Genomic DNA, 55,939 nt, shown 5'->3' with positions numbered 1-55,939 from the left:
CGATTCCATGTCGACCGCGATTGCGCCGGTCGCGAGCAGATCCGACCGCTCGTGACCGCGGACGACGTGATCGGAGCCGGTGACCGGCCCGGTGTGGACGGTCCGGCCGGGCAGGGTCCGTACGAGTTCCTTCACGAGGAGCTCGGTGCCCACGCACGGGACGCTGCCGCGGGGGTCCCGGGTCTCCTCGGCGACGACCAGGTCGCCGGGGTGCATCCCGGGCGCGAGTCCCGCGCAGAAGCCCGTCGCCAGGACCGCGGCACCGGCGAGCGCGGGATCGGCCAGGACCCGGGTGACGGACCGTTCCGCCGCCCTGGGGCCCATGCCGGTGCGCAGCACGGTGACAGGTCCGCCCGCGCCCCCGCGTTCGCCGGCGCGCAGGGCGAGGTGCTCGATGCCGAGTGCGCAGGCGATCAGCAGCGGGGCCGGCGCGGGCGTGGTGCTCATCAGTCCCCCTCTGCCTCGGGGGTGGGCTCGCCGTGGACGTAGCGGCCGAGCGCGGTGAGCGGGAAGACCTGCCGGTAGAGGTGGTAGTTGATGGAGAAGTCCCACGGGAAGCCGGTACCGGTGAAGTACGGCTCGTCCCAGGAGCCGTCCTCGGCCTGCGTCTCGGCGAGCCACCGGACGCCCCGCTCGACGGCCTTGGCGTCCTTCTCCCCCGCCGCGAGCAGCGCCATCAGCGCCCACGCCGTCTGGGAGGCGGTGGACGCGCCGCGACCGCTCCAGTCGTCGGCGTACTTGTAGGAGCGCAGGTCCTCGCCCCAGCCTCCGTCCTCGTTCTGGACCTGCTCCAGCCAGGTCACCGCGCGCCGGATCGCCGGGTGCGAGACAGGCAGCCCGGCGGCGGTGAGCGCGGGTACCACCGACCCGGTGCCGTAGACGTAGTTGACGCCCCAGCGCCCGAACCAGGCGCCGTTCGGCTCCTGTTCGGCGAGCAGCCAGTCGATGCCGCGCCGGGTGCGCGGGTCGTGGGACATGCCCTCGAAGGCGAGCATCTCCACGACGTGCGCGGTGACGTCGGCCGACGGCGGGTCGATGACCTCGCCGAAGTCGCAGAACGGCAGCCGGTTGGGGAACGGGCTGGTGTTGTCGACGTCGAAGGCGCCCCAGGCGCCGTTCTTCGACTGCATGCCGAGGTTCCAGCGCACCCCGCGCCCGATGGCCTTCTCCATCCGCTCCGGGTCGTGGTGCCTGACCCGGCGCAGCGCGAGGACGACCTCGGCGGTGTCGTCGATGTCGGGGTAGTTGTCGTTGTGGAACTCGAACGCCCAGCCGCCCGGCGGGAGCTGGGGCCGCTTGACCGCCCAGTCGCCGGGGCGGACGATCTGCTCGCCGAGCATCCAGTCGGCGGCCTTGACCAGCTGCGGGTGGTCGGCGGGGAGCCCGGCGTCGGCCAGGGCGATGGTCGCCAGGCAGGTGTCCCACACCGGCGACTGGCAGGCCTCGATCATCCGGGCGCCGTCCTCGCGCCACACGGCGTAACGATCCAGCGACTCCAACCCGGCGCGCATCACGGGGTGTTCGAGGTCGTAGCCGAGCAGGTACAGGGCGATCACCGAGTAGACGGCCGGGGGCTGGATGCCGCCCCAGGCGCCGTCGTTCTCCTGGCGCTCGACGATCCAGCGGGCGGCGGACTTCAGGGCGGAGCCGCGCAGCCGGCCCAGCGCGACCCTGCGGTAGCCGCGGACAACCTTGTCGAGCCGCTGGAAGACGCCCTCCCAGCTGGCCACCGTGGCCAGGGGCCGGGGCGGGTTCGGGTCGGCCGGGTCGGTGTGGAGCTCGTCCAGCGGGAAGGGGGCCGGGCGCACCGGGCGCTTGGCCGAGACCACGGTGAGCGGCACGATGGTCTGCCGGGCCCACTGGCCGAAGTTGTAGATGCTGAGCGGGAACCACTTGGGGAAGTACAGGAGTTCCGGCGGGAGTTCGGGCAGGTCCTCCCATTTCCACCAGCCGAACAGGGCCAGCCAGATCCGGGTGAAGACCCGGGCGGCGGCGATCCCGCCGCGCTCGCGGATCCAGGCCGACGCCTTCGCCATATGGGGGGCGTCCGGCGCGTCGCCGGCCAGCCGCAGGGCGACGTAGGCCTCAATGGTGGTGGAGAGTTCGCCGGGGCCGCCGTAGAAGGTGGCCCAGGTGCCGTCCTCGCGCTGCTCGCCGCGGATGAAGAGCGCGGCGGCGGTGGTCGTGGCCTCGTCGCGGATGCCGAGGAACTGGCGGAGCAGCAGGTCCTCGGCGTCCATGGTGACGTTGGTCTCCAGGTCGCCCTTCCACCAGCCCTGCGCGTCCTGCTGGGCGAGCAGATGGCCGGTGGCACGCTGTACGGCGCGTTCGGCGGCTTCTTGTACCCCGGTCGCCACGGGGGTGGTGAGTTCGGTGGTGGCCGAGTCGGCCCGGGGCGGCAGGGTGGCCCCGGTGCTTCCGTCGGTCGTCGCTGTCATGGCTTCCCCTTCGTGCAGTCGTGCGAAATCGTTCTGCTGTGGGTCCGCCGTCGGCCGGTGCTGGCTGCGCGCTCGCACCGGCCGGCGACTACGCGAGGACTATTCGACCGATAATGATCATCTCTTTCGTACGACGACGAAGTCCGCGAGCGCCGTGAACTGAGCCCGTACCCGGTCGGGCATGTCGATGGCGTGCAGGGCCTCGATGGCGATGGTGTGCTGACGGCGCGCCTCTTCGGCGGTCCACTCGCGGCCGCCGGCCTCCTCGATGAGGGCGGCGCGGGCGGCGAACTCCTCCTCGGAGAAGTTCTCGAAGTCGCTGCTCTTGGCGTCGGCGGCGAGGATCTCGCCAAGCTGCTCGGAGGCGGGTCCGCCGGCGGCGAGCGCGGCGACGACCGGCAGGGACTTCTTGCGCTGGCGCAGGTCGCTCCAGGTCTGCTTGCCGGTGGCCTCCGGGTCGCCCCAGATGCCGAGCAGGTCGTCGACGGCCTGGAAGGCGAGGCCGAGGTGGTAGCCGTACTTCTCCAGGGTGTCGGCGGTGCGGTCGTCGGCGCCGCCGAGCACCGCGCCGATGGAGCTGGAGGCGGCGAGCAGGGCGCCGGTCTTGTTGCCCTCCATCTCCAGGCACTCCTCGACGCTGACCCGGTCGCGGTGCTCGTAGGAGATGTCCTGGGCCTGGCCGTCGATCAGGGCGCGGGTGGCGGTGGTGATCCGGCGGGTGGCGCGGCCGGCCTCGGCGGTGCCGAGTTCGAGCAGGATCTCGTTGGCGAGGGCGAACAGGGCGTCGCCGACCAGGATGGCCTGGGCGGGGCCGTGCACCTTCCAGACGGTGTCGCGGTGCCGGCGCTGTTCGTCGCCGTCCATCAGGTCGTCGTGCAGCAGGGAGAAGTTGTGGACGAGTTCGACGGCGACGGCGCCGGGGATGCCGACCTCGGGGGCGGCGCCGGTGACCTCGGCGGAGAGCACGGCGAGCGCGGGCCGCACGGCCTTGCCGCCGTCGCCGTCGGCGGGGTTGCCCTCGGCGTCGATCCAGCCGAAGTGGTAGGCGGCCACGGTGTCCATGGGGGAGGCCAGGCGGTCGACGGCCGCCCGCAGTACCGGTGTGGCAAGGGTCCGGCCGCGCTCCAGGAGCGCGGTCACGTCCACTGCGGTCTCTCGGGCGCCCTTCGAGTCCGGGGGCACAGTGGGCACAGTTTCTCCTCTTGTTGCGGTACCGGGGGTGCGGAGGCCTGCCGCCTGCTGATCGAGCGTCACGCCGCCTCCTCGAACTCGAAGAGGTGACGGGGGCGGGGCCGGCCCAGGGTGCCGAGGGCGGCGTCAGCCGCGCTCACACCGCTGCGGACCGCACTCTCCATGGTCGCGGGCCACCCGGTGGCGGTCCACGCTCCGGCCAGGTAGAGGCCGGGTGCCTTGGTGCGGGCGCCGGGCCGCAGCCGCCCGACGCCGGGGGTGGGGGCGAACGTCGCGGTGCGCTCCCGGGTCACGAAGAAGTCCTGCACCCCCGCGCCGCGCGCACCGGGCAACAGCCGTTCCAGCTCGGGCAGGTAGCGCTCGCGCAGGTCGGCCACGGGCAGGTCGATCTCGTCCTGGGCGGCCGACTGGGACAGCGCGAGGTACTGTCCCGCGCGCAGCCCGGAGGCGTGGGTGCGGTCGAACACCCACTGGACCGGGGTGCCGAGGGCCGCGAAGAACGGCTTGGTGAGCACCGTGCGGTCGTAGACCACATGGACGTTGAGGATCGGCGCGGTGCCGATCTCCAGCAGGTTTTCCGGGGCGTCCAGGGCGCCGGAAGGCAGCAGGTCGTAGGCCTCGCGCTGGGCGACGGCGAGCACGACGGCGTCGGCGGTGAGCGTCTCGCCGGGAACCTGAACGCTCCAGGTTCCGTTCTCGTTAGTGGAGACGGAGGTGACGCGTGTACGGACCTCGGTACGCACGCCCGCGGAGTCGAGCGCCTTGCGGGCCAGCCGGTCGTGCAGTTCGCCCAGCGGCACATGGGCCCAGCCGATGTCGGCCGCGCCCGGGGCGGACAGCAGACCGGTCTTGAACACCATCGCGGCGAGCCCCAGCGAGGCGTCGCCCGCGACCGCGTTGAGGGTGGCGACCCCGACCAGGTCCCACAGGGCCTCGACGGCACGCGCCGACTGGCCGTGGGCGGCCAGCCAGCTGCCGAAGTCCTGTGCGTCCAGGCTCGGATCGGCGAGGTCGAGCCCCTTGAGCGCGAGCGCGGCACGCCCCACCCTGGCCCGTTCGGCGAGCGAGAGGTGCGGATAGGCGGCCAGGCTGCGCCCCAGGTGAAGGGGGACGGGCAGCGGGTCGCGCCGCAGCCTGCCCAGGCGCCGCCCCTCCGGCTTGGCGAGGTCGAGGACGGGTACGTCGAGGCGGTCCTGCAGCGGTGCCAGCGCCGTGCCCTCGATGCGGTCGAGGAACCAGCGGTAGGCGGTGCAGCAACGCAGGTACACGTGCTGGCCGTTGTCCACGGTCAGGTCGCCGCGCTGGAAGGAGAAGGCGAGCCCGCCGAGCCTCGGCCTGCCTTCGAGCAGGGTCACGCGCACCCCCGCGTCGGCGAGCGCGAGCGCGGCCGTGATGCCCGCGAGACCGCCGCCGATCACGACCGCGGTGCGCCCGGACGGGATGTCGTCGGGCGTCCGCTCGGATCGCGTGCCGTCGGTCATCGTGTTTCCTCCCCTGGCCGCCCGCCGTGCCGGTGGAACGGGGCAGGTCGGGCCGTCGCAGTCAGGGACGCCACGCCGTGCCGGAGGGTTGCCTGCCGTTTCTCTCCGGTGGAGTCACCCTGACCCACTTTGTCCATCAGGCGCGCCTCCTGACGGTCAGGCGGGAGGTGTGACGCCGGGTGTCGAGCCCGGACAGGCCGCGCACGGCGACGTACGCCTTCTCGCGTCCGGGCAGCGAGACCCGGCCGCGCAGCACCGCCTCGGGTTCGCGCTCGATGCGGTCGAGCAGGCGGCGGTAGATACCGGCCATCGCGGCGACACAGGCGCCGCTGCGCCGGTCGAGCATGGGCAGCAGCCGGTAGCCCTCGGCGAAAAGGGCACGGGCGCGCCGTACTTCGAAGTGCACGAGTCCGGCGAAGTCGGAGCCCTCCGGCGGGGTCGGCCCGTGGAATCCGGCCGAGCAGCCGAACTTGGCGAGGTCGTCGGAGGGCAGGTAGGTACGGCCGTTGCCGGCGTCCTCGCGGACGTCTCTGAGGATGTTGGTGAGCTGGAGCGCGAGCCCGAGCGTGTCGGCATACTCCGGCGCGCGCTCGGCGCCGCGCGCCCCCGGTTCCGTACCGAACACGCCGAGCGAGAGCCGGCCGATGGCACCGGCCACGCACCGGCAGTAGACCTTGAGGTCGTCCCAGGTCTCGTAGGTCTCGCCGCGGACGTCCATCAGGACGCCGTCGATCAGCTCGTCCAGGCCGCCCAGCGGGATCGGGAAGGCCTGGGCGGCATGGGCGAGGGCGACCGCGACCGGGTCGGTGTCGTCCTCGGCGACCGCGCCGTCCTGGACCCGGGCCAGCAGCGCCCGGGTGTCCTCCAGGCGGGCCGCCTTCACGTCGTCCGCCAGCTCGCCGTCGCCGATGTCGTCGACACGCCGGGAGAAGGCGTAGAGCGCCGACATGGCGCGCCGCTTGGGCGCCGGGAGCAGCCGGATGCCGTAGGCGAAGTTCCGTGCCTGCTGTCCGGTGACCGTCTCGCAGTAGCTGTAGGCGGCGAGTACCGGTGCGGACACATGTGTGGGAGAGTCCACGGTCCGGATCACCCCTCTCCTCGCAGAGTCACGCCCACCTCACGCAGCAACCGGCCCTTGCCGGGCTTGGGCGGGCCGGGAAGTACGTCGTATTCGGCGGCGGCGATCGCGTGGACCGCCGCCCTTCCCCCCGCCACGAACCCCGCAAGCAGCAGCTTCAACCTGCCGTGGACGCTACCCACAAGGGGGGCGCCTTCATTCAGGAGATCGCGGGCGCGTTGTGCTTCGTATGCAACCAGTGCACGCACCGATGCGCCTGCGGTTTTCCTGGCGAGATCCGCCTCCTGGACGTGAAAGCGCTTCATGTCCCCGGCGGGCAGATAGATCCGGTCGCGGCCGAGGTCCTCGGCCACGTCCTGGAGGTGTTCGACGATCTGCAGTGCGGTGCAGATCGAGTCGGAGAGCCGGATGCGCTCGGCGGTCGAGGTTCCGGTGACGGCGAGGACCAGGCGGCCGACGGGGTTGGCGGACAGCTCGCAGTAGGCGAGGAGGTCGTCGTAGGTCTCGTAGCGCTTGACGAGCTGGTCCTGGCGGTTGGCGGCGATCAGTCCGAGGAAGGGCTCGGGGGTCAGCGCGCGGCGCCGGACCGTGGGCTGCAGGCGGCGCAGCAGGGGGTGGTGCGGGACGCCGTCGAAGACGCGGCACAGGTCGGCCTCGAAGGCGTCGAGCAGGACCAGGCGGTCCTCGGCCTCCTCCGGGGAGACCCCGAGGAGGCGGGCGTCGCCGCCGCCGGGAGCGAGGTCGCCGTCGCCGATGTCGTCGACGAGGCGGGCGAAGCCGTACACCGCCATCAGGTCGTCGCGCCAGGCTTTCGGCAGGAAGAAGGGGGCCACGGGGAAGTTCTCGTCCGCGGCCTTGTCCAGGGTGCCGCGCTCCGGGTCTCCGGTGCGCACCGGGCCGGCTGCCGTCACCGTTCGCTGCCCGGGGCGGGGACGGCGCGGCCTGCGTTGAGCTGGGGAGTTTCCGTAGCCATTGCCGTCACATCTCCCGTTCTACACTGCCGACCCAATACACACTATTTCGGACACGCCGCCCAGCAGTCCGCCGGGCGGCCCGGCGGAGGGTGTCGCGCATTATCGCCCCTCTTGCCGCTTTCCGGGACCGGTACAGCTTACGTTGTACAACGCATCGAGGTTCGTCGGGGTGTCCCGCAGATCACAACAACACACCGATTGGCGTCAAGATTCCTAAGGCGAGCCCGAGTTGACGTTTCCTTTGCAGACGCGGGCCCCGCCGGAAAGGTTCCGGCGGGGCCTGGGCCGGACGGGGCTACTTGCCCGAGAACTTCTCGTACTCCTTGAGCACCTCTTCGGTCGGCCCGTCCATGCGCAGCTCACCGCGCTCCAGCCACAGGACGCGGTCGCAGGTGTCGCGGATCGACTTGTTGTTGTGACTGACCAGGAACACCGTGCCGGCGTGCTCGCGCAGCTCACGGATCCGGTCCTCGGAGCGCTTGCGGAAGGCCGCGTCACCGGTGGCCAGCGCCTCGTCGATCATGAGGACGTCGTGGTCCTTGGCGGCCGCGATGGAGAAGCGGAGGCGGGCCGCCATGCCGGAGGAGTAGGTGCGCATCGGCAGGGTGATGAAATCGCCCTTGTCGTTGATGCCGGAGAACTCGACGATCTCCTCGTAGCGGTCCTTGATCTCCTCGCGGGTCATTCCCATGGCGAGCCCACCCAGGATGACGTTCCGTTCGCCGGTGAGGTCGTTCATCAGGGCCGCGTTGACGCCGAGCAGCGAGGGCTGCCCGTGGGTGTAGACCCTGCCCTGCTCGGTGGGCAGCAGGCCGGCGATGGCGCGCAGCAGGGTGGACTTGCCGGAGCCGTTGGAACCGATCAGGCCGATGGCCTCGCCGCGGTAGGCGACGAACGAGACGCCACGGACCGCGTGCACCTTGCGGACGCCCCGCTCGTCGCCGCGCCGGAAGATGCGGCTGAGGGCGGCCGTCGCGCTGCCCTTGCCGGTCTTGGCGCCGTTGACGCGGTAGACGATGTGCACGTCCTCCGCGATGACGGTGGGGATGCGCTCCCCTATGCTCTGCTCAGCCACGGCCGTACCGCTCCTCAGCCTTCCAGAAGTACACGAAACCACCGGCGAACAGGACCACGGCCCAGGACAGCGCGACGACCCAGACGTGCGGCGGCAGGTTCGAGGCGCCGTAGCCGTCGATGAGGGCGAAGCGCATCAGGTCCATGAAGACGGTGGCGGGGTTGACCTGGAGCAGCGTGCGCGCCCACTCCGGGCGGCCCTCCATCATCTTGGTGATCGAGAACATCACACCGGACATGTACATCCAGGTGCGCAGTATGAACGGCAGCAGCTGGGCGAGGTCCGGCGTCTTGGCGCCCATCCGGGCCACGATCAGGGCCAGGCCGGTGTTGAAGAGGAACAGCAGGAACAGGATCGGGACGACCAGCACCCAGGCGAGCCCCGGCCGGCTGCCGAACCCGACCACCACGGCGACCATGACGATCATCGAGAACAGCAGCTGCTGGAGCTGCTGGAGCGCGAAGGAGATCGGCAGCGAGGCGCGCGGGAAGTGCAGCGCGCGCACCAGACCGAGGTTGCCAGAGATCGCCCGCACGCCCGTCATGATCGAGCTCTGGGTGAACGTGAAGGTGAACACGCCGGTGACCAGGAACGGGATGTAGACGTCCTGTGACATGCCCCGGCTCGCGTGCAGGATCACGCCGAAGATGAAGTAGTACACGGCCGCGTTCAGCAGCGGTGTGGCCACCTGCCAGAGCTGGCCGAGCTTGGCCTGGCTGTACTGGGCCGTGAGCTTCGCCTGCGAGAAGGCCAGGATGAAGTGGCGCCGCCCCCAGAGCTGGCGTACGTACTCGGCCAGCGGGGGGCGTGCACCGCTCACCGCGAGGCCGTACCTGGCGGCCAGCTGCGCCCCCGTGAGGCCCTCGTCGGGGGACGGCACCGCGGTCACCGCGATCCCGCCGTCATGCGTTGTCTCACTCAAGGATGGAAGCCTTCGTCTTCGGATCCGTCTTCGCATCCGTGGTCGGATTCGCCTTCGGATCCGTTCTCGGATGCGTCTTACGTTCGTCTTACGGAATTGTGCTACCGGGCGCGACACGTCCCCGCCATCGGGCACGTTCCCGGGGGTGTCCGCGCGCCGTGCGCGGCCGTCCCCGAGGCGGGTCCGCACGCCGTACGCGCGGACACGCACCTTCGAGCTTGTCAGATCACCGGGGGACGGCCCAGTCGCGTGAGCTTCCACACGGTCCGCCAGCGCATCGGGCGGCGGGGTCCGCACGGGGTGGTCCAGCCCTCCCGGAAGCCGGCGAACCAGGCGTGCAGGGCGGGGCGGGAGGGGCGGCGCACCAGGGTCAGCAGCATCCACACCCCGAGGTAGACCGGCACCAGGAGGGCGGGCAGGTTGCGGCGGGCCAGCCAGACCCGGTTGCGGGCGACCATCCGGTGATAGACCGCGTGCCGCGAGGGGGCGGTGGTGGGGTGGTTGAGGACCATGTCGGAGCGGTAGTCGATCATCCAGCCGGCGTCCAGGGCCCGCCAGGCCAGGTCGGTCTCCTCGTGGGCGTAGAAGAACTCGTCCGGCAGGCCGCCGACCTCGGCGAGGACCTGGGTGCGGACGGCGTTGGCGCCGCCGAGGAAGGTGGTGACCCGGGAGGAGCGCATCGGGTCGGAGGCCCGCAGCCGCGGCACGTGCCGGCGCTGGGTGACGCCGGTGTCCGGGTCGGCGATGCGGAAGCTGATGATGCCGAGCCGCTGGTCGGCGGTGAAGGCCCGGCGGCACAGCTCGGCGGTGTCGTGCTCGGCGAGCAGGCCGTCGTCGTCGAGGAAGAGCAGTATGTCGACATCGCGGCCGCTCGGGCCGAAGGCCTCTATGCCGACGTTGCGGCCGCCCGGGATCCCGAGGTTCTCGGGCAGCTCCAGGGTGCGGACGCCGTCGGGGACGTCGGGGACGGGCGAGCCGTTGCCGACGACGACGACCTCGACCCGGTCGCCGTCCTGCTTGGCGACCGAGTCGAGGAGGGCGCGCAGTTCGTCGGGGCGGTTGCCCATGGTGATGACGACCGCGCCGACCTTCAGCCCGGCGCTCACCGCAGCCTGCTCGACGCGAGGACCGAGACCAGGTGCAGCAGGGTCTGCAGCAGCGCGATGCCGGCCAGCACGGCGGTGCCGAGCCGGGTCCAGAAGAGGTCGCCGTGGAAGTGGTCGGCGACGGCGAGCAGCAGGATCAGCAGCGAGGCCTCGATGCCGAGGATCAGCCGGTGGAACCGGAACAGGGCGGCGGCCCGGCGGGCCAGTGCCATCCCGGAGGAGCGCATCTCGGCGGCGGCCTCCTTGACCACCGGCAGGCCGGCCTGGTGCCGGGCGACGCCCACCAGGTCGGTCTCGGCCTTGATCAGGATGGCGCCGAGCGCGGCCAGGGTGCCCAGGAAGGCCCACAGCCAGTCGATACGGCCGCTGCCGAACAGGTCGGCGGCGCGCAGCCCGAGGCCCACCAGAACGGCGGCGTCGGTGAGGTAGGCGCCGACCCGGTCCAGGTAGACGCCGCCCAGCGAGTACTGCTGCTTCCAGCGGGCGACCTCGCCGTCGACGCAGTCGAGCAGCAGGTACATCTGGACGCAGACCACACCGAGCACGGCGCCCCAGACGCCCGGCACCAGCAGGGCCGGGCAGGCGAGGACGCCGAAGACGGTCATCAGGTACGTGAGCTGGTTGGGCGTGACCCTGGTGTTCACCAGGTAGCGGTCGACCCGCAGGGACACCTCACGCATGTAGAGGCGCCCCATCCAGTGCTCACCGCTGCGCCGGTCCTTGACCCCCACGGGGTGCACGACCGGACGGAGTTCAGCTACCGATGGCCTTGACATAGTCGACGTAGAAGTCCTTGATCTGGTGGGTCTTGAGGTCGAGGTGTTCGAGGATGGTGTAGCGGCCGGGCCTGGTCTCCGGAGCGAACTCCACGACCCGGACGAACTCGTCCACGGTGAAGCCGATCTCCTCCGGCAGCACCGGCAGTCCGTGCCGGCGCAGCACATCGGCCATGTGCACGGACTCCTCGTGGGCTCCGCGCAGGTACATCGCGAAGGCCGCGCCGAGCCCGCACTGCTCGCCATGGCTGGCGGCACGCCTCGGGAAGAGCAGGTCGAAGGCGTGGTTGATCTCGTGGCAGGCGCCGGAGGACGGGCGGGAGTCGCCCGACACCGACATGGCGATGCCGCTGAGCACCAGCGCCTCGGCGAGCACCTGGAGGAAGTCGTTCTCGCCGATGCCGCCGGGGTGGCGCAGTACCGCCTCGCCGGCCTGCCGGGCCATGGCGGCCGCCAGACCGTCGATCTTCTCGCCGGTGACGCGGTGGGACAGCTCCCAGTCCGCGATCGCCGAGATGTTGGAGACGGCGTCGCCGATCCCGGAGCGCACGAAACGCGCCGGGGCCTCCCGGACGACGTCGAGGTCGATGACGACCGCGATCGGGTTGGGCACGCCGTACGAGCCGCGGCCCGCGTCGTTGTCGAGGGTGGCGACGGGCGAGCACAGGCCGTCGTGGGCGAGGTTCGTCGGGACGGCGACCAGCGGCAGGCCCACCCGGGCGGCCGCGAACTTGGCGCAGTCGATGATCTTGCCGCCGCCGAGGCCGACGACCGCGTCGTAGTGGCCGGCCTTGATCTCGCCGGCCAGCCGGATCGCGTCGTCGAGGGTGCCGCCGCCGACCTCGTACCAGGTGGCGCCGGGCAGGCTCGGCGAGACGCGCTCGCGCAGCTGCGAACCGGAGCCGCCGCTGACCGCGACGGCGAGCCGGCCGGAGTGCGAGATGCGTTCGTCGGCGAGCACGCCGGCGAGGTCGTCGAGGGCACCCGGGCGGATGTCGACGACGACCGGGGAGGGGATCAGCCGGGTCAGTACTGGCACGCGATCTCCCGTCCCCGGGCGAGGTCGTCGTGGTTGTCGATCTCGACCCACCGGACGTCGCCGATCGGCGCCACGTCGATCCGGAAGCCGCGGTCGACCAGCTCCTGGTAGCCGTGCTCGTAGAACTGCTGCGGGTCGGTCTCCCAGACCGCCTTCAGCGCCTCGGCCAGCTCGGGCGCGGCGTCGCCCTCGATGAGGGTGACGCCGATGTACTCGCCGGTGGCCTCGGCGGGGTCCATCAGCTTGGTGATCTTCGTCATGCCCTGGCCGGCGCCGACGACGACCTTCATCTCCTCGTCGGCGAGGTCCTTGACCGTGTCCAGCGCCAGGATGATCTTCTTGCCCTCGCCGCGGGCGGCGAGCAGCGTCTTCTCGACGGAGACCGGGTGCACGGTGTCGCCGTTGGCGAGGATCACACCGTCCTTGAGGGCGTCACGGCCGCACCACAGGGAGTAGGCGTTGTTCCACTCCTCGGCCTTGTCGTTGTCGATGAGGGTGAGCTTGAGCCCGTACTTGGCCTCCAGGGCCGCCTTGCGCTCGTAGACGGCCTCCTTGCGGTAGCCGACGATGATCGCGACCTCGGTCAGGCCGATCTCGGCGAAGTTGCCGAGGGTCAGGTCGAGCACCGTGATCGAGTCCTCTATCCCGGCGGGCCCCACCGGCACCAGCGCCTTGGGCAGGCTGTCGGTGTAGGGGCGCAGACGCCGTCCGGCGCCGGCCGCCAGCACGAGGCCGATCATGCGGGTTCTCCTTCGTCGTGTACGGCGGGCGCCCCTGCGGACACCCAGAAGCGGATGCTCTCGACGAGCACCAGCCCGGCCACGAGCACGGCGAGAACCGTGAGCGCGGCCTTGAACTGCGCGGCGGTGAGCGCCGTGGCCAGGACGGTGACCAGCAGCGTCCGCCCTTCCTGTCCCCCGATGGCGCGTACCAGCCAGGCCGGCGGCGCCCCGGCGTCGCCGCGGATGCGGTACACCGTGTCGTAGTGATGGTAGGCGACGGCGGCCACCAGACCGAAAGCCGCGGGAAGGGCTCCGTTCACCCCGGATTTGCTTGCGAGGATCAGGCCGGTGCCGTATTCGGCGGCCCGGAAGAGGGGCGGGACCAGCCAGTCGAGGGCGCCCTTGAGGGGTTTGACGACCGCTTCGGACGAGATCAGGACGTAGACGACGGCGCCCCCGACGAGCGCCGGTCCCGGGCCGTCGAGCCAGGCGGCGAGGAGCAGCAGCGCGGTGCCGGCGGCCGCCCACAGCACCGCCGGACCCTTGCTCGCACGGCGCAGGACGCGGGCGCTCAGCTCCGCCAGCGGGCCGGTGTCGGCCAGGTCCGCCAGCGCCCGCGCCGCCCGGTCGGTCCGCTTCGCCTTCCGGGTCAGCGACCGCAGCACCCGCCCGGCCGTGGTGTACGTGGCGGCGAATGCACAGCCGGCCAGCAGCACGTAGAAGGTGATCCGGGGGGTGGTGGCGGCCGTGAGGACGGCTATCAGGGCCCATCGTTCGCCGATGGGCAGGACTATCATCCGGCGCACCCAGACCGTCCAGCCGACGCTGTCGAGCCGGCCGGAGAGCGCGGCGGTGGGGCTGGTGTTGGCGGTGGCGTCGTGGTTGGCCTCGTTGAAGGAGAAGTCGACCACGTGCCGGCAGGTCTGCAGGATCATCGCGCCGAGCGCGAGCGCCCATACATCGTCATGGCCGCCGCGGGCGGCGCCCAGGGCGAGGCCCGCGTAGTAGGCGTACTCCTTGGCCCGGTCGAAGGTGGCGTCCAGCCAGGCGCCGAGGGTGGAGTACTGCAGGGAGTAGCGGGCGAGCTGGCCGTCGGTGCAGTCCAGGACGAACGAGCAGAGCAGCAGGACGCCCGCGGCGACGAAGCCGGTCCGGGTGCCGGTGGCCGCGCAGGCCGCCGCGATCAGGGCGGTGAGCAGCGAGGCGGTGGTGACCTGGTTGGGGGTCAGTCCGCGCCGGGCGCACCAGCGGGCGATGTAGCGCGAGTACGGGCTGATGAAGAAGGTGGTGAAGAAGCCGTCCCGGGACTTCACGGCCGACCTGAGGCGTACGGCCTCGTCGTCGACGGCGGCGACGGCCTGCCGGGCCTCGTTGCGGGCCTGCGGGTCGGCGGGCACGGCGGCGACCAGGCTGCCCAGCTCGGGGCGGTGGACGTCGGCGTCCAGGGCGGTGACCAGGCCGTCGACGGCGAGGGCGGTGGCACCGCCGGCGGCGGCCTCCCGGGCCAGCGCGCGGGCCAGGGCCGGCCGGGCGGCCGGCTGGGCGGTGACGGCGCCGGGGATCGCGGCGAGCGGGAAGCGGGGGTCGGTGAGGCCGAGACGCAGGGCGTGCAGGTGGCCGACGAAGCGGGCGTCGACGACGGCGACGCGGCCGTCGGCCGGTACGGCCGCGAGCAGGGCCTCGGCCTCGGCGGTGTCCGACGCCGCCCGCACCTCGAAGCCGAGGGCCCGCAGATCGCTCTCCAGTGACGATCCGGGGACCGGCGGACCGGTGACGATGGCGGTCGACAACCGAACTCACTCCCTGGGTGCCGGCGGCCGGGCGCCGGTCTGCTGCGTGGTGGGGCGGGGTGTGCCTGGCGGCCCCCGGACGGCATTCGGCAGAGGTTAGCGGATGGTGAGGACTGCTTGTTCACCGGCCGTTCACGGCACGGTCGGCCCGCTCTGTCCCTGCCTTTGCCGAGATCATCATCCGCGATCCGGGCCCCGGCCCACAAATGACGTTCGCAGAACGGGCATTGAGGACACCGCCCGACGGGCGGCCGGCCGGTCGCCCACGGTGCCCGGCCCGGCACCCGAGGCAACTGAGGGTGCCCTGGCCTGGGGTTCGTTTCCGCAGGTCAGGGCACATGACAACGGTGTTCAGTGCCGCGTTGCCGGATACCCCCCACCCGTAGTTCACTGTGATCCCGGGCGAACACAGGAGGCGTATCTCATGGGGGCAGGGCACGACCACGGCCACAGCCACAGCCACGCACCGCCGACCGGTACGGCCGCGGCGGCGTACCGCGGCCGGCTCCGGGTGGCGCTCGCCATCACCCTCGGGGTGATGGTGGTCGAGATCGCCGGCGGCCTGCTGGCCGACTCGCTCGCGCTGATCGCGGACGCGGCCCACATGGCGACCGACGCGCTGGGCCTGGGCATGGCCCTGCTGGCGATCCACTTCGCCAACCGCCCGGCCAGCACCAACCGCACCTTCGGCCTCGCCCGCGCCGAGATCCTCGCGGCCCTGGCGAACTGCCTGCTGCTGCTCGTGGTCGGCGGCTACGTGCTGTACGAGGCGGTCCAGCGGTTCCTCACGCCCGCGGACACGCACGGCGGCCAGATGATCGTGTTCGGTCTGATCGGTCTGGTCGCCAACATGATCTCGCTCACGCTGCTGGTCCGCGGCCAGCAGGAGAGCCTGAACGTGCGCGGCGCCTTCCTGGAGGTGGCGGCCGACGCGCTGGGCTCGCTGGCGGTGCTGATCTCGGCCGTGGTGATCCTGACCACCGGCTGGCAGGCGGCCGACCCGATCGCCTCACTGGTGATCGGCCTGATGATCGTGCCGAGGACGGTGAAGCTGCTGCGCGAGACCCTGGACGTCCTGCTGGAGGCGGCGCCGCGGGACGTCGACATGGCGGAGGTGCGGTCGCACATCCTGGCACTGGACGGCGTGGAGGACGTCCACGACCTGCACGCCTGGACGATCACCTCGGGGATGCCGGTGCTGTCGGCGCACGTGGTGGTCCGCTCGGACGTGCTGAGCGCCATCGGCCACGAGAAGATGCTGCACGAGCTGCAGGGCTGCCTGGGCCACCACTTCGACGTGGAGCACTGCACCTTCCAGCTGGAGCCGGGCGGGCACGCGGAGCACGAGGCCCGGCTCTGCCACTGACCCCGCCGGGCCCGGGGGCCTGGAACGCGGCGCTCCGCACTCCCCCGGCGGGCTGGTGTTCGAGACCCCCGGACGGTTCCCTCTCGCACCCGTAGGGCACGATCAAGTACCGGGTCCCTCTTCCGGCGTGCCCGTGCCGGGAAGTGCCGGGAGTGTCGGATTCGTACGGCAGACTTGGTGCGAGGACCGAGGCGAAGGATGGGTATGCCGATCACACCTGCCACCGCGACGCACAGCACGTCGGAAGGGACCGCAGACGCGATTTTCCTTGAACTCGTCGACGAGAAGGGTGTGACCATCGGCACCGCGGAGAAGCTGGCCGCGCACCAGCCGCCCGGGCAGCTGCACCGGGCGTTCTCCGTCTTCCTCTTCGACGAACACGGCAGGCTGCTGCTCCAGCAGCGGGCCCTGGGCAAGTACCACTCCCCCGGCGTGTGGTCCAACACCTGCTGCGGCCACCCCTACCCCGGCGAGGCGCCCTTCGCGGCGGCGGCCCGGCGGACCTTCGAGGAGCTGGGGGTCTCCCCGTCGCTGCTCGCCGAGGCGGGCACGGTCCGCTACAACCACCCGGACCCGGCCTCCGGCCTGGTCGAGCAGGAGTTCAACCACCTGTTCGTCGGCATGGTGCAGGCGACGCTCGCGCCGGACCCGGAGGAGGTCGAGGCGACCGTCTTCGTGACGGCCGCCGAGCTGGCCGAGCGGCACGCGAAGGACCCCTTCTCGTCCTGGTTCATGACCGTGCTGGACGCGGCCCGCCCGGCGATCAGGGAGCTGACGGGCCCGTCCGCGGGCTGGTGAACCGGCCGCTCAGGGCAGCGTCGCGGGCTTGAGCGGCAGGGCGGCCCAGATCACCTTGCCGCCACTCGACGTGTGCTCCACGTCCACGACCCCGCCCGCCTCCCGGGCCACCTCCCGCACCAGCAGCAGCCCCCGGCCGCCGGTCCGGCCGTGGTCGGCCTCCAGGGCGGTCGGGCGGTAGGGATGGCTGTCCTCCACCGACACCCGCACCCACTCGGCGCCGACGGCGACCTCCACGGCGAGCACCGGCGACAGCAGCGCCGCGTGCTTGACCGCGTTGGTGACCAGTTCGGAGACGATCAGCAACAGCCCGTACACCAGGTCCTCCGAGACCGGGACGCCCTGGCGCTGGAGCAGGTCCCGTACGGCGCGGCGCGCCTGCGGGACCGAGGCGTCCACGGCGGGGGCGGTGAACCGCCAGACTCCTTCGTACGGCAGCGGACCCGGCGGCGGAGCGCCGCCTCCCTCTGGACGCGGGTCGTGCCCGCGCCCGTGGTTCTCCATCGTCCGGTCGCCACCCTCGCGCTCGATTGTCACCACACGTCGAGTGTTGGCAACGACCCGCTCCGCTCCGGAGGACTGAACACAAGTCAGCAAATATCGAGCGGATCTGACCGTTGGCGTATGACAAGGTCAGTTGTGGAACGACTCTTGCCCTCCTCGATACCGATTTCGCGAACTATTCGGGTTGTACGGGTATGAGAACTTTCCGAGGGATACGACGGCGGCCGCCCGGGGCAGGGCGGACCCGCGCCTATAGCATCCCGCCCATGGAGCCCCGCCTCACCCACCAGGTCGAAGAAGCCGTTGCCACCGTAGTCATCGGCAACCCGGCCAAACGCAACGCGATGACCGCGGAGATGTGGCGCACCCTCCCGCCGCTCCTCGACCGCCTCGCGGCCGACCCCGCCGTGCGGGCCCTGGTGCTCACCGGCGAGGGCGGCACCTTCTGCGCCGGCGCCGACATCTCCACCCTCCGGGGCTCCCCCGCCGAGGCGCAGTCCCTCGCCGTCGCCGCCGAGGAGGCCCTCGCCGCGTTCCCCAAGCCGACCCTCGCCGCGGTGCGCGGCCACTGCGTCGGCGGCGGCTCGCAGCTCGCCGCCGCCTGCGACCTGCGGTTCGCCGAGGAGGGCGCGTTGTTCGGGGTGACACCGGCCAAGCTCGGCATCGTCTACCCGGCCGCCTCCACCCGCCGCCTGGTGTCCCTCGTCGGCCCGGCCGCCACCAAGTACCTGCTCTTCTCCGGCGAGCTGATCGACGCGGAGCGGGCGCTGCGCACCGGTCTGGTCGACGAGGTGCTGCCCTCGGGCGAGCTGGACAAGCGGGTGGCCGGGTTCACCCGGATCCTGGCCGCCCGCTCGCAGCTGACGCAGGCCGCCGCGAAGGAGTTCGCGAACGGCCGTACGGACCGGGACGCGCACTGGGCCGAGCAGGCAGGCGGCAGCGGCGACACCGCCGAGGGGGTCGCCGCCTTCCTGGAGCGCCGTCAGCCGCGGTTCACGTGGGCAGTTCCGCCCCGAGGATGAACCGGCTCATCGAGCGGAGCAGGGCGACGACCTCGGCGGGCGCCTTCTGCGGGGAGCCCGCGTCGTAGGGCGGCTGCGGGTCGTACTCGATGCCGAGCTGCACCGCCTGGGCGACCGCGTCCCCGGAGATCCGGCCGATCAGGGTGAGGCCCATGTCGATGCCGGCGGAGACACCGGCCGCGGAGACGTACTTGCCGTCGAGGACGACCCGCTCCCCCGTCGGTTCGACGCCGAACCCGCGCAGTTCGTCGAGGGCGAGCCAGTGCGAGGTGGCGCGCCGTCCTCCGAGGAGGCCGGCGGCGGCGAGCAGCAGGGAGCCGGTGCACCACCAGGTGCCGGGCGACGGTGAGCGCGACGTCCCGGCCCAGGTCCTCCTCGACGAGCGCGAGCGCGAGGTCGATGCCGGACGTGACCCCCGCCGAGGTGGCGACGTGACCGTCCCGGACGTAGATCGGGTCGGGGTCGACCTCGACGGCGGGGTGATCCCGCGCCAGCTTGTCGCAGTACGCCCAGTGGGTGGTCGCCCGGTGCCCGTCCAGGAGCCCGGCGGCGGCGAGCAGGACGGCTCCGGTGCAGACCGAGACCAGCCGTGCGGCGCGCGGCCCGTGCGCCCGCAGCCACGCCACCAGTTCCGGGTCGGGCCACCGGGTGCCCTGCCCGCCGGGGACGAGCAGGGTGTGCGGGCCGGACGCGTCGGCCAGGGTCTGGTCCGGTACGACCGTCAGCCCGCTGGAGGTGCGCACGGGAGCGCCGTCCAGGGAGGCGGTACGGATCCGGTAGCTGCCCGGGGTGTGGGTGTCGGCACCCGTGAAGACCTCCACCGGGCCGGTGACGTCGAGGCTCTGGACGCCGTCGAAGAGGACGACGAGAACGGTTCGCTGCGCCATGTCATCGATTGTTGGCCGGTCCGCCGATGGCCGCAATGACGAGCAGCCCACCTTTCCTGCCATCCCGGACGGCGTACGGCGCCGGCCTCGGTCCGGACACTGGAAGTCCGTACCAACCAGTCAGTAGCGTGCCGCCATGACAACCGCCGTCCTGGAGCCGCGCGCCGGCCGCCGCTGCCACACCCTGCTCAACTCCCTGCACGCGAGCCACTTCTTCAGCCCCGAGCTGGCCGAGGAACTGGCCGCGCTCGGGGTCACCCATCCGCGGGCCGTCAACTTCGCGGTGCGGGCGGCCGCGTTGGGGCCGGTCGGGGCCGGCACGGTGACGGCGACGTTCTACAACTACAAGTACGAGCTGGTGGCCCGGCATGTGCCGGCCGTCTGGGAGACCGCGTCCCCGAAGGACGTCCTCGCCGCACGCGTGCGTGCCGTCGACGCGTCGATGCGGCGGCTGCTCGGTGCGGACGCGGTGGCCTCCGACCGGATGGCCGAGGCCGCGCGGCTCGCGCTGCGCGCCACCGAGGCCTGCTCGCGCTCCGGCCGCCCGCTGTACGCCGCCCACGCCGACCTGCCGGTGCCTCAGGAACCCCACCTCGCCTACTGGCACGCGAGCACGCTGCTGCGCGAGCACCGCGGCGACGGTCACCTCGCGGTGCTGCTGGCGGCCGGTCTCGACGGCCTTGAGGCGGTGGTGACGCACACGGCGACCGGCAAGGGCATGGCCCCGAAGTGGGTGTTCGCCACGCGCGGCTGGAGCCAGGACGACTGGGACGCGACGGCGGACCGGCTGCGCGACCGCGGCCTGCTGGACGCGGCGGGCGAGCTGACCGAGGCGGGGGTGGCCCTGCGGGCGGACATCGAAACGGAGACGGACCGCCTGGACCGGGCACCCTACGAGCACCTGGGACCCGACGGAGTGGCCCGGCTGACAGAACTGGCGGCGGACTTCGCAAGGACGGCGGTGGCCGCGGGAGCGTTCCCTGCGGACCTTATCGGCAAGGGGTGACGCGGCCGGGGGGGTGCGGCCCCGGGGGGCGGCCGGTGAGCGCGGCCGGTGAGCGCGGCCGGTGAGCGCGGCCGGTTCGGCACCGCCGGACAGCGCCGTCGGGGCTGAGCGCCGATGCGGCGGAATGTGGGAGGCGGGCGGATCGCCGGAAGCGGGCGCGTTCCCGGGAGCGGACGGGTTCCCGGGAGCGCACGCGTTCCCGGGAGCGCACGCGTTCCCGGGAGCGGACAGGTTCCCCGGAGCGGACGGGTTCCCGGGGGCGGACAGGTTCCCCGGAGCGGGCAGGTTGCCGGGAGTGGGTTCTCGGTGTGGGGGCGATTCGTTTGTCTGGCTTCGTTCAGGCGTGCGAGCGAATCGCCGGGTGTGCGGTGGATTCGAGGTGTGTCCGTGTCGCGGAACGGCGCCCTGGGGCCCGGTTGTCGGTGTCACCTGCCACAATTGCGGCGCAACCTCAGTGGAGAAGGCGGTACGGGATCGTGACGACACCCGGGTCCCTGGTTCCAGGGTCCATCGAAGGCAGGATCGCCGAGGAGCTCGGCGTACGGGAGCGGCAGGTCAAGGCTGCCGTGGAGCTGCTCGACGGCGGTTCGACGGTGCCCTTCATCGCCCGCTACCGCAAGGAAGCGACCGAGATGCTCGACGACGCGCAGCTGCGCACGCTCGAGGAGCGGCTGCGCTACCTGCGGGAGCTGGAGGAGCGGCGGACGGCGATCCTGGAGTCGGTTCGGGAGCAGGGCAAGCTCACCGCCGAGCTGGAGGCGCAGATCCGGGGCGCCGAGACCAAGGCGCGGCTGGAGGACATCTACCTGCCGTACAAGCCGAAGCGGCGGACCAAGGCGCAGATCGCGCGGGAGGCCGGTCTCGAACCGCTGGCCGAGGGGCTGCTCGGGGACCCGGGCGTGGAGCCGCTGGCGGCCGCGGCCGCGTTCGTCGACGCGGACAAGGGTGTCGCCGATCCGCAGGCCGCCCTGGACGGTGCCCGCGCGATCCTCACCGAGCGTTTCTCGGAGGACGCCGACCTGATCGGTGAGCTGCGCGAGCGCATGTGGGTGCGCGGCCGGCTCGCCGCGAAGGTGCGGGACGGCAAGGAGGAGGCGGGCGCGAAGTTCGCCGACTACTTCGAGTTCGCCGAGCCCTTCACCGACCTGCCCTCGCACCGCATCCTGGCGATGCTGCGCGGCGAGAAGGAGGAGGTCCTCGACCTCGTCCTGGAGCCGGAGGAGCCCACCGAGGGCCCGTCCTCGTTCGAGGGGATCGTCGGCCACCGGTTCGGGATCGCCGACCGGGGCCGGCCGGCCGACAAGTGGCTGACCGACACGGTCCGCTGGGCCTGGCGCACCCGCCTCCTCGTCCACCTCGGCATCGACCTGCGGCTGCGGCTGCGCACCGCCGCCGAGGACGAGGCGGTCAACGTGTTCGCGGCGAACCTGCGCGACCTGCTGCTCGCCGCCCCGGCCGGCACCCGCGCGACACTGGGCCTGGACCCCGGTTTCCGGACCGGCGTGAAGGTCGCCGTCGTCGACGCCACCGGCAAGGTCGTCGCCACCGACGTCATCTACCCGCACGTGCCGGCCAACAAGTGGGACGAGGCGATCGCCAAGCTGGCCCGGCTGGCCAAGGAGCACGCGGTCGACCTGGTCGCGATCGGCAACGGCACGGCGTCCCGCGAGACCGACAAGCTCGCCGGTGAACTGATCACCAAGCACCCGGAGCTGAAGCTCACCAAGGTCATGGTGTCGGAGGCGGGCGCGTCCGTGTACTCGGCGTCCGCGTTCGCCTCCCAGGAGCTGCCCGACATGGACGTGTCGCTGCGCGGCGCCGTCTCCATCGCCCGCCGGCTCCAGGACCCCCTGGCCGAGCTGGTGAAGATCGACCCCAAGTCGATCGGCGTCGGCCAGTACCAGCACGACCTGTCCGAGGTGAAGCTGTCCCGTTCGCTGGACGCGGTGGTCGAGGACTGTGTGAACGGCGTGGGCGTGGACGTCAACACGGCGTCGGCCCCGCTCCTCGCCCGGGTCTCCGGCATCACCTCCGGACTCGCCGAGAACATCGTCGCCCACCGCGACGCCAACGGCCCGTTCACCGCCCGTGGCCAGCTGAAGAACGTGGCCCGGCTCGGCCCGAAGGCCTACGAGCAGTGCGCGGGCTTCCTGCGCATCCGCGGCGGCGACGACCCGCTGGACGCGTCGAGCGTCCACCCGGAGGCGTACCCCGTCGTCCGGCGGATGGTGAAGACGTCGGGCCAGGAGGTGGCCGCGCTCATCGGCAACACGGGGGCGCTGCGCTCGTTGCGGCCGTCGGACTTCGTGGACGAGACGTTCGGTCTGCCGACCGTCACCGACATCCTCAAGGAGCTGGAGAAGCCGGGGCGCGACCCGCGTCCGGCGTTCAAGACGGCCACCTTCAAGGAGGGCGTCGAGAAGATCTCCGACCTGTCCTCCGGGATGGTCCTGGAGGGCGTCGTGACGAACGTGGCGGCCTTCGGCGCGTTCATCGACGTCGGTGTCCACCAGGACGGTCTGGCGCATGTCTCCGCGCTGTCCAAGACGTTCGTCAAGGACCCGCGGGACGTGGTGAAGCCGGGTGACATCGTCAAGGTGAAGGTCCTCGACGTGGACATCCCGCGCAAGCGGATCTCGCTGACGCTGCGGCTGGACGACGAGGCGGCGCCGGCCTCCGGCGGTGAGCGCCGCCCGCAACAGCAGCGGGGCGGCGGCGGGCGTCCGCCGCAGCAGCGGCAACAGCAGCAGCGGCAGGGAGGCGGCGGCCGTCAGGCGGCGGCGCCCGCGCCCGCGAACAGTGCGATGGCCGATGCGCTGCGCCGGGCCGGGTTGCTGGGCGGGAAGGACGGCAAGCGCTGACGAGGCCTTCCGGGGTGGGGAACCGCGGGTCCGTCGTGGCTGGCCGCGCGGTTCCTCCCCCGGCGGCCGTCGGCCGGGGGTGCCCCCGGCCGATCTGGACCCACTCGGACGGAACGATCGCCGCCCTGCCCCTCGACGCCGTCGGGCAACTGCCCGTCGACCCGCCCAAGGACATCACCCTCCACCGGGTCCTCACCCACCTGGCCGCCGAGAGCCGGCGGCACGCCGGTCACGCCGACATCGTGCGCGAGCTCGTCGCCGGGGCAGCGGGGCAGCAGGCGGCCGAGGAGGCCGGGCGGGGCGGCCGGTGAACCCGAGGCGAAAGGGGCATGTCAAAACGCTGACGTACCTGTGTGTGCCCCGTGATCGTGCATAGCGTTCACCTCATGCGCACACGGGGTGGGAGGCAGTTGCTGTTGGCCGGGCTGCTGATGGCCGCAACGGCGGCCTGTGATTCGGGAGTTCACTATTCCGTTCCCGATACGCAGACCAGTCACGAGACGTCGGCGCGACCTGACGCGGCCACGACCCCGGCCACTCCGGCCCGGCACCCCGCCAGGGCGACCGGAGCAGCCCAGACCCCGGCTTCCAGCCGGACAGCCGCTCCCTCGGACACCCGGTCCCGCACCACCACGGCACCCAGTGCCCCCACCTGCACGACGCAGGACCTCGCGGCCGCCGAGGGGCGGACCAGTCCCCAGGTGGGTGGCCCCCTCCCGGGGTTCGCCGCGGAGATCGTGCTGCGCAATCGCTCCCGCTCGACGTGCCTGCTGAGTGGCTGGCCCGGTCTCACCTTCTTCGGTGACGCCACCCTCTACATCTGCACGACAGCCGACCCCCCGGGCTGCAAGAGCGGGCCGGTGAGCACCTCCGGTACCCGCCCGTTCAAGGTCAGCCGGTCCGCAGCGACCGTCCCGCCTGCCGTCCTGCTCACCCCGGGACAGACCACGTCGTTCGTGCTGCACGCGGACGACCAGTGCCCGGGGCCGGGCGCCCCCTACGGCGTGGACATCCGCCTGCCCGGCAGCTCCCGGGCGCTGACCCTGGTGCCCGGTCCGCTCCTCTCCCCGTGCAACGAAAAGCTGGTCGTCACCGCTTTCGGCGCTGCCGCCTGACCCGAACCGCGACCCGGCACCGGACCTTGCCCGTCAGACGTACCCGCGACGCTGTACGAAGCCGAGCGCGGCCGCGCCCAGCGGCACGTTCAGCCAGAACGTGAGCAGCCGGTAGACCAGGACCGCCGAGGTGGCCGGGCCCGCCGGTACGCCGAGGGCGGTCAGGCCCGCGATGAGGCCCGCTTCGAGGGCGCCGAGTCCGCCGGGGACCGGGGCCGCGTTGGCGAGCAGGCGGGCCGCCATGAACGCGGCGCCGAGCTGGACGAAGGGGAGGTCGCCGCCGAGCGCGTGCAGGCTGAGGGCGAGTCCGACGATCTGGACGAGGGGCAGACCGAGCATGCCGACGACGCCCAGGGTCAGCTTGGCGGGGTCGGCGGCGACCCCGGTGAGCGTCGTCCCGGCCGCGCGCAGGAACGGCCACACCTTCGCGCGCAGGAAGCGGCGGCCGGGCGGGGTCAGGCCGAGCAGGCCTCCGGCAGCCAGTACGAGGACGATCGCGGGCAGGGTGTACCTGCCGACGGGCAGGTCGAGGTGCACGCCGCCGTGGTGCTGTCCGGCCGCGGCGAAGAAGACGGTGGCGACCACCACGTTGGAGACCGCGCCGGCCAGGCTCTGCAGTCCGACGGAGGCCGTCGCCGCGCCGGTCTCGACCCCCGTCCTCTGCAGGTAGCGGAGGTTCAGCGCCATGCCGCCGACGTTGCCCGGGGTGATCCGGTTCAGGAAGGAGCTGGCGAACTGCACCTGGTAGGTGGCCCGGAAGGGCAGCCGCCCGGGAATGGTGCCCAGCTGCAGACAGGTCGAGAAGCCCTGCGAGACGAAGGTGACGGGGACGACCGCGAGCAGCCACCACCAGTCGGCGTCGCGCAGCGCGCGGAGTGCGGCCGGGGCGTTGGCGAGCTGCGGCAGCACGAGGTGGAGGATCAGGAAGGCACCGGCAAGTCCCAGGACGCTCTTCCAGGTGAACCGGGCGAGCGGGGCGGGCTTGGCGGCCGGTGCGTCGCAGGCCGTGCGTACTTCGGCGGCAAGGTCGTGCATCAGGTTCGGCCGGCCGCCGGGGCGCAGGGTGCGGTGCCCGGTACCGGCTGTGGCCTCCCGGGCACGGGCCTGGTCGTAGCGGGCCACCGCGCGGCGGGCCGGGCCCAGGAGGGCGAGCGGTTGCAGGTACGGCAGGGCGGTCGCGAGCCGTTCGGGGCCGAGGCCGGCCAGGGCGCAGGCGGTGGCGCGGGCCGGTCCGACGCGTACGGCGGTGGTGGCGAGCAGTTCCGCGAGGTCGCTGCCGAGCGTCTCCGGCGGCGCGTTGAGCTGGGCCCGCGCGAACGCCGTGAGCCGGGTGCCGCCGTCCGGTGTGACCAGGATGTGCTCGGGGCGCAGGGCCCGGTGGGCGAGGCGGTGTTCGTGGATGTGGGCCACGGCCGCCCACGCCGCGCCGAGCAGGGGGTCGGTCAGTTCCTCGTCGGGGAGCACGGACAGCGGGCGGGCGCCGTGCCCGACCGTCACCAGGACCGCACCGCCCCCGGTCACCGGGTAGGCGATGACGGGGTCGGCGACCCGTGCGCCGGTGCGGGCGGCGAAGACCAGCATGAGCAGTTCGTGTTCGGCGGCGCCGAGCGGTGTCTGCTCGCCGGGGTCGGACGGGTGGCGCAGCAGGACGCGCCGGGCGAGCCGGTGGAACAGGTCGCGCCCCCGGTCCTCGGCGCCGAGGGCGCGTACCGTCAACTGCGCGCCTTCGGTGGTCTCGGCGTCGTAGAGGACGCCCTCGCCGGGGAGTTGGCGGTCGGCCGGCAGTTCGCGGAGGGTGGCGAGGGGGATCCCGCAGGCGACGAGGGCGTCGGCGACGGCCTGGGCCGGCGGCCGGTCGGGCGGGCCGCCCGCCATGAGGAGGACGGCCGATCCCGCGGCGCCGCCGACGACGAGGGCGCCGAACGCGTCCAGCGGGACGAGCGAGGCGGCCAGCGCGCCGAGCACCGCGCAGCCGGCGGTCAGGGCCCACAGCGCCCGCCGCCACGGCCGGGCCAGCCAGGGGCCCGCGGCGACGACCGAGGACGCGCAGGCCGCCAGGTACACCGCCGAAGGCCAGCCCGCGTGCACCAGTCCACCACGGCCGACGAGGACCTCCGGCCACAGCTCGGGTCTGCTCTCGGCCAGCGCGAGACGGGTGAGGGTCCAGCCGACGGCCGCGCCCAGGGCCGCGGCGGGCAGCACCCTCGACACCGCGTCGAACCGGCGCCGTACGACGAGGACGACCAGGGCGGCCAGCGGGGCGAGCATGGCGACCGCCTGCACCGTGCCGACGAGCGCGTCGCGCAGGGCGGGTGGCAGTGCGGTGGCCGCGGTGAGCAGGCCCTGCTGCGCCCTGCGGGCGAAGTCCCGGGTGGCGACCGCCACCAGCACCGTGAGCGCGAGGGCGGCCAGCGAGACCAGCAGCCGCAGCAGGTCGGCCGCGCGCCGCACGTCCCGGGGCGGCGGGGCGTCGACGGTGGGCGCCGCCCCGCCCGCTCCGGCGTCGCCCACCAGGTCGGAGGAGAGCAGCATGCTGTGCCGGTCGGTCATGCCCCGCCTCCGGCGAGGCGGCCAGGACAGCCCATGCGCATGCTCCTTGGGGCACAGGTCCGGCTCGCCCGGACGTCGGCCCATGGTTCCATGCGGCAGGAGTTCCGCGCCTGCGTCGAATGACTGTCAGGCAGACGCAGTCGGCCGGCTGTCGGCCGGCCGATCATGTCTCCTTCGGCGGCTGTGCGGTGCCGTTCATCCGGGCGCGGTTCTCGGCGAGCAGTTCCTGGACGCGCTTCTCCACTTCCACGGGGTCGATGCCGAGGGCCCGGCCCATGTGGATGGACCACACCTCCGAGCGCACGTTGGTCTCGAAGTCCAGGTCGGCGCGGACGTTCTCGCGGGCGGCCTGGCGGTTCTGGCTCACCATCACGAAGGTGGACAGGAAGATCGCCTCCAGGCTGACGATCATGGTGAGCAGCCCGAAGGGGAACGGGTCCCAGATCGCGCCCTTGCCGAACACGCCCTCGTTGCAGACGATCCAGACCGCGAACCACAGGGCGTGGAAGTAGACGAAGGTCATGGTGCCGGCGAAGGCGGTGATCGCGTCGGCGATGCGGTCCTGGGTGCCGCGCAGTTGGGCGAGGACGTCCTGTTCGTTCGCGATCCGCGGGGCCGACCGCTTCGGCGATGTGCTCATGGCCAGTCTCCTGCCGGGTGTAGGGGCCGGGTCGGGTTGTCGGCCGGCTGCGGGTGCGTTGTGGTTGCTCGCGCAGTTGCCCGCGCCCCGTGCGGGGCGCTCCGGTCACGGGGCGCTGTCGGGCGGGGTCAGCGTTCCGTCACCTTGCCCGCCGCGACCTCCAGGCGGCGGGTGACGCGGACCGCGTCCAGCATGCGGCGGTCGTGGGTGACCAGGAGGAGGGTGCCCTCGTAGGTGTCGAGCGCCGACTCCAGCTGCTCGATGGCGGGCAGGTCCAGGTGGTTCGTCGGCTCGTCCAGGACGAGGAGGTTGACGCCGCGGCCCTGGAGCAGGGCCAGGGCCGCGCGGGTGCGCTCCCCCGGTGACAACGTGGCCGCGGAGCGCAGCACGTGGTCCTGTCCGAGGCCGAACTTGGCCAGCAGGGTGCGGACTTCCACCGGCTCGGTGTCCGGGACCGCCGCGCAGAACGCGTCCAGCAGGGACTCGGTGCCGTGGAAGAGCTTGCGGGCCTGGTCGACCTCGCCGACCACCACACCCGGGCCGAGGGCGGCGTGCCCGGCGTCCAGCTCCACCCGGCCCAGCAGCGCGGCGAGCAGCGTCGACTTGCCGGCGCCGTTCGCGCCGGTCACCGCGACCCGGTCCGCCCAGTCGATCTGCAGGGAGACCGGTCCGAAGGCGAAGTCGCCGCGCCGTACCTCCGCGTCCCGCAGGGTGGCGACGACGGCGCCGGAGCGCGGGGCCGCGGCGATCTCCATGCGGAGTTCCCACTCCTTGCGGGGCTCCTCGACGACGTCCAGGCGTTCGATCATGCGCTGGGTCTGGCGGGCCTTGGCGGCCTGCTTCTCGCTGGCCTCGCTGCGGAACTTGCGGCCGATCTTGTCGTTGTCGTTGGACGCCTTGCGCCGGGCGTTCTTGACGCCCTTGTCCATCCAGCCGCGCTGCATCTGGGCCCGGTCCTGGAGGGCGGACTTCTTGTCGGCGTACTCGTCGTAGTCCTCGCGGGCGTGCCGACGGGCCGTCTCGCGCTCCTCCAGGTAGGCGTCGTAGCCGCCGCCGTAGAGGTGGATCTGCTGCTGGGCCAGGTCGAGTTCGAGGACCTTGGTGACCGTGCGGGTGAGGAACTCGCGGTCGTGGCTGACGACGACCGTGCCGGCGCGCAGGCCGGTCACGAACCGTTCGAGGCGCTCCAGGCCGTCCAGGTCGAGGTCGTTGGTGGGCTCGTCGAGGAGGAAGACGTCGTAGCGGGAGAGGAGCAGGGAGGCGAGGCCGGCGCGGGCGGCCTGGCCGCCGGAGAGGGCGGTCATCGGCTGGTCGAGGTCGACGGCCAGGCCGAGGGAGTCGGCGACCTCCTCGGCGCGCTCCTCCAGGTCGGCACCGCCGAGGTCGAGCCAGCGCTCCAGGCTGACCGCGTAGGCGTCGTCGGCGCCCGGTGCGCCGTCGACCAGGGCCTGGGTCGCCTCGTCCATCACGCGCTGTGCCTCGGCGACCCCGGTGCGCCGGGCGAGGAAGGCGCGGACGGTCTCGCCGGGCCGCCGCTCCGGCTCCTGGGGCAGGTGGCCGACGGTCGCGGTCGGCGGGGAGAGCCGCAGTTCGCCCTGTTCGGGGGCGGTGAGCCCGGCGAGCAGCCGGAGCAGGGTGGACTTGCCCGCGCCGTTGGCACCGACCAGACCGATCACGTCTCCGGGCGCGACGACGAGGTCGAGCCCGGAGAAGAGCGAGCGGTCGCCGTGCCCGGCGGCGAGGTTCTTGGCGACGAGGGTGGCAGTCATCAGGACGCCGATCCTAATGGGCCGGGCAGCCCGTCCTCAGCCCCGTTCTCCCCCGGTCAGCGCTCCAGGGCCGCCACCAGCACGCTTCCGGAGGTGCGGGCCACGACGAAGGAGCCGCCCCTGGCCGTCCTGCCGTCCAGCGGGATGCGGTGGCGGCCGGGCTCCAGGACGCCGTCGAAGAGTTCGTGGGCGCGGGGGCGGGAGAGCCGGTCGAGGCGGTACGACGTGAGCCGCACCCGGCAGGGCGAGGTGACCTCGACGCCGGCGGTGCCGTCGGCGGCGGCCAGGGCGGCCAGCCGGCGTTGCGGGAGCGGGCTGCGGTCGAGGGCGTGTTCGATCTGGGCGACGAGGAGCGGGACGATCGGGGCGAGTCCGTCGACGTAGGACACCGCCACGCCGGCCCGCTCGAAGGCCTGGCGTACGGCGGACCGCTCGGCCTCGCCGGCCGCGGGGCCGAAGACGACGGCCGCGTAGCCGCGGAGTTCCTCGGCGGGGACGCCGTCGGCGTCGCGGGTGATGTCGGCGCCGATGCCGATGGCGCGCAGGGCCGCGGCCAGCTTGGCGAGGAGGGCGACGCGCGCGCCGATCAGCAGCACCCGGCGGCCGGGCGGCGGGCCGGAGTCGGCCAGGAGTGCACCGAGTGCCTCCCGGTACCCGGGGCCGTGGAAGCGGAACGGGCCGATGCCGTGGTAGCCGTTGAGCTCCAGGTCGGCGTGTTCGGCGGTCTGCCAGGCGAAGTCCCGCCAGATGTAGTCGTCGCCGTCGTGCTCGATGACGGCGGTGACCGCCCCGCAGGCCAGGTCCTGGCACTCGGGGCAGCCGTAGACGACGTACCGGCCGTCGGGCAGCGGGGCCTCGGACTCCAGTAGGAGGCTGCGGACCTGGGCGGTGAAGATCGCGGGCGGGACGTCGGAGGCGAGCGGGGAGACGGCGTCCAGGTCGGAGAGCTGGAACAGCAGCGGGTGACCGTCGACGACGAAGTCCACGAAGTCCCGGTGGAGCTGGTAGCCGCCGTCGGCGCGGACACCGCCGGCGCGCATCGCCGGGGCCAGGCCGAAGGTCGCGTATGCGGCAGACATGCTGTGAGTATCCCCAGAGCGGGACGATCTGAGCGCGGCATGACATATTCCGCTAACGTCGCGGTGTGCAGCCTGAGCTGAGTGACGAGGTGATCGTGGTCGGCGGCGGGGTCGTCGGACTGACCACGGCGGTGGTGCTGGCCGAGGGCGGGCGGCGGGTGCGGGTGTGGGCCCGGGAGACCGGCGGGCGTACGACCTCGGCGGTCGCCGGCGCGCTGTGGTGGCCGTACCGCATCGAGCCGGAGGCGCTGGTCGGGGAATGGTCGCTCGCCTCACTTGTCGTGTACGAGGCGCTGGCGGCGCAGCCGGAGGAGACGGGCGTACGCCTGGTCGAGGGCGTACACGGCGGCCTGCGCCTGGACGGGCTCGGTGCGTGGGCGGCCGAGGTGCCGGGGCTGGCGCAGACCGGTGAAGGTCTCGCGGCCCGGCTGCCGTTGATCGACATGCCGGTCCATCTGGAGTGGCTGCGGAAGCGGTTGGAGCAGGCGGGTGGGACGGTCGAGGAGCGGGTGGTGGCGACGCTGGACGAGGTGCCCGCGCCGGTCGTGGTCAACTGCACGGGACTCGGGGCCCGTTCGCTCGTACCCGATCCGGCGGTGCGTCCGGTGCGCGGGCAGCTGGTCGTGGTGGAGAACCCCGGGATCACCACCTGGTACACGTCCGACGAGGTGGCGGGGGGCGCGTCCGCCTACTTCTTCCCGCAGCCCGGCGGGCTGCTGCTCGGGGGGACGGCGGAGGAGGACGCCTGGTCGCTGGAGCCGGATCCGGAGGTCGCTGCCGGGATCGTGGCGCGCTGCGCCGAGGTCCGGCCGGAGATCGCCGGGGCGCGGGTGCTGGCGCACCGGGTGGGGCTGCGGCCATACCGGTCGGCGGTCCGCCTGGAGCACGAACTCCGGCCGGACGGCGGAGTACTGGTGCACAACTACGGGCACGGCGGGGCCGGCGTCACGGTCGCCTGGGGCTGTGCGCGGGAGGCGGCCGGGCTGGTGGACACCGGCCCGGCCGCCTGAGCGGTCAGCTCGCGGGGACGCGCTGGACGGTGCGCGGGGCGCGGACCCCGTGCAGGGCGTTCTTCTCGGGCGCGGTCCAGCGGGTGGCGGTCGCGCGGGTGAGCGCGTCCGGGCCGCCGACCAGCGGGACCCTGGCCGTCGTACGGGACAGGTCCACGGTGAGCGTCGGGGTGCTGGACGGCGGGTCGATGAGGTCCTTGTCCGTGCCCGCGACGATCAGTGCCAGGCGGTGGCCCTTGGGTACGACGTGGTCGGTGGCCGCCAGGTCGAGCGTGATGGTGTAGGCCTTGCCGGGGGTGAGCGGGACGCCCTTGCCGGGGTCGGCGTAGGTGCCGAGGTCGGCCCAGCCGCGGCTGAAGACGGTGTAGTCGACGGCCTTGGTCTTGGCCGCCGTCTTCAGGAAGCAGGCGCTGTCACCGGCGGTGCTCTCGCCCCAGCAGGTGCGGTCGGTGAGGGTGGTGATGCCCTCGGCGCCGTCGGCGTAGTCCCGGATGGTGTCCGGGCCGAGGTCGACCAGGACGGCGGTCAGGTGGACCGTCGAGGTGGTCGGGGTGGCGGTGACGGTCACCTTCGACGAGCCGGACAGCCGCAGGTCCCGCGTGAGCGGCGCGGTGAGGAAGCCGGCCTTGTCCGGGGTCGGGGTGGCGAGCTGGGCGGCCCAGTCGGTCTCGCTCTGCTGCGGGTCGTCGGTGAACGTCTCGGTGCCGGAGCCCTGGTGCAGGCCGAGGGTGCCGACACCGGCCTGGGTGCCGGCGGCGGGGCGCAGGGTGGTGGTCTGCGTGCCGCGCGGCGGCCACACCGACGAGGTCACCCACTGGTCGGGGTGGCGCTCGATGTCGGCCATCGGCCGGCGGTCGATGCCGTTGTCGTAGCCGAGGAGTTCGTGGTCGAACCAGCGGTGCAGGGTGTCCACCCAGGCGCCGCGCCGGTAGTCGAAGGGGTCGACGTGCCCGGTCTGGGAGAGCCAGATCTTGCGCTCGACGCCGTTCTTGGCGAGGGCGTCCCACCACTGGCCGAAGTGCTTGGTGCGGACGTTGAGGTCCTGCATGCCGTGCACGAGGAAGACGCTGGCCCTCACCTTGGACGCGTCCTTGACGTAGTCGCGCTCGGTCCACAGGCCGGTCCAGTCGCCGCTGCGCGGGGCGCCGTCGACGAGCTGCTGCTGGACGGCACCGCACTTGGCGTAGGCGTCGTCGCTCTCGACGGCGCCGGCCAGCCAGTCGGGGCCCGAGTCGTAGAGCGGGGCACCCTGGGCGAAGTAGTAGTCGTACCAGGACGAGATGGCGCTGATCGGGACGATCGTCTTCAGTCCCTTGACGCCGGTGGCGGCCACGCCGTTGGCGATGGTGCCGTCCCAGCTCTTGCCGATCATGCCGGTCTTCCCGTTGGTCCAGCTCGCCTTGACCGGGGTGGTGCCGGTCCGGCTGCGGTACGCCTTCGCCCGGCCGTTGAGCCAGTCGACGACGGCCTTCGCGGACTGGATGTCGGAGCGGCCGCCGACGTCGACGCAGCCGTCGGAGCGGTTGGTGCCGGCCAGGTCGACGCCGACGACGGCGTAGCCGCGGGGCACGAAGTAGTTGTCGTAGAAGAGCGGCATCTGGACGACGTTCCCGCCCGCGTCGTACGTCTTCAGCTGGCTCTCGTTGCCGCGGCCGCAGCAGGAGTAGTAGGGGCTGGCGTCCATGATGACCGGCACCTTGCGGCCCTGCGCGGCGGGTTCGGCGGGCCGGACGATGTCGGCGGCGACCCGGTCGGTCTTCCCGTCGCCGTCGGAGTCGAGGCCGGTGTCCACCCAGACCGCCTCGCGGATGGCGTTCGCGTACGAGTAGACCGGTTGGCTCTCGCGCGGGGCGCCGGAAGCCTGGGCCGCGGCCGGGGTGAGGAAGGCGGCGATCAGGGCGGCGACGGCCGCGACGGCGAGCGGTCTCCAGATCGTGAAGCGCGTGCGTTTCGGCATGCGGCGGACGCTACCCCCGTCAACTCCTGTGCAGAAGGGGGCATCTGGGGGGCCGTCAGGCCGGATTGCGGCCGAATGGCGATCGTGTGACAGCAGGTGCCATGGACAGGCCAGGTGGCACAGGGACTGAATAGGCTCCGAACAGTTTCGTGCTCCATCGACTTGGCGCGGCCCGCCCCGGTGTGGCGGACGCGTCTCGGCCCCCTACCGACCTGGAGTTCTCGTGCACCGCAGAATCCTCGCGCCGGGCGCCCTCGCGGCGGCCTCCCTGCTGCTGGCGATCCCGGCATCGGCCGCGAGCTACAGCCCCGGCGCACCGGGCATCGGCGACCCCTACTACCCGTACTACGGCAACGGCGGTTACGACGTCTCCCACTACGACCTCCGCCTGCAGTACCAGCCGGCCACCGACGAGCTGGCCGGTACGGCGACGATCCTGGCGCGCACCACGCAGGACCTGTCCAGCTTCGACCTGGACTTCCTGCTGGACGTCAGCGAGGTACGGGTGAACGGGGTGAAGGCGGACTTCGCCACGTCCGGTCAGCACGAACTGGTCGTCACCCCCAGGTCGCCGCTGGCCAAGGGCACGCAGGTCACCGTCGTCGTCCGCTACAGCGGGGTGCCGTCGACCAAGAGCGCGTACGGCTTCGACACGTGGCACCGCACCCCGGACGGGGCGGTCGCGGCGGACGAGCCCGAGGCTGCCTGGTGGTGGTACCCGAGCAACGACCACCCGTTGGACAAGGCGACCTACGACGTGTCGGTGGCCGTCCCCGACGGCACCCAGGTCATCTCCAACGGCCTGCTCCAGTCGACGAGTTCGCAGCGCGGCTGGACCCGGTACAACTGGCGGCAGAACAAGCCGCAGGCGACCTACCTGACCACCCTGGCGGTCGGGAAGTTCGACATCACGACGAGCACCTCCGAGGGCGGGGTGCCCGTCGTCAACGCCTACAGCAAGGACCTCGGCGACAACGACGGGGCGGCGCGGGCGAGCGTGGAGCGCACCGGGGAGCTGGTCGACTGGCTCTCCGGCTACTTCGGGCCGTATCCGTTCAGTTCGGCGGGCGGGTACGTGCCGAACACCACGACCGGGTACGCGCTGGAGACGCAGACCCGCGTGTACTACAGCCCGAAGCAGTTCGCGAACGGCTCCAACACGTCGGTGGTCGTGCACGAGCTGGCGCACCAGTGGTACGGCGACGACGTCTCCCTCAAGGGCTGGAAGGACATCTGGCTCAACGAGGGGTTCGCGCGCTACGCCCAGTGGCTGTGGTCGGAGCACGAGGGCGAGGGCACGACGCAGGAGCTCGCCGACTACGTGTACGCGTCGCATCCGGGCGACGACGCGTTCTGGACGGTGAAGCCGGGGGATCCCGGCCCCGACGACCAGTTCGACATCGCTGTCTACGACCGGGGGGCGCTGGCCGTGCAGGCGCTGCGGAACGCGGTCGGGGACGACGCGTTCTTCGCGATTCTGAAGGGGTGGCCGAAGGAGCACGCGTACGGGAACGCGTCCGTGGCCGACTTCGAGGAGTACGCGGAGAAGGTGTCGGGGAAGTCGCTGTCCGGGTTGTTCGATGCGTGGCTGTTCCAGCCCGCGAAGCCGGCGGCGCCCGCGTTGAGGGCCGTGGTGGCTCCGGTGCAGCCGAAGTCGTGGAAGCGGATCGAGGCTACGAACGACGTGCACTGAGGGGGTGCCGGGTGCGGTGAGTGGAGGGCTGCGGGTCCGTTGCGGCTGGTCGCGCAGTCCTCCCCCAGCCTTCGGCCGGGGGTACCCCCAGCGCCCCTAGAGGGGCGCCTCCGTGCCGTGGTCGTAGACGGTGACCGGGATTCCCCTGGCCACCAGGCGCTCCTGTATCAGCGGCTCGATTCGCGACCATTTACCCCCGGCCAAACCGCAACCGATCCGCGGCATGTGCACCGACGCGCCGAGTTCGGTCGCCTTGTCGGCGAGCTTGGCCAGCGCCGTGTCTATCGCCTCGTAGCGGACCGGTACGCCCTTGCTGCCGGTCCTCGTGCCCCGTTGGCCGATCATGTTGGCCACCCAGATGTACCGGTCTACGCGGACCAGTTGGAGCGCGCCCAGGCCGAAGTCGTTCGCGGCTCGGTCGCGGTGCCAGGCGCGGTACGCCTTCTCGGGCTCCGGCCAGCGGCGGGAGAGGGCCAGTACGAAGCCCTTTCCCCAGCCGCCCAGGTCGTTGCAGACATGCGCTATCACCTTGACGCCCTTGCCCGACGGTGAGGTGGCGTCGCCCCGGATGTACGTGATCTCCCCCATGACGACACCCTAGGCGATGCCACTGACAACGGCGCCGACCTGCTACTTCGTGAGCTGGGTCAGCTCCTTGTCCGCCGTGCGGGAGACCCGGTGGCGGACTCCGAACCACCCGGCCACCAGCAGTGCGGCGATCACCGGGATCAGCAGGAGGGTCTTGCGGCCGACCTCGGGGTCGTTCCACATCATGCCGAGGCAGACCAGCAGGAAGGCGACCGTGGCCAGCTCGGTGTACGGGCTGAAGCGGAGGCGGAAGGCCGGGCGCTCGACCAGGCCCGCCCGCGCCCGGCGGACGAAGACCAGGTGGCAGAGCATGATGATCACCCAGGTGCTGATGATGCCGAGGGAGGCGACGTTCAGCACGATCTCGAAGGCCTGGCTGGGCACCAGGTAGTTCAGGCCGACACCGAGCACGCAGACTGCGCAGGTCAGCAGGATGCCGCCGTAGGGCACCTGGCTGCGGTTCATGCGCGCGGTGAACTTCGGGGCCGAGCCGGCCACCGCCATGGAGCGCAGGATGCGGCCCGTGGAGTACAGGCCGGAGTTGAGGGAGGACATCGCGGCGGTGAGGACCACCAGGTTCATCACGTCACCGGCGCCCGAGACGCCGATCTTGGAGAGGACCGTGACGAAGGGGCTCTCGTCGGCCGAGTAGACCGAACCGGGCAGGAGCAGGGCCAGGAGGACGACCGAGCCGACGTAGAAGAGGCCGACGCGCCACATGATCGAGTTCACCGCGCGCGGGACGACCTTCTCCGGTTCGGCGGTCTCGCCCGCCGCGACGCCGACCAGCTCCAGGGCCGCGTACGCGAAGATCACGCCCTGCATGACCAGGACGACCGGCATCAGCCCGTGCGGGAGGAGACCGCCGTGGTCGCTGATGACGCTCACGCCCGGGGTCTGGCCGTCGACCTTGTGCTGGGTGGCGAGCAGGAAGATGCCGATCAGCATGAAGCCGACGAGGGTCGCGACCTTGATGATCGCGAACCAGAACTCCATCTCGCCGAAGATCTTCACCGAGATCAGGTTCACCGCCAGGACCACGGCGAGGGCGATCAGTGCGAGCGTCCACTGGGGGACGCTCGTGAACATGCTCCAGTAGTGGGTGTAGAGCGCGATCGCGGTGATGTCGGCGATGCCGGTGGTCGACCAGTTCAGGAAGTACATCCAGCCGGCGACGTACGCGCCCTTCTCGCCGAGGAACTCGCGCGCGTACGACACGAAGGAACCCGAGGAGGGGCGGTAGAGGACCAGCTCGCCGAGGGCGCGGACCACGAAGAAGGCGAAGATGCCGCAGACCAGGTAGGCGAGGGCGAGAGCCGGGCCCGCGTTGTGCAGACGGCCGCCGGCGCCCAGGAAGAGGCCGGTGCCGATCGCGCCGCCGATGGCGATCATGTTGACGTGGCGGGCCTTGAGGTCCTTGCTGTAGCCGGCGTCGCCCGCGTCCACGGGCGCCTGGGCTGCGTCGGTCCGGGTGGCGGCAGCCTGTGCCGTGTCCACGGAGTCCTTGCTCACAGGGGATTCCACTCTCTGGTGCGCCCGAGCGGGTCACGCTCGGGTGTCCGGATGTCGTCGGTCGGCGCGCTCGGTGGTGGGCACAGACCAAGGCGCCACCTTCCCCCGGACACCAGGGCGTATGCGATGGCACAGATCACAGAGCGGAACTTCTCACAAGGTCACCGCCCTGGCGGGAAGATGAACATCAGCCGAACACATCTCGGTCACCCTCCGGTGTAACAGTGCCGGTGTGACAGCGATACTGCTGCACATGACGACCGACACCGACGGCGGCTCCGGGGAGCCGGCGCTCACGATCGACGAACTGGCCGCGCGGGCCGGCACCACGGTCCGCACGGTCCGCTTCTACGGCACCAAGGGGCTGCTGCCGCCGCCGGTGATCGGTCCGCGCCGGGTGGGCCACTACGGGCGGGACCATCTGGCCCGGCTGGCGCTGATCGAGGAGCTGCAGCACCAGGGCATGACGCTGGCGGCGATCGAGCGCTACGTCCGGCAGCTGCCGCCCGGCCTGAGCCACCACGACCTGGCCATCCACCGGGCTGTGGTGGCCTCCTGGGCCCCGGACGCCGAGGAGACCGTGCCGGCCGGCGAGCTGCGGCGGCGGGCCGGGCGGCCGCTGGACGCGCAGGACGTCGAACGGCTCGTCGCCATGGACGTCGTACGGCCCGACGGGGACGGCTACCGCATCGACCCCGGCCTGCTCCGGCTCGCCGTGCAGCTCCTCGACGTTCCGCTGTCCGAGAAGGCGATCCTGGCCGCGCGCACGGTCCTGACCGAGCACGCGCGGGCGGCCGCACGCGAGCTGTCCCTGCTGTTCCGGGCCGAGGTGGCGGAGCGGACCGAGGCGGACGTGAAGTCCCTGTCCGCGCACATGCAGCCGCTGGTGGTCCAGGCGCTGCTGACCGCCTTCCAGCGGTCGCTCAGCGCGGAGGTGCACCAGTGGCTCGACGGCTCGGGAGACGGCTCCTGAGGAGGACCCGCTCCGCGCGCCCGGCCCGGCGGCGGCTCAGCGGCCGTCCGTGAAGGTCTCCCCCTTCTCCGCCTTGTCGACCAGCAGCGCGGGCGGGGTGAACCGCTCGCCGTAGGTCTCGGCGAGTTCACGCGCGCGTGCCACGAAGCCGGGCAGGCCACCGTCGTAGCCGTTGATGTACTGCAGGACGCCGCCGGTCCAGCCGGGGAAGCCGATGCCGAAGAGCGAGCCGATGTTGGCGTCGGCGACCGAGGTGAGGACGCCCTCCTCCACGAGGCGCACGGTGTCCAGGGCCTCCGAGAAGAGCATGCGCTCCTGCATGTCCCGGAACGGGATCTCGTGGCCGGGCTTCGTGAAGTGCTCGCGCAGGCCGGGCCAGAGCGCGGCGCGGCTGCCGTCCTCGGCGTAGTCGTAGAAGCCCGCTCCCCCGCTGCGGCCGGGGCGGCCGAACTCGTCGACCATGCGGTCGATGACCGCCTCCGCGGGGTGCGCGGTCCAGGTGCCGCCGGCCTCCTCGACGGCCAGCCGGGACTCGCGGCGGATCTTCTGCGGCAGGGTGAGGGTCAGCTCGTCCATGAGGGAGAGCACCTTGGCCGGGTAGCCGGCCTGGGCCGCCGCCTGCTCGACGGAGGCGGGCTCGATGCCCTCGCCGACCATGGCGACGCCCTCGTTGATGAAGTGGCCGATGACGCGGGAGGTGAAGAAGCCGCGCGAGTCGTTGACGACGATCGGCGTCTTGTTGATCTGCCGGACCAGGTCGAAGGCGCGGGCGAGGGCCTCGTCGCCGGTGCGCTCGCCCTTGATGATCTCGACGAGCGGCATCTTGTCGACGGGCGAGAAGAAGTGCAGGCCGATGAAGTCGGTCTGGCGCTCGACGCCCTCGGCGAGGGCGGTGATGGGGAGCGTGGAGGTGTTGGAGCAGAGCAGGGCGTCGGGGACGACGACGGACTCGATCTCCTGGAACACCTTGTGCTTGAGGGCGGTGTCCTCGAAGACGGCCTCGATGACCGCGTCGCAGCCGGCCAGGTCCTGCGGGTCCCCGGTGGGCGTGATCCGGGCGAGCAGCGCGTCCGCCTTCTCCTGGCTGGTGCGGCCCCTGGCGACGGCCTTGGCGCAGAGCTTCTCGGAGTAGCCCTTGCCCTTCTGGGCGGCCTCGGTCGAGACGTCCTTGAGGACGACGTCGATGCCCGCGCGGGCGCAGGAGTAGGCGATGCCGGCGCCCATCATGCCCGCGCCGAGGACGGCGACCCTGGTGACCTTGCGGGGCTCGACGCCCTTGGGGCGGTTGGCGCCGGAGTTGACGGCCTGGAGGTCGAAGAAGAACGCCTGGATCATGTTCTTCGAGGTCTGCCCGGCGGCCAGCTCCACGAAGTAGCGGGCCTCGATGACCTGGGCGGTCTCGAAGTCGACCTGGCTGCCCTCGACGGCGGCGGCGAGGATGCGGCGCGGCGCCGGGTAGGGGGCGTTGTTGGTCTGCTTGCGCAGGCTGGCCGGGAAGGCGGGCAGGTTGGCGGCGAACTTGGGGTTGGCGGGGGTGCCGCCGGGGATCCGGTAGCCGGGCTTGTCCCAGGGCTGCTGCGACTCGGGGTTGGCGTCGATGAACGCGCGGGCCTTGGCCAGCAGGTCCTCCGGCGTCTGGGCGACCTCGTGGACCAGCCCGTTCTCCAACGCGCGCGCGGCGTTGTACTGGGTGCCCTGGAGGAGGACCTTCAGCAGGGCGTCGGCGATGCCGAGGAGGCGGACGGTGCGGACGACTCCGCCGCCGCCCGGGAGCAGGCCGAGGGTGACCTCGGGGCAGCCGATCTTGGTGCCGGGCGTGTCGAGGGCGACGCGGTGGTGGCAGGCGAGGGTGAGTTCGAAACCGCCGCCGAGGGCCGCGCCGTTGATGGCGGCGACGACCGGCTTGCCGAGGGTCTCGATGCGGCGCAGGTTGCGCTTGACGGCGAGGCCGCCGTCGAAGAGGTCCTGGGCGGTCTCGGGGGTGACCCGGATGAGGTCGCGCAGGTCGCCGCCGGCGAAGAAGGTCTTCTTGGCGGAGGTGAAGATGACGCCCCTGACCGAGTCCTGCTCGGCCTCCAGGCGGTCGGTGACCGCGGCGAGGGACTCGGCGAAGGCCGCGTTCATGGTGTTGGCGGACTGGTTCGGGTCGTCCAGGACGAGGGTGACGACGCCGGTGTCGTCCTGTTCCCAGCGGATGGTGGTGCTCTCGGTCATGGCTCGTGTCTCCGTGAGGTCTCTTGGTTCCGCGGGGATGTCAGACGCGCTCGACGACGGTGGCGATGCCCATGCCGCCGCCCACGCACAGGGTGGCGAGGCCGTAGCGCTTGTCCTGACGCTCCAGTTCGTCGACGAGCGAGCCGAGGATCATCGCGCCGGTCGCGCCGAGGGGGTGGCCGAGCGCGATGGCGCCGCCGTTGACGTTGACCTTGTCCAGGGACAGGCCCATGTCCTTCACGAAGCGCAGGACGACGGCCGCGAACGCCTCGTTGATCTCGACCAGGTCGATGTCGTCGATGGTGAGGCCGGCCTTGGCGAGGGCCTTGCGGGTGGCGGGGGCGGGGCCGGTGAGCATGATGGTCGGCTCGGAGCCGGAGACGGCGGCCGAGACGATCCGCGCGCGGGGGGTGAGGCCGTAGCGCTCGCCGATCTCCTTGGTGCCGATGGCGACCAGGGAGGCGCCGTCGACGATGCCGGAGGAGTTGCCCGCGTGGTGGACGTGGTCGATCTTCTCGACCCAGTGGTACTTCTGCAGGGCGACCGCGTCGAAACCGCCCAGCTCGCCGATGTCGGCGAAGGACGGCTTCAGCTTCGCGAGGGAGTCGGCGGTGGTGCCGGGCCGCAGGTGCTCGTCGTGGTCGAGGACGACGAGGCCCGCGCGGTCCTTCACGGGGACCACGGAGCGGTCGAAGCGGCCCTCCTTGACGGCCGTCGCCGCACGCTCCTGGGAGAGCGCCGCGTACTCGTCGACGTCCCGGCGGGAGAAGCCCTCGATGGTGGCGATCAGGTCGGCGCCGATGCCCTGCGGCACGAAGTTGACGGCCAGGTTGGTCATCGGGTCGTTGAACCAGGCGCCGCCGTCCGAGGCCATCGGCACCCGGGACATCGACTCGACGCCGCCCGCGAGGACGAGGTCCTCGAAGCCCGAACGGACCTTGGCGGCGGCCATGTTGACGGCTTCCAGGCCGGACGCACAGAAGCGGTTCTCCTGCACGCCGGCGACCGTGTCCGGCAGTCCGGCGGCGATCGCGGCGATCCGCGCGATGTCGGAGCCCTGGTCGCCGACCGGGCCGACGACACCGAGCACGACGTCGTCGATGGCGGCCGGGTCGAGGTCCGGGAAGCGGTCGCGGATCTCGTGGATGAGTCCGACGACCAGGTCGATGGGCTTCGTGCCGTGCAGGGCGCCGTTCGCCTTGCCGCGGCCGCGCGGGGTGCGGATCGCGTCGTACACGTACGCTTCGGTGCTCACTGACAAGCCTTTCAACGAGGGTTTTCCAGCGGGGAGGGTCAGAGCCAGTTCTTGACGGTCTCGACCAAGCGGGCGGGGTCCGGGCCGACGGGGGTGACGTCCAGCATGGTCACGCCCGCCTCGCGGAAGGCCTCGATGCGGTCCCGGACGTAGCCCTCCGGGCCGCACAGGGACATGAGCTCGCAGAACTCGTCCGGTACGGCCGCGGCGGCGTCCCGCTGGCGGCCGTCGAGGTACAGCTCCTGGATGAGCCGGGCCTCCTTCTCGTAGCCGTAGGAGACGGCGAGGTCGTTGTAGAAGTTCTTGCCGGGCGCGCCCATGCCTCCGACGTAGAGGGCGATCCGCGGGCGGACCAGGTCCCGGGCGGCGGCCGCGTCCTCGCCGATGGCCAGCAGGCCGCCGGCGACGATCTGCAGCCGGCCGAGGGCCGGGTCCCGGCGGGCGGCGCCCTCGGCCAGCGCGGTCCCCCAGACGTCGTGCGCCTTCTCGGGGATGAACAGGGTGGGCAGCCAGCCGTCGGCGATCTCGGCGGTCATCCGGACGTTGGCGGGGCCGAGCGAGGCCACGTAGAGCGGGACGGCGGGGCGGACCGGCCTGGTGAGGAGCTTCAGGGGCTTGCCGAGGCCGCCGGGGCGGGGCATGTCCGTGATGCCGTGGTGGTCGATGACCTCACGGCGCAGGATCCGCCGGGTCAGCTCGATCGTCTCGCGGGTCCGGCCGAGGGGCTTGTCGTACGCCTTCCCGTGCCAGCCCTCGACGACCTGCGGGCCGGAGGCGCCGAGTCCGATGATCGCGCGGCCGCCGGAGATCGCGTCGAGGCCCGCGGCCGTCTGGGCGATGAGGGCGGGGGTGCGGGAGTACACGTTGAGGATCGCGGAACCGATCTTCATCCGTTCGGTGCGGGCGGCCAGGTAGCCCATGATCGTGGGCGAGTCGAAGCCGTAGGCCTCCGCGACCCAGACCGCGTCGAGGCCCGCCGACTCCAGCGCGGCCGCCCGGTCCGCCGCCGCGCGCGGGTCGCCCGCGTAGTCCAGGAAGGTCGAGAGCTCCATCAGGTGGCGTCCTTGTCGTGGTCGTCGGCATGGTCGTGGTCGTCGGGGCGGTCGTGGTCGTCGGCGTGGCCGTCGAGGAGTGCCGGTACGTCCCAGTCGCCGGCCACCGCGGCGGTGTCGGCGCCGGGCCGGGCGGGAGGAGTGCGTACGGCCGTGGGTGTCGCGGAGAAGCGCGGGGCGGGGGCCGGCTGGGTGATGCCGCCGTGGTCGGTGAAGGTGCCGCGGGCGGCCAGATGGGGGTGGTGCGGGGCCTCGCGGAGGGAGAGGACGGGGGCCACGCAGGCATCGGAGCCCTCGAAGAGGGCCGTCCACTCGTCGCGGGTACGGGCCTTGAAACGGGCGGCGACGCGCTCGCGCAGCTCGCCCCAGCGGGTCCAGTCCTTGCGGGCGTCGGCCAGGTCGTCCAGCCCGCCGAGCAACCGGAGGAACTCGGCGTAGAACTGGGGCTCCAGGGCGCCGACCGCCATATGGCCGCCGTCGGCGGTCTCGTAGGTGCCGTAGTACGGGCAGCCGCCGTCCAGCAGGTTGGCCCCGCGCCGGTCCTGCCAGCCGCCCGCGGCCACCATGCCGTGGATCATCGCGGCGAGGTGTGCGGTGCCGTCCACGATGGCGGCGTCCACGACCTGGCCGGTGCCGGTCGCGCGCGCGTGGTGCAGCGCGGCCAGGACGCCGACGACGAGGTAGAGGGAGCCGCCGGCGTAGTCGCCGAGCAGGTTGGCGGGGACGGCCGGGGGCTCGTCGGGGCGGCCGATCATGCCGAGGGTGCCGGTGAGGGCGATGTAGGCGATGTCGTGGCCGGCCCGCTGTGCGAGGGGTCCCTCCTGGCCCCAGCCGGTCATCCGGCCGTAGACCAGGCGGGGGTTGCGGGCGTGGCAGTCCCCGGGGCCGACGCCGAGCCGCTCGGCGACGCCGGGGCGGTAGCCCTCGACGAGGATGTCGGCGCGCTCGGCGAGGTCGAGGACGCGGGCGGGGCCGTCCGGGGACTTCAGGTCGATCAGCACCGAGCGCTTGTTGCGGTTGGTGACGTCGTACGCCGGGTCGATCGCGAGCCCGGGGCCGCCGGGCCGGTCGACGCGTACCACGTCGGCGCCCAGGTCGGCGAGGAGCATGGCGGCGAACGGGGCCGGCCCGATACCGGCCAGCTCGACCACGCGCACGCCCGAGAGCGGGCCGTGTCCTGGCGTCCCTGCCATGGTCATGCCGCCCCCGGTCATGTGACACAACTGATGTAACACCGACGATGCTAAGAACACGTTCCACTGGACACAAGAGCCAGCGGGCAAGTGGCGAGCAAGCGCTTAGTCAAGATACCCGGTGGGGGTGCGTCCGCACTCCTCACGCTAGCCTCAGCCACCGACAACGGCACGGGTTGCACGACCGAGAGGTGTCATGAGCAGGCTGAAGACGACGGACCGTCCCTACGACCTCGTGCTCTTCGGAGCCACCGGCTTCGTCGGCGAGCTCACCGCCGAGTACCTCGCCGCACACGCGCCCGAAGGCCTGCGCTGGGCGCTCGCGGCCCGGGACGAGCGCAGGCTGGCAGCCCTGCGCGAGCGGCTGCCGGGCGGCGCGGCCGTCGGGGTGCTGCGCGCCGACGTCGCCGAGCCCGCCACCGTCCGCGCCCTCGCCGAGCACGCGCGCGTGGTGGCCACGACGGTCGGCCCGTACGGCCGTTACGGCGAGGAACTGGTCGCGGCCTGTGCGGACACCGGCGCCGACTACCTCGACCTGTGCGGCGAGCCGGAGTTCGTGGACCTGATGTACGTCCGGCACGACGCACGCGCGCGGGAGACGGGCGCCCGCCTGGTGCACGCCTGCGGTTTCGACTCGGTCCCGCACGACCTGGGCGCGTACTTCACGGTCCGGCAGCTGCCCGAAGGCGTGCCGCTGACCGTGGACGGGTTCGTCACCGCGGACGCCGCCTTCTCCGGCGGTACCTTCGCCTCCGCGCTGGACCAGTTCGCGCGCCCCCGGCAGATGCTCGCCGCCGCCCGGGACCGCGCCCGGCACGAGCCCCGGCTGCTGGACCGCCGGACGAGCACTCCGGCGGGTGCCCCGCGGTTCGCGCCCGAGGTCGGCGCCTGGGCGCTGCCGCTGCCCACCATCGACGCCCAGATCGTGCGCCGCTCTGCCAAGGCACTGGACCGCTACGGCCCGGACTTCCGCTACCGGCACTACGCGGCCGTCAGGCACCTGCCGGTGGCCCTCGGCGGGATCGCGGCCGTCGGCGCGGTCGCCGCGGCTGCCCAGCTGCCGCCCGCCCGGCGCTGGCTGTCGGACCGGCTCAGGCCCGGGGACGGGCCGGACGCGGAGAAGCGGGCGCGCAGCTGGTTCACGGTCCGGTTCGTCGGCGAGGGCGGCGGACGGCGGGTCTTCACGGAGGTCAGGGGCGGGGATCCCGGCTACGGAGAGACGGCGAAGATGTTCGCGGAGGCCGCCCTCTCCCTCGCCTTCGACGAACTGCCGCCGGCGTCCGGCCAGGTCACCACCGCACAGGCGATGGGCGACGCGCTGACCGAGCGGCTGCGGGCGGCGGGCATCGGGTTCCGGGTGGCTGCCACGTTCTAGCGGAGCCGGGCGCGGTCAGGCCTGCCACGCCAGCACGGTGCAGAGCATCCCGACGATCCAGGCGAACCCCGCCACCACGGCGAGGACCAGCGCCGCGTTCACGGCACGCCCGGTGGACTGGGCGGGCGCGGCCGGGGACTTGGGTGCACGGTGTGTCGTCATGCGGGCCAGCCTGCCGCCCGACGGTAACAGCGGCATCCGTACTCGTACTCAGAATCGTTACTCACGTCCTGACCATCCGGGTCCTGACCATCCGGGTCCGGGCCGTCCGGGTCCGGGCCGTCCGGGTCCGAGCCGGGTCCGAGCCGCTCAGCCCTGGGCTTCCCGCAGCGCCCTGCGGCACAGCGCGTCGGCTCGGCGGGTGGTCTCCGGCAGGCGGTACTCCGGGGTGAGCGCGAGCGTGTGGGCGCAGGCGTTGTCGAGGCTGACGCGGTGTCCGACGGAGACGAACACCGGCTTGACCGCGTCCCGGGTGCGCAGCGCGCGGCCGACCTCCTCGGTGCCGGCCAGGAGCGGGGCGTGGCTGCCGCGCGGGGTGTCCGGGTCGGCGTGCGCGAAGGTGAACGGGTTCTTGGCGACGCCGATGGTGGGCAGGCCGGTGAGGACGCCCAGGTGGCTGGCGAGGCCGAAGCGGCGCGGGTGGGCGAGGCCGTAGCCGTCGCAGACGACCAGGCCCGGCGGGCAGGGCAGGGCGTCGAGGGCGGCCCGTACGGTCGGGATCTCGCGGAAGGCGAGCAGTCCCGGCACGTACGGGAAGGAGACCCGGCCGACGGCGGTCGCCTCGGCGACGGCCTCCAGGGTCGCCGCGTCCAGGACGACGGCCGCCGCGGCGACCAGGTCGCGCTCGTCGTCGTAGGCCACGTCGACGCCGGTGACCAGCCCGGTGCCGGGCGCCGGGCCCGGCTCGTCGAGGACCACCCGCCCGCGCAGTCCGTCCTGTACGGCCAGGGCCTGTTCCTCGGTCGCGGGCCAGTCCGCGGGTACGCCTACGGTCGTCGTCATGGTGGGCACGAGCGTACGGGGTGCCACGCGCGCGTGCGCTGACGGGCCGTGAGCAGCCCCGCGTCGGGCAGGCTTCAGCTCTTCCTGGCGTTCAGAGCCCGTTGCAGCTGCGCCTTGTTCATGTCCGAGCGGCCCTCGATGCCGCGCTGTTTGGCCTCCTCGTAGAGCTGGTCGTAGGTCGGGCCCTGGGCGCCGCTGTGGGACCGTTTCCCGCCGCGCCGGCCGGACGACATGTCCTGCGTGGACGTGCGGCTCGCGGTCTTGGACTCGCCGGACCGGGCGCGTTCCTTGTTGACGGTCCGAGCGGCGATCTCCTCGGCGCGCCCCTCGCTCTCGCCCCGGTCGAGCGCGCTCTCCTTGATGTGCTCGTACTGCCGTTCCCGCTTGGGGCTGGATCCGCGTGGCATGACCGCTCCTTTCCGGTGGGCGAGGAACGGGTACCCCCGGGTCAGTTCTCCAGGCGTGCCGCCCGGCCCTGCTCGCCGGCCGCCCAGCAGCTCAGGTCCGGTGTGCAGGACACGGTGTCGTACGAGCCGGTGTCGACGGTGCGCCAGGTGCGGCCGCCGTCGGTGGTCAGGTCGGTGCCGGTGGGGCCGACGGCGAGGGCCGAGGTGCGGCTGTGCGGGAGCCAGGCGACGCCCGAGCGGTAGGCGGGCGGCGGGGTGGCGGCGGGCCGCCACTCGCGGCCGCCGTCCGGGGTGACCGCGGCCGCCTGCGGCGAGGCCTGGTCGGGGCGGTAGTCTCCGCCGACCGCGAGGCCGTGGCCGCGGTCCCGGAAGGCGAGGGCGAAGACGCCCTTGGCCGGGTCACCCGCCGGGATCGGGGTGTCGGCGGCGGTCCAGTTCAGGCCGCGGTCGGCGGAGTGCAGCACGCGCGCGTGCGCCCCGCCGCCGGTGGCCAGCCAGGCGTCCTTCGGGCCGGCGGTGACCAGGCACTGGCCGCTCGCCGCGAAGCCCGCCTCGCCCGCCAGGGCGGCCGGCATGCCGTCGTCCGGCAGCACGCGCCAGGACCGGCCGCCGTCGCTCGTCGACAGGATGCGGAACTTCCCGTCGACCGGGTCGCTCATCGCGAGGCCGTGGCGGCGGTCGAAGAAGGCCATGCAGTCGTAGAAGGCGGCGGGGTCGGTGTTGCGGAAGGACTCCGTCCAGGTCCGGCCGCCGTCGTCGGTGCGGTAGACCCGGGACGCCTCGCCCTCGCCGATGGCCAGCACCACCGCGCGCCGCGCGTCGAACGCCTGGACGTCCCGGAACTGGAGGTCGCCCGCGCCCGGCGGGGAGACGTTCCGCCAGCTGGTCCCGCCGTCCGTGGTGCGCAGCACGGTGCCGCCGGTTCCGGCCAGCCAGGCGGTGTGCCGGTCGACGGCGGCCAGCCCCCGGAACCGCACGTCCGGCGTGCCGGTGTCCTTGAGCGCCCAGTGCGGGGCCCGTGCCGTGGCCTGTGCGGAACCGGCGGTCACCGCGGCCAGCGCCGCGGTGCACGCCACCCCCACCGCGACCGCTCGGCCGGTGCGTCGGACTCGTCCGGTGCGTCGCGTGTTCCCCAAGCGCCTCATGGCGCGCGAAGCTAGCCGACCGTCGCGGCGCCGTCCAGAGGGCCCGGCCGCCCCGGCGACGGGTAAGCCCCGGGTGTGAATGAGGCCGGTGACAGAGGTCACTCGCCCTTCCTGTGCACGGATCGGCCGCTTCCTTCGTCTCTTTCAGTACCAGGTCTCGCACACCCGGGAATTCGTACCACCGTCACGAGGGAGCAAGGCGTTGTCCACCGTCATCGAGCAGCCCGTAGAGGCCCGCTTGGTCGCCGCGTCACCGCGCATGCCGAGCATTCCCGCAACCCTGCGCTACGACCGCGAGGACCCCTTCGCCGTGCGCATGACCTTCCCGGCCCCGGCCACCCTGGAGGGGGTCGACGTCTGCTGGACCTTCTCCCGCGAGCTGCTGACCGCCGGGCTGCACGCGCCGGAGGGCGACGGGGACGTCCGGGTGCGGCCCTACGGCTACGACCGGACCGTGCTGGAGTTCCACGCCCCCGAGGGCACCGCGGTCGTCCATGTGCGCTCCGGCGAGATACGCCGCTTCCTGGAGGCCACCGGCGACCTGGTGCCCACCGGTCTCGAACACCTTCAGCTGGACCTGGACCACGACCTGGCCGAGCTGATGCGGGACGCCCGCTGACCAGGCGTTCCCTGCGGTGATTAATTGCGTTGACACTCCCGGTGGCCCCTCCTAACGTGTAACTCGGTCCTGTTGTCGCCGATTGGAGAAGGACGTTGCTCGTCTGAGGTCCTGAGACACCGCGTCACACCCGTGAGGTGTGTCTGTGGCGTTCGACCTCGGCGTGTGAGCCGTCCTCCCGGCGCAGGATCCCCTCCTGGCCCTCTCGGCTTCTGCCTCGCGGTGTCTCGACACGCGTCTGTCCCCCGACACCGCAAGCAACCGCGAGGCGCCCATGTCAGCATCCCTGACCATCACGTCCCTCTCCTTCGCCTGGCCCGACGGCTCCCCCGTCTTCGAGGGCCTGGACATCTCCTTCGGCCCCGGCCGCACCGGCCTGGTCGGTGTCAACGGCTCGGGGAAGTCGACGCTGCTGAAGCTCGTCGCCGGAGAACTCACCCCGGCCGAGGGCTCGGTGAAGGTGACCGGTGAGGTCGGCCACCTCCCGCAGAACGTCACGCTCGACACCTCGCTGCGCGTCGAGGAGGTGCTCGGCATCGCCGCCCGGCGGGCCGCGCTGCACGCCATCGAGGCGGGCGACGCGTCCGAGCGGCACTTCGAGGCGCTCGGCGACGACTGGGACGTCGAGGAACGCGCCCTGGTCACCCTCGGCGAACTCGGGCTGGACCACATCGGCCTGGACCGGACCGTCGGCGAGGTGTCCGGCGGCGAGTCGGTGCTGCTGCGGCTGGCCGCGCTGCTCCTGCGGCGGCCGGACGTACTGCTGCTCGACGAACCCACCAACAACCTCGACCTGTACGCCCGCAAGCGGCTGTACGCGGCCGTCGCCTCCTGGCCGGGCGTGCTGATCGTGGTCAGCCACGACCGCGAACTCCTCGACCTGGTCGACCAGATCGCCGACCTGCGCGCCGGGGAGGTCACCTGGTACGGCGGCAACTTCTCGGCGTACGAGGAGGCCCTCGCGGTCGAACAGGAGGCGGCCGAGCGCATGGTGCGGGTCGCCGAGGCCGACGTCCGCAAGCAGAAGCGCGAACTGTCCGACGCCCAGGTCAAACTGGCCCGCCGCAAGCGGTACGGGCAGAAGATGTTCGAGCAGAAACGCGAGCCGAAGATCGTCATGGGGGCGCGCAAACGGGCGGCGCAGGAGTCCGCGGGCAAGCACCGCATCATGCACGAGGAGCGGCTCAGCGAGGCGAAGGAGCGGCTGGACGAGGCGGTGGAGGCGGTACGGGACGACGACGAGATCCGCGTCGAGCTGCCGTACACGGCCGTCCCGCCGGGCCGGAACGTGCTGACGCTGGAGAACCTGGAGCTCGCGCACGGCTCGCGGGTGAAGGGCATCCTCGACCTGCGCGGGCCCGAGCGGATCGCGCTGATCGGCCGCAACGGCGCGGGCAAGACGACGCTGCTGCGGACGGTCGCCGGGGAGCTGGCGCCGGTCGCGGGCGAGGCGCACGCGCACGTGCCGCTGCGTTTCCTGCCGCAGCGGCTGGACGTCCTCGACGACGGGCTGACCGTCGCCGAGAACGTGGCCCGGTTCGCACCGGACGCCGGCAACAACCGGATCCGGGCGCGGCTGGCCCGCTTCCTGTTCCGGGGCGCCCGCGCGGACCAGCAGGCGGGGACGCTCTCCGGCGGCGAGCGCTTCCGGGCGGCGCTGGCCGCGCTGCTGCTGGCCGAGCCCGCACCGCAGCTGCTGATGCTGGACGAGCCGACGAACAACCTCGACATGGCGAGCGTCCGGCAGCTCACCACGGCCCTGGAGTCGTACGCGGGGGCCCTGATCGTGGCCAGTCACGACCTGCCGTTCCTGGAGTCGATCGGGATCACGCGGTGGCTGCTGATGGCGGACGGGGAGCTGACCGGCACAACTCCGGACGAGGTGGCGCGTCTCGGTGAGGGCACAGCCTGACGACAGGGGTTTTGTCGACACCGATCCGCCCTGCATGATGGCGGTCCGGCGCCCCGCAACGGGCGCCGGACCGAATCACCGACCCCGGAGACCCGCCGTGCCCAGCAAGAAGGCCCTCATCCGCCGCCCCAGCCCGCGCCTTGCCGAAGGCCTGGTGACGCACGTCGAGCGGGAGAAGGTCGACGTCGAGCTCGCCCAGGAGCAGTGGGAGGCGTACGCGCAGACGCTGCGCGCGCACGGCTGGGAGACCGTCGAGGTGGACCCGGAGGACGACTGCCCGGACTCGGTGTTCGTCGAGGACACGGTCGTCATGTACAAGAACGTGGCGCTGATCACCCGGCCCGGCGCCGAGTCCCGGCGCGCGGAGACGGCCGGCGTCGAGGAGGCGGTGGCCCGCCTCGGCTGCTCGGTGAACTGGATCTGGGAGCCGGGCACCCTGGACGGCGGTGACGTCCTCAAGGTCGGTGACACCGTCTACGTCGGCCGCGGCGGACGGACCAACGCGGCCGGGGTGCAGCAACTGCGGGCCGCGTTCGAGCCGCTGGGCGCGCGGGTGGTCGCCGTACCCGTGAGCAAGGTGCTGCACCTGAAGTCGGCGGTGACCGCGCTGCCCGACGGAACGATTCTGGGGCACATCCCGCTCGTGGACCGGCCGTCGCTGTTCCCGGGCTTCCTTGCGGTGCCCGAGGAGGCGGGGGCCCATGTGGTGCTGCTCGGCGGCGGCAAGCTGCTGATGTCGGCGAGCGCCCCCAAGTCCGCGGAGCTGCTGGCCGATCTCGGCCACGAGGTGGTCACGGTGGACATTTCCGAGTTCGAGAAACTTGAGGGATGTGTGACGTGCCTCTCGGTGCGGCTGCGGGAGTTGTACGCCTGACGAGTGATCGTTTCACCTCTTCAGCCCCGGGACCTGCGGGTCCCGGGGCGGCTTGGCATGTCCCGATTCGCCTTGCACACCGGGCCTGATCAGCAGTCTTTACAGCGCACTTAACCTACGGCTTCGTAACCTACGGATTCGTAGCCTACGATCACGTAGGTTTCCGGCCCCGCTCGCCGGTCTTCTCCCGTTCATCCGCTCTTGTTCGGCGTCCCCCTGGAGTTCTCGTGACGATCACTTCTCCCCACCTCGGCAGCCCGTCCGTGTGGACCGACGCGCGGCTGCTGTACGCCCTGGAGGAAGTGGTCGAGAAGGAGCTGAACCGGCATCTGAAGGTCGCCAAGGACTGGATGCCGCACGAGTACGTGCCGTGGACGGACGCCCGCAACTTCCCCGGTTTCTTCGAGGACGGCGAGGCCTGGGGCAAGGAGCAGTCCAAGGTCACCGAGATCGGCCGGACTGCGCTGGTGGTGAACCTGCTCACCGAGGACAACCTGCCCAGCTACCACCACGAGATCGCCTCGCTGTTCGGCCGGGACGGCGCCTGGGGCACCTGGGTGCACCGCTGGACCGCCGAGGAGGGCCGGCACGGCATCGTGATGCGCGACTACCTGCTCGCCTCGCGCGCGGTGGACCCGGACAAGCTGGAGCAGTTCCGGATGTCGCACATGAGCGAGGGCTTCGAGTCGGACAACCGGCACTCGATGCTGCACTCCATCGCCTACGTCGCCTTCCAGGAGCTCGCGACCCGCATCTCGCACCGCAACACCGGCCACCAGTCCGGCGACCCGGTCTGCGACCGCATGCTGGCCCGCATCGCGACCGACGAGAACCTGCACATGGTCTTCTACCGCAACCTCCTGAAGGCCGCCTTCGAACTCGCCCCCGACCTGACCATGCAGGCGGTGCGGGACGTCGTCGTCGAGTTCCGCATGCCCGGCCACGGCATCCCCGGCTTCGAGCGGGCCGCCGCCCAGATGGCGATCGGCGAGGTCTACAACCTGCGCATCCACCACGACGACGTGCTCCAGCCGGTGCTGCGCCACCTGAAGGTCCTGGAGATCGACGGCCTCGGCCCGGAGGGCCTCAGGGCGCAGGAGGAACTCGGCCTGTTCATGGGCGGACTCGACGCGGAGGCCTCGAAGTTCGACGAGAAGCTGGCCGCCCGCAAGGCCCGGATGGCGGCGCGCGCCGGCGCCTGACGGCCCGGCCGACGGGCGCCCCGATTTTCCGGTGCGCCCTGTCGGTGGCCTGGGGCATCATGCGCGCATGCGCGCTGACACCACCTCCGGCCGGGCGGTCGGCTTCCTGCTGAACCTGATCGACGCCGCGGCCGCCGACCGGGTACGCGCGCGTGTCGGGCTGCCCCGCCCGGCGCCGGAGGACCTCCGGGAGACCAGGCGCCGGGTCCACCAGGGGCTGCCGGCGCTGCCCTCCTCGGTGGTGCTGTGGATGCTCCAGGAGGACGACCCGGATCTCAACGCCGTCGTCTGGCGTCTGCTCTCCGACCGGGACACGGCGCTGCGACGGGCGATCCTGGACGGCGTGCCCTTCGCACCCGGGCGCCTGCTGGCGGTGGAGGTCGATCCGGTCCTGCGCGACGACTACGCCGAGCCGCCGGTCCCAAACCGGGTCGCCCGTCTCGGGCTCGTCGCCGCCCTGCGCGAGTCGGACTCCATGGCCGCCGCGCGGGAGGCCGCCTCCATGGTCTACCGGCGTGAGCACTGGCAGACGGTCGCCGAGGCGGACCGCGAGAACTCCCTGCCCGGCTACGTCCGCTGGGCCCTGTCCGTCCGCCCGGACTGCCCGCCCACCCTGCGCGCCCAGTTCGGCTCCCACCCCAAGTTCGACTTCCGGGTCCGCCAGGCGGGCATCCTGGACGGGCCCGCCGGCTACGCCCTGGACCACGGACCGGCCCGGGACGTCCTGAAGGTGCTCTCCCTGGGACACGTGATGTTCCCGCGCCGCGCCGCCGAGGCCGAGAACGCGCTGCGCCCACTGGTCCGGGACCACCTGGGCGACCGCGAGGAGGCCTGGGCGGTACTGGCCCAGCTTCTCGACACCTTCCACGGCACGACCGGGGAACTGGTCAGGACGGCGGGGGCCGTCGCCTAGTACTCCAGCTGTCGATCCTGATCTTGCTGGCTGTGGCCGGGCACCCTGTCATCGCGCCCAGCCGACCGCCCCGGCTACCCTCCGCCCATGGAGCAGGACCACCCCCTCGTTCGCAACGTCTTCCCAGATTTCATCACCGAGCTGACCGCCCTCCTGGAGGATGAAGGAGAACGCGAGCTGGCTGTCTGCGCGTGGGATCTGCGTCTGGTTGACGAGTGCGGTTGCGGCGATGACTTTTGTCAGAGCATCCGGACGGCAGATCATCCGCGGGGGCAGCCTTACGGCCCGGGCCATCGGTGTGTGCCTCTCTCGCCCTCGAAAGGCATGCTGGTCCTGGACATCGTGGACGGCCGGATCATGTACATCGAGATTCTCGACCGGCCACCCATGCACCGTCAGAGTGCACAGCCATGACGTTCGCCCGAACGGACCACGAAGTGCAGGCTCGGTCTCGCCGACTCTGGTGCTCGGGCCTACTGATGGGGCCAGGTTCGGGTACGGGTAGGGCACCGTCGATCATCGTGAGTTGTGTGGACGAACGACGCGACAGTGGCCGCAGGTCACAGCATAGATCCCGCCCGTTGGCGGGAGGCGTTCGAGATGGCCATGGGCCGTATTGCAGGGCGGTTCGCCCGGGTCGAACCACAGCGGCAGGCCGGGCGGTTGGTGCTGGGCCTGCTGTCGGACCTGCCAAGCAAGCACTGCTGGACGATCGCGGAGCGGACCGGGGAATCTACCCCGCACGGCATCCAGCACCTGTTGTGCCGGGCCTCCTGGGACGCGGATGCTGTCCATGACAACGTGCGCGAATACGTTGTTGAGCACCTCCACGACGAGGCCGCGGTCCTGGTCGTCGACGAGACCGGTGACCTGACGAAGCGCAGCCACACCGTCGGGGTCCAGCGCCAGTACACCGGCACAGCCGGGCGGATCGAGACTCCCAGATCGCCGAGTGCCAGGCAGGGCCCGCCGCCATCGCTCACCCCCGCATCGATCCAAACGAAACCGCCCGGCCCGTTCGAGGCGCTTCAGGGGGCGGGGCGGCCGGATTCGAACCGGCGTGTTCTGGTTCTGGAGACCGGTGCGCCTGCCTCTGCGCTACGGCCCCGCCCTTGCGGCAGATCGTAATGCCTTGGCCCGTTGTCGGTGCCGGCTGGTACCAATGGACCAACGGGGGAACTGCACGGCGGGGGACGGCACATGGCGTACGGAGAGCGGGGGCGGCCCTACCCTCCTGTGGTCGGCCTGGCCGACCGCAGGGCACTGGAGGCGTACCGCCCGGCGGATCCGGAGGTCGTGGTCCGGGCCCGGCGGCTGAAGGAGGCCGCGCTGCTGGACTTCGGGCTGACGGAGTCGGCGGTCGCCTCGTGGCTGTACTCGAAGTGCGCGCACCAGATCCCGACGACGGCGCTGGACACGGCGGCCGTGGTCGCCTCGGGCGACGGCAGCTGCCTGCTGCTCTACAACCCGGACTTTTTCGTCGGGCTGGGCCTGGACGGCGTGAAGTTCGTGCTGTTCCACGAGGCCCGGCACCTGGTGCACCGTCACCTCCTGGCCGGTCCCGAGCTGCGCGAGGACCCGGTGTTCGCGCTCGCCGCCGAGGTCGCCGTCAACCACGTGGCCCTGGTCCGCCTCGGCCGCACGGAGCTGCCCCTGCTGGACGGCAGGCCGACGGGCGTCGACCCGCGCACGGTGTACGGCGCCTACCGGGACGACCTGACGGCCCACGGCCTGGAGCCGCTCACGTACGAGGCGTTCACCGAGACCGACCTGCGGATCTACGGCGAGCTGAAACGCATGCGCGAGCCGCCGGTGCCGCCGCCGCTGTGCCCGCACCTGGTGGCCGGCCTGGTCCCCGCCGACCAGGCGACCGTGGACGAGGTGACGTCGTCGGCGCTGCTCAACTCCCTGCTGGCGGCCCGGCGCGGCCACGCGGGCGCGGAGCGCGAGCTGCTCGACCTCATGAACCGTACGGAGGAGGGGTCGGCGCGGGCCGCGAGGCTCTGGGGGAAGCTGGGCGCGGGCATGCTCCGCGGCGAGACCACCCGCACCCGGACCGTCGACTGGTGGCAGCGCTGGCTGGTCGACGTACTGGGTTCCCGGCTCCGCGACGGCGAGCGGCTGGTCTACCCGAAGAAGCGCGGCGCCCTGCTCGCGGCCCTCGGCCAGGACCCGATGCTCGCCCGGCGCGGTCCGGTGCGCGAGAAGGTGCTCGTCATCGCCTACGACACCTCGGGCTCGATGCCGGAGCGGGTGATCGACTGGCTCACCCGGCTCGTCGGCCGGATCGACGGGGTGGCGGCGCACTGGCTGTCCTTCGACGCCGTGGTGATGCCGTTCCGGCCCGGCGAGAGGGTGTACGGCGGGGGCGGTACCAGCTTCCAGGCGGTCGCGGACTACGTGGAGGGCCGTACCGAGGTGGCGGGCCGGCGCTGCGAGATGCATCCGGACGCGGTCCTCGTCCTCACCGACGGCTACGCGCCGCCGATCACCCCGGCCGCGCCGGAGAAATGGATCTGGCTGATCACCGAGGGCGGCAACGAGTGGCCCGAGACGCACACACCCGCGATGGACTGCCATCGCGTCACGACGGGATCGCGGTAGATGACCACGGAGACACAGCAGACAGCGCAGGCGCGGCAACCGGCCGCGTCCCGTCTGGAGTCCTTCATCGACGCGATGATCGACATGCGGCAGACGGGGCAGGTCTTCGGCGAGCACGGCATCGGCAAGACGGCGACGTTCTTCTCGCACCTCGCCCGCGCACACCCGGACACCACGCTGGTGTACGTGCCGGCGGCGAACCTGACCCCGGACGACCTGCTGGTCAACGCGCCGGTCCGGGACCCGCGCA

51 protein-coding genes, 1 tRNA gene and 3 pseudogenes (2 of these 55 only partly in view) are annotated in these 55,939 nt (G+C 72.2%); 20 read left to right on the top strand and 35 right to left on the bottom strand.

Annotated elements, in window-relative coordinates; genetic code table 11:
* From ACIQVL_RS43840 to ACIQVL_RS43775, 14 genes are all read right to left on the bottom strand, one after another.
* On the bottom strand, positions 1-447 hold the 5' portion of the coding sequence (locus ACIQVL_RS43840) for a 1-hydroxy-2-methyl-2-butenyl 4-diphosphate reductase (protein ID WP_403435653.1). Its footprint begins 195 nt before the window's first position; only the first 447 of its 642 coding nucleotides appear in the window; the start codon lies at positions 445-447; the stop codon falls past the left edge of the window.
* The gene (gene shc, locus ACIQVL_RS43835; RefSeq protein ID WP_403478272.1) at positions 447-2,438 is read right to left on the bottom strand and encodes a squalene--hopene cyclase; all 1,992 of its coding nucleotides are present in this window, start codon (positions 2,436-2,438) and stop codon (positions 447-449) included. The genes ACIQVL_RS43840 and shc overlap by 1 nt, the downstream gene beginning before the upstream one ends.
* Before the next feature lie 117 nt (positions 2,439-2,555).
* The gene (locus tag ACIQVL_RS43830; protein WP_403478271.1) at positions 2,556-3,692 is read right to left on the bottom strand and encodes a polyprenyl synthetase family protein; all 1,137 of its coding nucleotides are present in this window, start codon (positions 3,690-3,692) and stop codon (positions 2,556-2,558) included.
* The gene (gene hpnE, locus ACIQVL_RS43825; RefSeq protein ID WP_403435648.1) at positions 3,689-5,110 is read right to left on the bottom strand and encodes a hydroxysqualene dehydroxylase HpnE; all 1,422 of its coding nucleotides are present in this window, start codon (positions 5,108-5,110) and stop codon (positions 3,689-3,691) included. The genes ACIQVL_RS43830 and hpnE overlap by 4 nt, the downstream gene beginning before the upstream one ends.
* On the bottom strand, positions 5,107-5,247 hold the full coding sequence (locus tag ACIQVL_RS43820) for a DUF6380 family protein (RefSeq protein ID WP_403435646.1): 141 nt from the start codon (positions 5,245-5,247) through the stop codon (positions 5,107-5,109). Before ACIQVL_RS43820 ends, hpnE begins: the two co-directional genes overlap by 4 nt.
* The gene (gene hpnD, locus ACIQVL_RS43815; RefSeq protein ID WP_403435644.1) at positions 5,247-6,200 is read right to left on the bottom strand and encodes a presqualene diphosphate synthase HpnD; all 954 of its coding nucleotides are present in this window, start codon (positions 6,198-6,200) and stop codon (positions 5,247-5,249) included. Before hpnD ends, ACIQVL_RS43820 begins: the two co-directional genes overlap by 1 nt.
* Positions 6,197-7,099 carry a squalene synthase HpnC gene (hpnC, locus tag ACIQVL_RS43810; protein ID WP_403478270.1) on the bottom strand — a complete coding sequence of 301 codons (903 nt, stop codon included), beginning with the start codon at positions 7,097-7,099 and terminating at the stop codon, positions 6,197-6,199. The genes hpnD and hpnC overlap by 4 nt, the downstream gene beginning before the upstream one ends.
* A gap of 358 nt (positions 7,100-7,457) precedes the next feature.
* Positions 7,458-8,237, bottom strand: a complete 780-nt coding sequence (locus ACIQVL_RS43805; RefSeq protein ID WP_403435640.1) for an ABC transporter ATP-binding protein — start codon at positions 8,235-8,237, stop codon at positions 7,458-7,460.
* Positions 8,230-9,159, bottom strand: a complete 930-nt coding sequence (locus tag ACIQVL_RS43800) for an ABC transporter permease (protein WP_403478269.1) — start codon at positions 9,157-9,159, stop codon at positions 8,230-8,232. The genes ACIQVL_RS43805 and ACIQVL_RS43800 overlap by 8 nt, the downstream gene beginning before the upstream one ends.
* Before the next feature lie 221 nt (positions 9,160-9,380).
* Positions 9,381-10,265: a glycosyltransferase family 2 protein gene (locus tag ACIQVL_RS43795; RefSeq protein ID WP_403478268.1), complete on the bottom strand. Its 885-nt coding sequence runs from the start codon at positions 10,263-10,265 to the stop codon at positions 9,381-9,383.
* The gene (locus tag ACIQVL_RS43790; protein ID WP_046728530.1) at positions 10,262-11,005 is read right to left on the bottom strand and encodes a CDP-alcohol phosphatidyltransferase family protein; all 744 of its coding nucleotides are present in this window, start codon (positions 11,003-11,005) and stop codon (positions 10,262-10,264) included. The genes ACIQVL_RS43795 and ACIQVL_RS43790 overlap by 4 nt, the downstream gene beginning before the upstream one ends.
* A gap of 13 nt (positions 11,006-11,018) precedes the next feature.
* Complete coding sequence (locus tag ACIQVL_RS43785; protein WP_403435634.1) at positions 11,019-12,080, bottom strand: iron-containing alcohol dehydrogenase family protein; 1,062 nt, start codon at positions 12,078-12,080, stop codon at positions 11,019-11,021.
* The gene (locus tag ACIQVL_RS43780) at positions 12,068-12,820 is read right to left on the bottom strand and encodes a sugar phosphate nucleotidyltransferase (protein WP_403435633.1); all 753 of its coding nucleotides are present in this window, start codon (positions 12,818-12,820) and stop codon (positions 12,068-12,070) included. The genes ACIQVL_RS43785 and ACIQVL_RS43780 overlap by 13 nt, the downstream gene beginning before the upstream one ends.
* A complete protein-coding gene (locus tag ACIQVL_RS43775; RefSeq protein ID WP_403478267.1) occupies positions 12,817-14,592 on the bottom strand; it encodes a DUF5941 domain-containing protein in 1,776 nt (591 codons plus the stop codon). The genes ACIQVL_RS43780 and ACIQVL_RS43775 overlap by 4 nt, the downstream gene beginning before the upstream one ends.
* A 424-nt stretch (positions 14,593-15,016) precedes the next feature.
* Between ACIQVL_RS43775 and ACIQVL_RS43770 the strand changes: the two genes are divergently transcribed.
* Positions 15,017-15,958 carry a cation diffusion facilitator family transporter gene (locus tag ACIQVL_RS43770; protein WP_403435630.1) on the top strand — a complete coding sequence of 314 codons (942 nt, stop codon included), beginning with the start codon at positions 15,017-15,019 and terminating at the stop codon, positions 15,956-15,958.
* A gap of 204 nt (positions 15,959-16,162) precedes the next feature.
* Positions 16,163-16,756, top strand: a complete 594-nt coding sequence (gene idi, locus ACIQVL_RS43765) for an isopentenyl-diphosphate Delta-isomerase (protein ID WP_093497795.1) — start codon at positions 16,163-16,165, stop codon at positions 16,754-16,756.
* 9 nt (positions 16,757-16,765) lie between these two features.
* On the opposite strand, the gene ACIQVL_RS43760 is transcribed toward idi, so the two are convergent.
* Entirely contained in the window at positions 16,766-17,260 is a 495-nt protein-coding gene (locus tag ACIQVL_RS43760) for an ATP-binding protein (RefSeq protein ID WP_403436031.1), read from the bottom strand.
* 266 nt (positions 17,261-17,526) lie between these two features.
* Between ACIQVL_RS43760 and ACIQVL_RS43755 the strand changes: the two genes are divergently transcribed.
* Positions 17,527-18,282 carry an enoyl-CoA hydratase/isomerase family protein gene (locus ACIQVL_RS43755; protein WP_403478266.1) on the top strand — a complete coding sequence of 252 codons (756 nt, stop codon included), beginning with the start codon at positions 17,527-17,529 and terminating at the stop codon, positions 18,280-18,282.
* On the opposite strand, the gene ACIQVL_RS43750 is transcribed toward ACIQVL_RS43755, so the two are convergent.
* The 3 genes and pseudogenes from ACIQVL_RS43750 to ACIQVL_RS43740 form a co-directional block, all read right to left on the bottom strand.
* The gene (locus ACIQVL_RS43750; RefSeq protein WP_403478292.1) at positions 18,254-18,436 is read right to left on the bottom strand and encodes a hypothetical protein; all 183 of its coding nucleotides are present in this window, start codon (positions 18,434-18,436) and stop codon (positions 18,254-18,256) included. The genes ACIQVL_RS43755 and ACIQVL_RS43750 overlap by 29 nt on opposite strands.
* Positions 18,437-18,478: 42 nt before the next feature.
* Positions 18,479-18,592: pseudogene (locus ACIQVL_RS43745) on the bottom strand (DJ-1/PfpI family protein); the annotation flags it as partial.
* Between the two features lie 13 nt (positions 18,593-18,605).
* Positions 18,606-19,169 (bottom strand): annotated as a pseudogene (locus ACIQVL_RS43740) (AraC family transcriptional regulator); the annotation flags it as partial.
* A 136-nt stretch (positions 19,170-19,305) separates the two neighbouring features.
* On the opposite strand from ACIQVL_RS43740, the gene ACIQVL_RS43735 reads away from it, so the two are divergent.
* From ACIQVL_RS43735 to ACIQVL_RS43725, 3 genes are all read left to right on the top strand, one after another.
* Positions 19,306-20,175, top strand: coding sequence for a hypothetical protein (locus ACIQVL_RS43735; protein WP_403435624.1), 870 nt, complete (start codon positions 19,306-19,308; stop codon positions 20,173-20,175).
* A gap of 476 nt (positions 20,176-20,651) precedes the next feature.
* Positions 20,652-23,036 carry a Tex family protein gene (locus tag ACIQVL_RS43730; RefSeq protein ID WP_403435622.1) on the top strand — a complete coding sequence of 795 codons (2,385 nt, stop codon included), beginning with the start codon at positions 20,652-20,654 and terminating at the stop codon, positions 23,034-23,036.
* 35 nt (positions 23,037-23,071) lie between these two features.
* Positions 23,072-23,347: a DUF664 domain-containing protein gene (locus ACIQVL_RS43725; RefSeq protein ID WP_403478265.1), complete on the top strand. Its 276-nt coding sequence runs from the start codon at positions 23,072-23,074 to the stop codon at positions 23,345-23,347.
* 182 nt (positions 23,348-23,529) lie between these two features.
* On the opposite strand, the gene ACIQVL_RS43720 is transcribed toward ACIQVL_RS43725, so the two are convergent.
* A complete protein-coding gene (locus ACIQVL_RS43720; protein ID WP_403435619.1) occupies positions 23,530-23,694 on the bottom strand; it encodes a hypothetical protein in 165 nt (54 codons plus the stop codon).
* Between the two features lie 43 nt (positions 23,695-23,737).
* Here ACIQVL_RS43720 and ACIQVL_RS43715 point away from each other — a divergent pair, with 43 nt between their 5' ends.
* A complete protein-coding gene (locus ACIQVL_RS43715; protein WP_403478264.1) occupies positions 23,738-24,151 on the top strand; it encodes a DUF4232 domain-containing protein in 414 nt (137 codons plus the stop codon).
* A 33-nt stretch (positions 24,152-24,184) separates the two neighbouring features.
* Here the strand turns inward: ACIQVL_RS43715 and ACIQVL_RS43710 are convergent, their stop codons facing one another.
* The 4 genes from ACIQVL_RS43710 to ACIQVL_RS43695 all read right to left on the bottom strand — a co-directional run bounded on the left by ACIQVL_RS43710 (position 24,185) and on the right by ACIQVL_RS43695 (position 30,189).
* Positions 24,185-26,701, bottom strand: coding sequence for a flippase-like domain-containing protein (locus ACIQVL_RS43710; protein ID WP_403435615.1), 2,517 nt, complete (start codon positions 26,699-26,701; stop codon positions 24,185-24,187).
* A 163-nt stretch (positions 26,702-26,864) separates the two neighbouring features.
* Positions 26,865-27,341 carry a DUF1003 domain-containing protein gene (locus ACIQVL_RS43705; protein ID WP_403478263.1) on the bottom strand — a complete coding sequence of 159 codons (477 nt, stop codon included), beginning with the start codon at positions 27,339-27,341 and terminating at the stop codon, positions 26,865-26,867.
* A gap of 128 nt (positions 27,342-27,469) precedes the next feature.
* Positions 27,470-29,110, bottom strand: coding sequence for an ABC-F family ATP-binding cassette domain-containing protein (locus ACIQVL_RS43700; protein WP_403478262.1), 1,641 nt, complete (start codon positions 29,108-29,110; stop codon positions 27,470-27,472).
* 56 nt (positions 29,111-29,166) lie between these two features.
* Complete coding sequence (locus tag ACIQVL_RS43695; protein WP_403478261.1) at positions 29,167-30,189, bottom strand: oxidoreductase; 1,023 nt, start codon at positions 30,187-30,189, stop codon at positions 29,167-29,169.
* Between the two features lie 89 nt (positions 30,190-30,278).
* On the opposite strand from ACIQVL_RS43695, the gene ACIQVL_RS43690 reads away from it, so the two are divergent.
* A complete protein-coding gene (locus ACIQVL_RS43690; protein ID WP_403478290.1) occupies positions 30,279-31,199 on the top strand; it encodes an FAD-dependent oxidoreductase in 921 nt (306 codons plus the stop codon).
* Between the two features lie 4 nt (positions 31,200-31,203).
* On the opposite strand, the gene ACIQVL_RS43685 is transcribed toward ACIQVL_RS43690, so the two are convergent.
* On the bottom strand, positions 31,204-33,156 hold the full coding sequence (locus ACIQVL_RS43685) for a Xaa-Pro dipeptidyl-peptidase (RefSeq protein WP_403478260.1): 1,953 nt from the start codon (positions 33,154-33,156) through the stop codon (positions 31,204-31,206).
* A 223-nt stretch (positions 33,157-33,379) separates the two neighbouring features.
* On the opposite strand from ACIQVL_RS43685, the gene ACIQVL_RS43680 reads away from it, so the two are divergent.
* Complete coding sequence (locus ACIQVL_RS43680) at positions 33,380-34,849, top strand: M1 family metallopeptidase (RefSeq protein WP_403478259.1); 1,470 nt, start codon at positions 33,380-33,382, stop codon at positions 34,847-34,849.
* Positions 34,850-34,945: 96 nt separating this feature from the next.
* On the opposite strand, the gene ACIQVL_RS43675 is transcribed toward ACIQVL_RS43680, so the two are convergent.
* The gene (locus ACIQVL_RS43675; protein ID WP_403478258.1) at positions 34,946-35,437 is read right to left on the bottom strand and encodes a macro domain-containing protein; all 492 of its coding nucleotides are present in this window, start codon (positions 35,435-35,437) and stop codon (positions 34,946-34,948) included.
* A gap of 42 nt (positions 35,438-35,479) precedes the next feature.
* Entirely contained in the window at positions 35,480-36,949 is a 1,470-nt protein-coding gene (locus ACIQVL_RS43670; protein ID WP_403435601.1) for an amino acid permease, read from the bottom strand.
* A gap of 253 nt (positions 36,950-37,202) precedes the next feature.
* Between ACIQVL_RS43670 and ACIQVL_RS43665 the strand changes: the two genes are divergently transcribed.
* A complete protein-coding gene (locus ACIQVL_RS43665) occupies positions 37,203-37,922 on the top strand; it encodes a MerR family transcriptional regulator (protein WP_403435599.1) in 720 nt (239 codons plus the stop codon).
* A 36-nt stretch (positions 37,923-37,958) separates the two neighbouring features.
* Here ACIQVL_RS43665 and ACIQVL_RS43660 read toward each other — a convergent pair whose 3' ends face one another.
* From ACIQVL_RS43660 to ACIQVL_RS43645, 4 genes are read right to left on the bottom strand one after another with little or no spacing between them, the layout of a single operon-like run.
* Positions 37,959-40,136, bottom strand: coding sequence for a 3-hydroxyacyl-CoA dehydrogenase NAD-binding domain-containing protein (locus tag ACIQVL_RS43660; RefSeq protein ID WP_403478257.1), 2,178 nt, complete (start codon positions 40,134-40,136; stop codon positions 37,959-37,961).
* Positions 40,137-40,176: 40 nt separating this feature from the next.
* Positions 40,177-41,391, bottom strand: a complete 1,215-nt coding sequence (locus ACIQVL_RS43655; protein ID WP_403435595.1) for an acetyl-CoA C-acetyltransferase — start codon at positions 41,389-41,391, stop codon at positions 40,177-40,179.
* Positions 41,392-41,429: 38 nt separating this feature from the next.
* A complete protein-coding gene (locus ACIQVL_RS43650) occupies positions 41,430-42,443 on the bottom strand; it encodes an LLM class F420-dependent oxidoreductase (protein WP_403478256.1) in 1,014 nt (337 codons plus the stop codon).
* Positions 42,443-43,642: a CaiB/BaiF CoA transferase family protein gene (locus ACIQVL_RS43645; protein WP_403478255.1), complete on the bottom strand. Its 1,200-nt coding sequence runs from the start codon at positions 43,640-43,642 to the stop codon at positions 42,443-42,445. The genes ACIQVL_RS43650 and ACIQVL_RS43645 overlap by 1 nt, the downstream gene beginning before the upstream one ends.
* Before the next feature lie 190 nt (positions 43,643-43,832).
* Here ACIQVL_RS43645 and ACIQVL_RS43640 point away from each other — a divergent pair, with 190 nt between their 5' ends.
* Complete coding sequence (locus ACIQVL_RS43640) at positions 43,833-45,011, top strand: saccharopine dehydrogenase family protein (protein ID WP_403435591.1); 1,179 nt, start codon at positions 43,833-43,835, stop codon at positions 45,009-45,011.
* A gap of 15 nt (positions 45,012-45,026) precedes the next feature.
* On the opposite strand, the gene mmpA is transcribed toward ACIQVL_RS43640, so the two are convergent.
* From mmpA to ACIQVL_RS43620, 4 genes are all read right to left on the bottom strand, one after another.
* Positions 45,027-45,173 carry a morphogenic membrane protein MmpA gene (gene mmpA, locus ACIQVL_RS43635; RefSeq protein ID WP_403435590.1) on the bottom strand — a complete coding sequence of 49 codons (147 nt, stop codon included), beginning with the start codon at positions 45,171-45,173 and terminating at the stop codon, positions 45,027-45,029.
* Between the two features lie 147 nt (positions 45,174-45,320).
* Entirely contained in the window at positions 45,321-46,013 is a 693-nt protein-coding gene (locus ACIQVL_RS43630) for an endonuclease V (RefSeq protein WP_403435589.1), read from the bottom strand.
* A 74-nt stretch (positions 46,014-46,087) separates the two neighbouring features.
* Complete coding sequence (locus ACIQVL_RS43625; protein WP_403435587.1) at positions 46,088-46,420, bottom strand: plasmid stabilization protein; 333 nt, start codon at positions 46,418-46,420, stop codon at positions 46,088-46,090.
* Between the two features lie 41 nt (positions 46,421-46,461).
* On the bottom strand, positions 46,462-47,565 hold the full coding sequence (locus ACIQVL_RS43620; RefSeq protein ID WP_403478254.1) for a WD40/YVTN/BNR-like repeat-containing protein: 1,104 nt from the start codon (positions 47,563-47,565) through the stop codon (positions 46,462-46,464).
* A gap of 202 nt (positions 47,566-47,767) precedes the next feature.
* On the opposite strand from ACIQVL_RS43620, the gene ACIQVL_RS43615 reads away from it, so the two are divergent.
* The 7 genes and pseudogenes from ACIQVL_RS43615 to ACIQVL_RS43585 all read left to right on the top strand — a co-directional run.
* On the top strand, positions 47,768-48,184 hold the full coding sequence (locus ACIQVL_RS43615; RefSeq protein ID WP_403435583.1) for an SsgA family sporulation/cell division regulator: 417 nt from the start codon (positions 47,768-47,770) through the stop codon (positions 48,182-48,184).
* A gap of 274 nt (positions 48,185-48,458) precedes the next feature.
* Positions 48,459-50,096, top strand: a complete 1,638-nt coding sequence (locus ACIQVL_RS43610) for an ABC-F family ATP-binding cassette domain-containing protein (protein WP_403435581.1) — start codon at positions 48,459-48,461, stop codon at positions 50,094-50,096.
* Positions 50,097-50,193: 97 nt separating this feature from the next.
* Entirely contained in the window at positions 50,194-50,970 is a 777-nt protein-coding gene (gene ddaH, locus ACIQVL_RS43605; protein ID WP_403435580.1) for a dimethylargininase, read from the top strand.
* A gap of 227 nt (positions 50,971-51,197) precedes the next feature.
* The gene (locus tag ACIQVL_RS43600) at positions 51,198-52,172 is read left to right on the top strand and encodes an acyl-ACP desaturase (RefSeq protein ID WP_403435578.1); all 975 of its coding nucleotides are present in this window, start codon (positions 51,198-51,200) and stop codon (positions 52,170-52,172) included.
* 67 nt (positions 52,173-52,239) lie between these two features.
* Complete coding sequence (locus ACIQVL_RS43595) at positions 52,240-53,085, top strand: hypothetical protein (RefSeq protein ID WP_403435576.1); 846 nt, start codon at positions 52,240-52,242, stop codon at positions 53,083-53,085.
* Positions 53,086-53,172: 87 nt separating this feature from the next.
* Entirely contained in the window at positions 53,173-53,499 is a 327-nt protein-coding gene (locus ACIQVL_RS43590; protein WP_403435575.1) for a hypothetical protein, read from the top strand.
* Positions 53,500-53,691: 192 nt separating this feature from the next.
* Positions 53,692-54,021: pseudogene (locus tag ACIQVL_RS43585) on the top strand (transposase); the annotation flags it as partial.
* Between the two features lie 98 nt (positions 54,022-54,119).
* Here ACIQVL_RS43585 and ACIQVL_RS43580 read toward each other — a convergent pair.
* Positions 54,120-54,195 (bottom strand) — tRNA-Trp (locus tag ACIQVL_RS43580).
* 90 nt (positions 54,196-54,285) lie between these two features.
* Between ACIQVL_RS43580 and ACIQVL_RS43575 the strand changes: the two genes are divergently transcribed.
* Positions 54,286-55,689, top strand: coding sequence for a hypothetical protein (locus ACIQVL_RS43575; protein WP_403478253.1), 1,404 nt, complete (start codon positions 54,286-54,288; stop codon positions 55,687-55,689).
* Positions 55,690-55,939 carry the 5' end (the start) of an AAA family ATPase gene (locus ACIQVL_RS43570; RefSeq protein WP_403478252.1) on the top strand. 1,565 nt of this gene lie beyond the right edge of the window, so 250 of the gene's 1,815 nt are visible here — the first part of the coding sequence; it begins with the start codon at positions 55,690-55,692; its stop codon lies off the right edge, out of view.

Origin of the sequence: Streptomyces sp. NPDC090499, from assembly GCF_044769305.1 — a bacterium.
GTDB lineage: Bacteria > Actinomycetota > Actinomycetes > Streptomycetales > Streptomycetaceae > Streptomyces.
The sequence above is the reverse complement of the archived record's forward strand: the minus strand, read 5'-3'. Positions and strand labels throughout refer to the sequence as shown.

What these genes read in the sequence shown, in the direction of transcription:
- shc (WP_403478272.1), bottom strand. Translation starts at nt 2,438, where the DNA reads ATGACAGCGACGACCGACGGAAGCACCGGGGCCACCCTGCCGCCCCGG.
- hpnE (WP_403435648.1), bottom strand. Translation starts at nt 5,110, where the DNA reads ATGACCGACGGCACGCGATCCGAGCGGACGCCCGACGACATCCCGTCC.
- ACIQVL_RS43820 (WP_403435646.1), bottom strand. Translation starts at nt 5,247, where the DNA reads ATGGACAAAGTGGGTCAGGGTGACTCCACCGGAGAGAAACGGCAGGCA.
- ACIQVL_RS43780 (WP_403435633.1), bottom strand. Translation starts at nt 12,820, where the DNA reads ATGATCGGCCTCGTGCTGGCGGCCGGCGCCGGACGGCGTCTGCGCCCC.
- ACIQVL_RS43770 (WP_403435630.1), top strand. Translation starts at nt 15,017, where the DNA reads ATGGGGGCAGGGCACGACCACGGCCACAGCCACAGCCACGCACCGCCG.
- idi (WP_093497795.1), top strand. Translation starts at nt 16,163, where the DNA reads ATGCCGATCACACCTGCCACCGCGACGCACAGCACGTCGGAAGGGACC.
- ACIQVL_RS43760 (WP_403436031.1), bottom strand. Translation starts at nt 17,260, where the DNA reads ATGGAGAACCACGGGCGCGGGCACGACCCGCGTCCAGAGGGAGGCGGC.
- ACIQVL_RS43755 (WP_403478266.1), top strand. Translation starts at nt 17,527, where the DNA reads ATGGAGCCCCGCCTCACCCACCAGGTCGAAGAAGCCGTTGCCACCGTA.
- ACIQVL_RS43750 (WP_403478292.1), bottom strand. Translation starts at nt 18,436, where the DNA reads ATGGGCCTCACCCTGATCGGCCGGATCTCCGGGGACGCGGTCGCCCAG.
- ACIQVL_RS43735 (WP_403435624.1), top strand. Translation starts at nt 19,306, where the DNA reads ATGACAACCGCCGTCCTGGAGCCGCGCGCCGGCCGCCGCTGCCACACC.
- ACIQVL_RS43710 (WP_403435615.1), bottom strand. Translation starts at nt 26,701, where the DNA reads ATGACCGACCGGCACAGCATGCTGCTCTCCTCCGACCTGGTGGGCGAC.
- ACIQVL_RS43705 (WP_403478263.1), bottom strand. Translation starts at nt 27,341, where the DNA reads ATGAGCACATCGCCGAAGCGGTCGGCCCCGCGGATCGCGAACGAACAG.
- ACIQVL_RS43700 (WP_403478262.1), bottom strand. Translation starts at nt 29,110, where the DNA reads ATGACTGCCACCCTCGTCGCCAAGAACCTCGCCGCCGGGCACGGCGAC.
- ACIQVL_RS43695 (WP_403478261.1), bottom strand. Translation starts at nt 30,189, where the DNA reads ATGTCTGCCGCATACGCGACCTTCGGCCTGGCCCCGGCGATGCGCGCC.
- ACIQVL_RS43685 (WP_403478260.1), bottom strand. Translation starts at nt 33,156, where the DNA reads ATGCCGAAACGCACGCGCTTCACGATCTGGAGACCGCTCGCCGTCGCG.
- ACIQVL_RS43675 (WP_403478258.1), bottom strand. Translation starts at nt 35,437, where the DNA reads ATGGGGGAGATCACGTACATCCGGGGCGACGCCACCTCACCGTCGGGC.
- ACIQVL_RS43665 (WP_403435599.1), top strand. Translation starts at nt 37,203, where the DNA reads ATGACGACCGACACCGACGGCGGCTCCGGGGAGCCGGCGCTCACGATC.
- ACIQVL_RS43660 (WP_403478257.1), bottom strand. Translation starts at nt 40,136, where the DNA reads ATGACCGAGAGCACCACCATCCGCTGGGAACAGGACGACACCGGCGTC.
- ACIQVL_RS43650 (WP_403478256.1), bottom strand. Translation starts at nt 42,443, where the DNA reads ATGGAGCTCTCGACCTTCCTGGACTACGCGGGCGACCCGCGCGCGGCG.
- ACIQVL_RS43645 (WP_403478255.1), bottom strand. Translation starts at nt 43,642, where the DNA reads ATGACCATGGCAGGGACGCCAGGACACGGCCCGCTCTCGGGCGTGCGC.
- ACIQVL_RS43640 (WP_403435591.1), top strand. Translation starts at nt 43,833, where the DNA reads ATGAGCAGGCTGAAGACGACGGACCGTCCCTACGACCTCGTGCTCTTC.
- mmpA (WP_403435590.1), bottom strand. Translation starts at nt 45,173, where the DNA reads ATGACGACACACCGTGCACCCAAGTCCCCGGCCGCGCCCGCCCAGTCC.
- ACIQVL_RS43630 (WP_403435589.1), bottom strand. Translation starts at nt 46,013, where the DNA reads ATGACGACGACCGTAGGCGTACCCGCGGACTGGCCCGCGACCGAGGAA.
- ACIQVL_RS43625 (WP_403435587.1), bottom strand. Translation starts at nt 46,420, where the DNA reads ATGCCACGCGGATCCAGCCCCAAGCGGGAACGGCAGTACGAGCACATC.
- ACIQVL_RS43620 (WP_403478254.1), bottom strand. Translation starts at nt 47,565, where the DNA reads ATGAGGCGCTTGGGGAACACGCGACGCACCGGACGAGTCCGACGCACC.
- ACIQVL_RS43610 (WP_403435581.1), top strand. Translation starts at nt 48,459, where the DNA reads ATGTCAGCATCCCTGACCATCACGTCCCTCTCCTTCGCCTGGCCCGAC.
- ACIQVL_RS43595 (WP_403435576.1), top strand. Translation starts at nt 52,240, where the DNA reads ATGCGCGCTGACACCACCTCCGGCCGGGCGGTCGGCTTCCTGCTGAAC.
- ACIQVL_RS43590 (WP_403435575.1), top strand. Translation starts at nt 53,173, where the DNA reads ATGGAGCAGGACCACCCCCTCGTTCGCAACGTCTTCCCAGATTTCATC.
- ACIQVL_RS43575 (WP_403478253.1), top strand. Translation starts at nt 54,286, where the DNA reads ATGGCGTACGGAGAGCGGGGGCGGCCCTACCCTCCTGTGGTCGGCCTG.